At 66.1% G+C, this 55,880-nt stretch carries 54 protein-coding genes; 23 read left to right on the top strand and 31 right to left on the bottom strand.

Annotated elements, in window-relative coordinates; all coding sequences use genetic code 11:
- On the top strand, window positions 1-1,233 hold a 1,233-nt coding region (locus EG885_RS09760), incomplete at its 5' end, for an FAD/NAD(P)-binding protein (protein WP_131574285.1).
- Window positions 1,234-1,387: 154 nt separating this feature from the next.
- Here the strand turns inward: EG885_RS09760 and EG885_RS09755 are convergent.
- From EG885_RS09755 to EG885_RS09730, 6 genes are all read right to left on the bottom strand, one after another.
- Window positions 1,388-1,651, bottom strand: a complete 264-nt coding sequence (locus EG885_RS09755; protein ID WP_131574284.1) for a DUF6522 family protein — start codon at window positions 1,649-1,651, stop codon at window positions 1,388-1,390.
- A 340-nt stretch (window positions 1,652-1,991) separates the two neighbouring features.
- On the bottom strand, window positions 1,992-3,077 hold the full coding sequence (gene dctP / locus EG885_RS09750) for a TRAP transporter substrate-binding protein DctP (RefSeq protein ID WP_131574283.1): 1,086 nt from the start codon (window positions 3,075-3,077) through the stop codon (window positions 1,992-1,994).
- Between the two features lie 32 nt (window positions 3,078-3,109).
- Window positions 3,110-4,432 (bottom strand): TRAP transporter large permease, encoded by a 1,323-nt coding sequence (locus EG885_RS09745; RefSeq protein WP_207392253.1) that lies wholly within the window; start codon window positions 4,430-4,432, stop codon window positions 3,110-3,112.
- Window positions 4,422-4,934, bottom strand: a complete 513-nt coding sequence (locus tag EG885_RS09740) for a TRAP transporter small permease subunit (protein ID WP_131574282.1) — start codon at window positions 4,932-4,934, stop codon at window positions 4,422-4,424. The genes EG885_RS09745 and EG885_RS09740 overlap by 11 nt, the downstream gene beginning before the upstream one ends.
- Window positions 4,935-5,036: 102 nt before the next feature.
- Window positions 5,037-5,807 (bottom strand): enoyl-CoA hydratase-related protein, encoded by a 771-nt coding sequence (locus tag EG885_RS09735; protein WP_131574281.1) that lies wholly within the window; start codon window positions 5,805-5,807, stop codon window positions 5,037-5,039.
- Window positions 5,800-7,509, bottom strand: coding sequence for an AMP-binding protein (locus tag EG885_RS09730; protein WP_131574280.1), 1,710 nt, complete (start codon window positions 7,507-7,509; stop codon window positions 5,800-5,802). The genes EG885_RS09735 and EG885_RS09730 overlap by 8 nt, the downstream gene beginning before the upstream one ends.
- A 137-nt stretch (window positions 7,510-7,646) precedes the next feature.
- Here EG885_RS09730 and EG885_RS09725 point away from each other — a divergent pair, with 137 nt between their 5' ends.
- On the top strand, window positions 7,647-8,303 hold the full coding sequence (locus EG885_RS09725; RefSeq protein WP_207392252.1) for a TetR/AcrR family transcriptional regulator: 657 nt from the start codon (window positions 7,647-7,649) through the stop codon (window positions 8,301-8,303).
- A 168-nt stretch (window positions 8,304-8,471) separates the two neighbouring features.
- Here the strand turns inward: EG885_RS09725 and EG885_RS09720 are convergent, their stop codons facing one another.
- Window positions 8,472-9,296, bottom strand: coding sequence for an amidohydrolase family protein (locus EG885_RS09720; protein ID WP_131574278.1), 825 nt, complete (start codon window positions 9,294-9,296; stop codon window positions 8,472-8,474).
- Between the two features lie 102 nt (window positions 9,297-9,398).
- On the opposite strand from EG885_RS09720, the gene EG885_RS09715 reads away from it, so the two are divergent.
- Window positions 9,399-10,325, top strand: a complete 927-nt coding sequence (locus tag EG885_RS09715; RefSeq protein ID WP_131574277.1) for an aldo/keto reductase — start codon at window positions 9,399-9,401, stop codon at window positions 10,323-10,325.
- Here EG885_RS09715 and EG885_RS09710 read toward each other — a convergent pair.
- The gene (locus EG885_RS09710) at window positions 10,322-11,224 is read right to left on the bottom strand and encodes a GntR family transcriptional regulator (protein ID WP_131574276.1); all 903 of its coding nucleotides are present in this window, start codon (window positions 11,222-11,224) and stop codon (window positions 10,322-10,324) included. The two genes, EG885_RS09715 and EG885_RS09710, sit on opposite strands and share 4 nt — an antisense overlap.
- A 115-nt stretch (window positions 11,225-11,339) precedes the next feature.
- Between EG885_RS09710 and EG885_RS09705 the strand changes: the two genes are divergently transcribed.
- The 6 genes from EG885_RS09705 to EG885_RS09680 all read left to right on the top strand — a co-directional run bounded on the left by EG885_RS09705 (window position 11,340) and on the right by EG885_RS09680 (window position 17,376).
- Complete coding sequence (locus EG885_RS09705) at window positions 11,340-12,365, top strand: ABC transporter permease (RefSeq protein WP_242679596.1); 1,026 nt, start codon at window positions 11,340-11,342, stop codon at window positions 12,363-12,365.
- 34 nt (window positions 12,366-12,399) lie between these two features.
- Entirely contained in the window at window positions 12,400-13,338 is a 939-nt protein-coding gene (locus EG885_RS09700) for an ABC transporter substrate-binding protein (protein WP_131574275.1), read from the top strand.
- A gap of 50 nt (window positions 13,339-13,388) precedes the next feature.
- Complete coding sequence (locus EG885_RS09695) at window positions 13,389-14,177, top strand: ATP-binding cassette domain-containing protein (RefSeq protein ID WP_207392251.1); 789 nt, start codon at window positions 13,389-13,391, stop codon at window positions 14,175-14,177.
- A 130-nt stretch (window positions 14,178-14,307) separates the two neighbouring features.
- Window positions 14,308-15,774: a UxaA family hydrolase gene (locus tag EG885_RS09690; RefSeq protein WP_131574292.1), complete on the top strand. Its 1,467-nt coding sequence runs from the start codon at window positions 14,308-14,310 to the stop codon at window positions 15,772-15,774.
- 15 nt (window positions 15,775-15,789) lie between these two features.
- The gene (locus EG885_RS09685; protein ID WP_131574274.1) at window positions 15,790-16,518 is read left to right on the top strand and encodes an SDR family oxidoreductase; all 729 of its coding nucleotides are present in this window, start codon (window positions 15,790-15,792) and stop codon (window positions 16,516-16,518) included.
- Between the two features lie 15 nt (window positions 16,519-16,533).
- Entirely contained in the window at window positions 16,534-17,376 is an 843-nt protein-coding gene (locus EG885_RS09680; protein WP_131574273.1) for a fumarylacetoacetate hydrolase family protein, read from the top strand.
- Here the strand turns inward: EG885_RS09680 and EG885_RS09675 are convergent.
- Genes EG885_RS09675 through EG885_RS09655 form a run of 5 tightly spaced genes read right to left on the bottom strand, consistent with a single transcriptional unit; the run spans window position 17,355 to window position 22,633 of the window.
- A complete protein-coding gene (locus tag EG885_RS09675) occupies window positions 17,355-18,272 on the bottom strand; it encodes an SMP-30/gluconolactonase/LRE family protein (RefSeq protein WP_131574272.1) in 918 nt (305 codons plus the stop codon). The genes EG885_RS09680 and EG885_RS09675 overlap by 22 nt on opposite strands.
- Complete coding sequence (locus EG885_RS09670; protein ID WP_131574271.1) at window positions 18,269-19,237, bottom strand: ABC transporter permease; 969 nt, start codon at window positions 19,235-19,237, stop codon at window positions 18,269-18,271. The genes EG885_RS09675 and EG885_RS09670 overlap by 4 nt, the downstream gene beginning before the upstream one ends.
- A complete protein-coding gene (locus tag EG885_RS09665; protein ID WP_131574270.1) occupies window positions 19,234-20,151 on the bottom strand; it encodes an ABC transporter permease in 918 nt (305 codons plus the stop codon). Before EG885_RS09665 ends, EG885_RS09670 begins: the two co-directional genes overlap by 4 nt.
- Window positions 20,148-21,614, bottom strand: a complete 1,467-nt coding sequence (locus EG885_RS09660) for an ATP-binding cassette domain-containing protein (protein WP_242679595.1) — start codon at window positions 21,612-21,614, stop codon at window positions 20,148-20,150. Before EG885_RS09660 ends, EG885_RS09665 begins: the two co-directional genes overlap by 4 nt.
- Before the next feature lie 8 nt (window positions 21,615-21,622).
- Entirely contained in the window at window positions 21,623-22,633 is a 1,011-nt protein-coding gene (locus EG885_RS09655) for an ABC transporter substrate-binding protein (protein ID WP_131574268.1), read from the bottom strand.
- A 214-nt stretch (window positions 22,634-22,847) separates the two neighbouring features.
- Between EG885_RS09655 and EG885_RS09650 the strand changes: the two genes are divergently transcribed.
- The 11 genes from EG885_RS09650 to EG885_RS09600 all read left to right on the top strand — a co-directional run bounded on the left by EG885_RS09650 (window position 22,848) and on the right by EG885_RS09600 (window position 32,624).
- Window positions 22,848-24,107 (top strand): GAF domain-containing sensor histidine kinase, encoded by a 1,260-nt coding sequence (locus EG885_RS09650; protein ID WP_242679594.1) that lies wholly within the window; start codon window positions 22,848-22,850, stop codon window positions 24,105-24,107.
- Entirely contained in the window at window positions 24,104-24,808 is a 705-nt protein-coding gene (locus EG885_RS09645; protein WP_131574267.1) for a response regulator transcription factor, read from the top strand. The genes EG885_RS09650 and EG885_RS09645 overlap by 4 nt, the downstream gene beginning before the upstream one ends.
- A gap of 39 nt (window positions 24,809-24,847) precedes the next feature.
- Window positions 24,848-25,156 (top strand): hypothetical protein, encoded by a 309-nt coding sequence (locus EG885_RS09640; RefSeq protein WP_131574266.1) that lies wholly within the window; start codon window positions 24,848-24,850, stop codon window positions 25,154-25,156.
- 259 nt (window positions 25,157-25,415) lie between these two features.
- On the top strand, window positions 25,416-25,850 hold the full coding sequence (locus EG885_RS09635) for a hypothetical protein (protein WP_131574265.1): 435 nt from the start codon (window positions 25,416-25,418) through the stop codon (window positions 25,848-25,850).
- Between the two features lie 43 nt (window positions 25,851-25,893).
- Window positions 25,894-26,799, top strand: coding sequence for an L-threonate dehydrogenase (gene ltnD / locus EG885_RS09630; RefSeq protein ID WP_131574264.1), 906 nt, complete (start codon window positions 25,894-25,896; stop codon window positions 26,797-26,799).
- Window positions 26,796-28,043 (top strand): 3-oxo-tetronate kinase, encoded by a 1,248-nt coding sequence (gene otnK, locus EG885_RS09625; protein WP_278248477.1) that lies wholly within the window; start codon window positions 26,796-26,798, stop codon window positions 28,041-28,043. Before ltnD ends, otnK begins: the two co-directional genes overlap by 4 nt.
- Window positions 28,040-28,666 carry a 3-oxo-tetronate 4-phosphate decarboxylase gene (otnC, locus tag EG885_RS09620; RefSeq protein WP_131574262.1) on the top strand — a complete coding sequence of 209 codons (627 nt, stop codon included), beginning with the start codon at window positions 28,040-28,042 and terminating at the stop codon, window positions 28,664-28,666. Before otnK ends, otnC begins: the two co-directional genes overlap by 4 nt.
- Window position 28,667: 1 nt before the next feature.
- Window positions 28,668-29,456: a 2-oxo-tetronate isomerase gene (gene otnI, locus EG885_RS09615; RefSeq protein ID WP_131574261.1), complete on the top strand. Its 789-nt coding sequence runs from the start codon at window positions 28,668-28,670 to the stop codon at window positions 29,454-29,456.
- A gap of 10 nt (window positions 29,457-29,466) precedes the next feature.
- Window positions 29,467-30,249 carry a DeoR/GlpR family DNA-binding transcription regulator gene (locus tag EG885_RS09610; protein ID WP_131574260.1) on the top strand — a complete coding sequence of 261 codons (783 nt, stop codon included), beginning with the start codon at window positions 29,467-29,469 and terminating at the stop codon, window positions 30,247-30,249.
- Window positions 30,246-31,175, top strand: coding sequence for a D-erythronate dehydrogenase (gene denD, locus EG885_RS09605; protein WP_131574259.1), 930 nt, complete (start codon window positions 30,246-30,248; stop codon window positions 31,173-31,175). The genes EG885_RS09610 and denD overlap by 4 nt, the downstream gene beginning before the upstream one ends.
- Window positions 31,176-31,226: 51 nt before the next feature.
- A complete protein-coding gene (locus EG885_RS09600; protein WP_207392250.1) occupies window positions 31,227-32,624 on the top strand; it encodes a GntP family permease in 1,398 nt (465 codons plus the stop codon).
- Window positions 32,625-32,850: 226 nt separating this feature from the next.
- On the opposite strand, the gene EG885_RS09595 is transcribed toward EG885_RS09600, so the two are convergent.
- From EG885_RS09595 to EG885_RS09580, 4 genes are all read right to left on the bottom strand, one after another.
- Window positions 32,851-33,663: an inositol monophosphatase family protein gene (locus EG885_RS09595; RefSeq protein ID WP_131574258.1), complete on the bottom strand. Its 813-nt coding sequence runs from the start codon at window positions 33,661-33,663 to the stop codon at window positions 32,851-32,853.
- Between the two features lie 8 nt (window positions 33,664-33,671).
- Complete coding sequence (locus EG885_RS09590; RefSeq protein ID WP_131574257.1) at window positions 33,672-34,727, bottom strand: ABC transporter ATP-binding protein; 1,056 nt, start codon at window positions 34,725-34,727, stop codon at window positions 33,672-33,674.
- Window positions 34,724-36,919, bottom strand: a complete 2,196-nt coding sequence (locus tag EG885_RS09585) for an ABC transporter permease (RefSeq protein WP_165571097.1) — start codon at window positions 36,917-36,919, stop codon at window positions 34,724-34,726. The genes EG885_RS09590 and EG885_RS09585 overlap by 4 nt, the downstream gene beginning before the upstream one ends.
- Before the next feature lie 86 nt (window positions 36,920-37,005).
- Window positions 37,006-38,028, bottom strand: a complete 1,023-nt coding sequence (locus tag EG885_RS09580; protein ID WP_131574256.1) for an ABC transporter substrate-binding protein — start codon at window positions 38,026-38,028, stop codon at window positions 37,006-37,008.
- A 198-nt stretch (window positions 38,029-38,226) separates the two neighbouring features.
- On the opposite strand from EG885_RS09580, the gene EG885_RS09575 reads away from it, so the two are divergent.
- Entirely contained in the window at window positions 38,227-39,297 is a 1,071-nt protein-coding gene (locus EG885_RS09575) for a LacI family DNA-binding transcriptional regulator (protein WP_131574255.1), read from the top strand.
- On the opposite strand, the gene EG885_RS09570 is transcribed toward EG885_RS09575, so the two are convergent.
- Both EG885_RS09570 and EG885_RS09565 read right to left on the bottom strand, forming a co-directional pair.
- Window positions 39,267-39,923 (bottom strand): TenA family protein, encoded by a 657-nt coding sequence (locus tag EG885_RS09570; protein WP_242679593.1) that lies wholly within the window; start codon window positions 39,921-39,923, stop codon window positions 39,267-39,269. The genes EG885_RS09575 and EG885_RS09570 overlap by 31 nt on opposite strands.
- Window positions 39,920-40,756 (bottom strand): BtpA/SgcQ family protein, encoded by an 837-nt coding sequence (locus EG885_RS09565; RefSeq protein ID WP_131574254.1) that lies wholly within the window; start codon window positions 40,754-40,756, stop codon window positions 39,920-39,922. Before EG885_RS09565 ends, EG885_RS09570 begins: the two co-directional genes overlap by 4 nt.
- 29 nt (window positions 40,757-40,785) lie before the next feature.
- Between EG885_RS09565 and EG885_RS09560 the strand changes: the two genes are divergently transcribed.
- Window positions 40,786-41,670: a PfkB family carbohydrate kinase gene (locus EG885_RS09560; RefSeq protein ID WP_242679592.1), complete on the top strand. Its 885-nt coding sequence runs from the start codon at window positions 40,786-40,788 to the stop codon at window positions 41,668-41,670.
- A 20-nt stretch (window positions 41,671-41,690) separates the two neighbouring features.
- On the opposite strand, the gene EG885_RS09555 is transcribed toward EG885_RS09560, so the two are convergent.
- The 11 genes from EG885_RS09555 to cyoA all read right to left on the bottom strand — a co-directional run bounded on the left by EG885_RS09555 (window position 41,691) and on the right by cyoA (window position 52,584).
- Window positions 41,691-42,452 (bottom strand): glutamine amidotransferase, encoded by a 762-nt coding sequence (locus tag EG885_RS09555; protein WP_131574253.1) that lies wholly within the window; start codon window positions 42,450-42,452, stop codon window positions 41,691-41,693.
- Between the two features lie 21 nt (window positions 42,453-42,473).
- Window positions 42,474-43,538 (bottom strand): phosphotriesterase family protein, encoded by a 1,065-nt coding sequence (locus EG885_RS09550; protein ID WP_131574252.1) that lies wholly within the window; start codon window positions 43,536-43,538, stop codon window positions 42,474-42,476.
- Window positions 43,535-44,536 (bottom strand): ABC transporter permease, encoded by a 1,002-nt coding sequence (locus EG885_RS09545; protein ID WP_131574251.1) that lies wholly within the window; start codon window positions 44,534-44,536, stop codon window positions 43,535-43,537. Before EG885_RS09545 ends, EG885_RS09550 begins: the two co-directional genes overlap by 4 nt.
- Window positions 44,536-45,318 carry an ATP-binding cassette domain-containing protein gene (locus EG885_RS09540; RefSeq protein ID WP_242679591.1) on the bottom strand — a complete coding sequence of 261 codons (783 nt, stop codon included), beginning with the start codon at window positions 45,316-45,318 and terminating at the stop codon, window positions 44,536-44,538. Before EG885_RS09540 ends, EG885_RS09545 begins: the two co-directional genes overlap by 1 nt.
- Entirely contained in the window at window positions 45,315-46,250 is a 936-nt protein-coding gene (locus tag EG885_RS09535; RefSeq protein ID WP_131574286.1) for a substrate-binding domain-containing protein, read from the bottom strand. The genes EG885_RS09540 and EG885_RS09535 overlap by 4 nt, the downstream gene beginning before the upstream one ends.
- A complete protein-coding gene (locus EG885_RS09530) occupies window positions 46,250-47,296 on the bottom strand; it encodes a LacI family DNA-binding transcriptional regulator (protein WP_131574250.1) in 1,047 nt (348 codons plus the stop codon). The genes EG885_RS09535 and EG885_RS09530 overlap by 1 nt, the downstream gene beginning before the upstream one ends.
- A gap of 312 nt (window positions 47,297-47,608) precedes the next feature.
- Window positions 47,609-48,313 carry an SURF1 family protein gene (locus EG885_RS09525; RefSeq protein ID WP_131574249.1) on the bottom strand — a complete coding sequence of 235 codons (705 nt, stop codon included), beginning with the start codon at window positions 48,311-48,313 and terminating at the stop codon, window positions 47,609-47,611.
- Between the two features lie 3 nt (window positions 48,314-48,316).
- Window positions 48,317-48,718, bottom strand: coding sequence for a cytochrome o ubiquinol oxidase subunit IV (cyoD, locus tag EG885_RS09520; protein ID WP_131574248.1), 402 nt, complete (start codon window positions 48,716-48,718; stop codon window positions 48,317-48,319).
- A complete protein-coding gene (gene cyoC, locus EG885_RS09515) occupies window positions 48,718-49,344 on the bottom strand; it encodes a cytochrome o ubiquinol oxidase subunit III (RefSeq protein WP_131574247.1) in 627 nt (208 codons plus the stop codon). The genes cyoD and cyoC overlap by 1 nt, the downstream gene beginning before the upstream one ends.
- A 12-nt stretch (window positions 49,345-49,356) precedes the next feature.
- Window positions 49,357-51,360, bottom strand: a complete 2,004-nt coding sequence (gene cyoB / locus EG885_RS09510; protein ID WP_131574246.1) for a cytochrome o ubiquinol oxidase subunit I — start codon at window positions 51,358-51,360, stop codon at window positions 49,357-49,359.
- Window positions 51,361-51,381: 21 nt separating this feature from the next.
- Complete coding sequence (cyoA, locus tag EG885_RS09505; protein ID WP_242679590.1) at window positions 51,382-52,584, bottom strand: ubiquinol oxidase subunit II; 1,203 nt, start codon at window positions 52,582-52,584, stop codon at window positions 51,382-51,384.
- 255 nt (window positions 52,585-52,839) lie between these two features.
- Here cyoA and EG885_RS09500 point away from each other — a divergent pair, with 255 nt between their 5' ends.
- Window positions 52,840-54,171, top strand: a complete 1,332-nt coding sequence (locus tag EG885_RS09500; protein WP_131574244.1) for an MFS transporter — start codon at window positions 52,840-52,842, stop codon at window positions 54,169-54,171.
- 129 nt (window positions 54,172-54,300) lie between these two features.
- Here the strand turns inward: EG885_RS09500 and EG885_RS09495 are convergent.
- Window positions 54,301-55,880 (bottom strand): calcium-binding protein (locus EG885_RS09495; RefSeq protein ID WP_131574243.1); only part of this gene is annotated, 1,580 nt, incomplete at its 5' end.

Here is a 55,880-nt window from a genome sequence, read left to right as displayed (position 1 = left end):
GTGACCGTGATCGAGGGGCGCCACATGCTGGGCTGCGGCGTCGCCTATTCCACCGCCGATCCCGGCCATCTGCTGAACACCCGCGTTGCGAACATGAGCGCCTATCCCGACGACCCCGACCATTTCCGCCGCTGGCTGGCCGCGCGCGGGCATCAGGGGACGGGCGCCAGCTTTGTCAGCCGCGCGATCTATGGCCGCTATATGACCGACCTGCTGGCGCCCCTGTCGGCGGATGGGCGGTTGCATTGCCTGCGGGCCGAATGCGTACGGCTGCAGCCGACGCCATCGGGCGTTGCCGCCCACCTGCATGACGGGCGGATCATCACCGCCGACAGTGCGGTTCTGGCCACCGGCCACGCCCTGCCCGAACCCGACCCCGAGGGGCTGGTCACGGGCGCATGGGAGGGTGCCGCACCCCCGCCCCCGGCCGGGCGGGTGGTCATCATCGGATCCGGCCTGTCGATGGTCGATCAGGCGATCAGCCTGATCTCTCAGGGGCATCGCGGCGAAATCGTCGCCATCTCGCGCCGCGCGCAGTTGCCGCGCATCCATGCGGCGGGTCAGCCCCTGCCGGTTGCCTTCGCCGATGTGCCTCTGGGCGCCCCGGTCAGCGCCGTCATGGCATGGCTGCGCGGGCTGGTCACACAGGCCGAGGCGCAGGGCGGCACATGGCGCGACGCGGTGGACGGCATCCGACCGCACCTGTCGGCCCTGTGGCGCGCCATGCCCCCGCCCGAGCGGGCGCGTTTTCTGCGCCACGCCGCCCCCTGGTGGGAGGTGCATCGCCACCGCCTGCCCTCTGAAAGCGCCGCGCCGATCACGCTGGCGCTGAGGACCGGACGGATGCGCCAGCTGGCGGGCAGCTTTACCGGTGCCAGCCGCGACGGCGCGATCCTGCACGCCCATTGGCGACCACGCGGACAGGACGCGATCCTGTCGCTGGATGCCTCGCGCATCATCGATTGCCGGGGCATTCGCCGCGATCCCGAAGCTTGCGCCACGCCACTGGTCGCCGCTCTGCTGGCATCGGGGCATGCGCGGATCGACCCGCTGCGCCTTGGCCTGGACGTGGCACCCGATTGTGCCGTGATCGACGCAAGGGGCAATCCCAACCCCCGCCTGCGCGCCATCGGCCCGGCATCGCGTGCCGCTTTCTGGGAAATCACCGCCATCACCGATATCCGCGAACAGGCACAGGGGCTGGCGAAAGCGCTGACGCAGCAGTTCGCCTGAGGCTGGGTGAAAGCCGCACCGCGCCGAACCCTGTCCGGTCGCCTGTGTGTTGGGGCGGACGCCCTGCCCTGCGGGCACCGACCATGCCCTTTGAATCAAGGCCCGGGCAGATTTCGGGCTGCGCAACAAAGCGATCAGCCCATCGCCCCAGGGTTCATTCGGGCGTCGATCGCGTCAATTTCAGCCGTGCGGTCGTCAGCACGGTTCCATCCTGCGCGCAGGTCAGCCTGACGCGCCACAAGGGCGACTGAAAGGTCAGGCGCAGCTTGCCCGCATCATCTCCGGTGCCCCTTTCCACGCCTGTGCTGATGCCGCCGGACTGCATCAGCGCCTGAAACCCGATGACATCGAGATCCATCAAAGGGGCGATCTGCGCGGCATCGACAAGGGGGTTTCCGTCAGCAAATTCCACCTTCACGATTGGGTTGTCCCTTCTTTCGGCGTTCATGCCGGAACGCTGGCGCTTGGTCCCATCGACGGCACGCGGGGCCAAGGTCCGCGCCCCGCAACCCTTAGCGCAGAACAGGGCAGCAATGCGAGGCTGGCGGTGAAACGCGCCCGGTGCCTGCCCTGCGGTCGCGGGATGGCATATCCCGATGACAAGGCGGGCCTGCAGGATTCCCGACGGAACCCGGCAGACCCCAGAACGCCCGCATCATGGATCTGTCACGCCGGCTGATCACCATCCGAACTGCGATCATCGGCGCCGGCGTGACAGGGGCCTGTCGAACGCGCCGACAGGCACCAAGGCCGGCTGTCTATTCGGCACAGGCCTGAATCGTCGCCAGATCGGGACCGTTCGGGGTCCGTCCCAGGTTGAACGGGGCCGAGGCGTCGCGCCAGGTGGCATAGTCCTGCAGATAGCTCAGCTGGCTGGCATAGACCTTGGCCGAAAGCGGGTTCTCGCAGGCGACCTCTTCGATGGTCTCGTTGGCCAGCTGCTGCACCCGTTCAAGCGCGGCGTCGTCCAGACGCGTGATCTCGGTTCCGGCCTCCTGGAACTGGGCATAGGCCTCGGTCGCGCGCCGTTCGGTAAAAGACAGGCTCCACAGCATGGTGGCGTCGGCGGCGATCTGCAGGCGTTCCTGGGTTTCCTCGTCCAGCGCGTCCCACGATCCCTTATTGATCATCACCCCGAAGACCGAGGACGACTGGTGCCAGCCCGGCGTGGACCAAAAGTTGGTGACCTGCTGGAAGCCGCCCGAGAAATCGACATTGGGGGTGGAAAATTCGGCCCCGTCGATCACGCCGCGTTCGAGCGACTGATAGATTTCGCCACCCGCCATGCTGACCTGATTGCCGCCCAGCTTTTCCAGCAGCTTGCCCTGTTCCAGACCGGACAGGCGCAGCCGCAGCCCGGCCAGATCCTCCAGCGTGCGGATCGGCTGGCTGGTGGTGCGGAAACCGGATTCGTTGTTGGTCACGCCATAGGGCAGATAGACCATCCCGAATTTGCCATAGACCTCGTTATACAGCTCTGCGCCGCCCCATTCCTGAATCCAGTTCATGTAATCGACGGCGTTGAACAGGCTGGCCGTGGTCGAGAGGGGCGAGAACGCGCTATCGCGTCCGGCCCAGTATCCCGGCCAGTCCGCGCCCGCCTGAATGGTGCCGGATTCGACGGCACCAAAGACCTCTCCGGCGGGGACAAGACTGCCACCCTCATAGAATTCGATGGTCAGCTTGTCGTCATCGACCAGCTTGTTGGCCAGATCCACCCAGTGCTTGTCGATCTCGATCAGTTCCAGACTGGACGGCCAGGTCGAGGTCATCGTCCAGTTTTCCGACAAAGCCGGGCTGGCGGTGGCCATCGCAAGGGCGGCGGTGGTCAGCAGATGTTTCATGGGGTCTCCTCCTCGTGAAAAAAGCGGGCGGGTCAGCCGTACAGCGCCATCGGCAGCCAGGTGACCAAAGCAGGGAACAGGATCATCGCCCCGCACATCATCAGGATCATGACGATGAAGGGCAGCACGCCGACGATGATGTCGGTGATCGTGACATCCGGCGGGGCGATGGCGCGCATGTAGAACAGCGCATAGCCGAAGGGCGGCGACAGAAAGCTGGTCTGCAGCACGACGGCCATCAGCACGACGAACCACAGCGGATCGATCCCCATCTCTGCCACCAAGGGCAGAAAGATCGGAAAGGACAGCAGCACGATGCCGGTCCAGTCCAAGAACATGCCCAGGATGAACACCACCGCCAGCATCATGGCGATCAGCGTATAGGGATCATCGGCCAGCCCCCGGATCAGATCCTGACTGGCGCGCAGGCCTCCGGTGATGTTGAACACCCCGGTAAAGGCGGTGGCGCCCACGACGATGAACAGGATCATGGCGCTGGTGCGCCCGGTTTCCAGAAGCGCCGAATAGAAGGTCGCCCATTGAAAGCGACCGCGCCCGATCACGATCATCAGGGCCAGAAAAGCACCGATGGCACTGGCCTCGGTCGCGGTGGCGATGCCTGCCAGCAGCGATCCCAGAATGCCCAGGATCAGGATCAGGGGCGGCACGGCCTCGATCAGCAGCATCTTCCACATGGCGCTGCGGCTGATCTGGTCGGCCTCGGCGATCTTGGGGGCCCAATCCGGCTTCAGCCAGGCGATGAACACCACATAAAGCGCATACATGACCCCCAGCAGCAGCCCCGGCACCATGGCGCCCGCAAACAGCTGGCCCACGGACAGGCCCGGCGCATAGGACGCCATCAGGATCAGCATGATCGACGGCGGGATCAGGATGCCCAGACATCCCGAGGCCCCGATCAGACCCGTCGCCAGCCGTTTGTCATAGCCGTATTGCAGCATCGGGCGCAGCGCCATCATGCCCATCACGGTGATCGACGCCCCGATGATTCCGGTCGTCGCCGCCAGCAGGATCGAGATGAACACGACCGCCAGCCCCAATCCCCCGGTGACGCGCGCCATCAGGTGGCGCAGCGCCTCGAACATCCGGTCGGTCACGCCGCTGTCGGACAGAAACCGCGCCATCAGCACGAACAGCGGGATCGCGATCAGGACGTAATTGTCCAGCACGTCGCCAAAGATGCGGTTGATGACGATGCCCAGCACCATCGGCTTGCCCGCGATCAGCGCGCCCAGCACCGCCGTCCCCCCCAGCACGAAGGCCAGAGGGTGGCCCATGAACAGGCCCAGCAACAGCAGGCCCGACATGACAAGTGCGATCATTTCACCCGACATCATGGGGCTCCGGCTTGGGGGATCGGTTCAGGAACAGCTTCAGAACCTCGCTGACCCCCTGGATCAGCAGAAGGCAGGCGGCCAGAAACATCGCCATTTTCAGCGGATAGACCGGCAGCTGCACGGCGCCATAGGTCACCTCTCCCTGACGCCAAGAGGTCATGGCGAAGTCCCAGCTGCGGCGTGCAAAGACCCAGGCAAAGGGAAAGAAAAAGATCGCATAGCCTGCCAGTTCGACCCATTTGCGCAGGCCGGGGCCCATCCGCGCGGTCAGCAGATCGACACGCACATGGGCCTGATGGCGCAGCGCATACCCGCCCAGCATCACGAAATAGAACCCGTAAAGCTGCTTGGTCACGTCAAAGGCCCACCGGGTCGGCTGGCCCAGCACATAGCGCATGAAGACATCATAGATGATGATGCCCGCGAACAAGAGCGCCACCACCGACAAAATGCGGCCCACCAGTTCATTCAGGCCATCGATTACGGATATCACCGGCACTGCCTCTCTCCTCCCTTGACCCCGGGGCTTATGCTGCCCCGTCTTGTTTCTTGTGTCGGAAGCCTGCTCCACCAGACCCCCTGCCGTGTCGAATTCCGGCGATCAGCGGCCCTGCCATGTCGGGGGCCGTTTGTCGGCAAAGGCGCGCGCCCCCTCCTGCGCATCCCCGGACGCGACCACGTCCGCGAACAGCCTGTCGTTTTCAGCCCATAGCGCGGGTTCGGACGATGTCGCCGCCGCGCGCATCAGGGCAAGGGTCGCGGTTAGCGCCAAAGGGGCGTTTCGCCTGATCTCATCGGCCAGCGCCAGCGCCGCGTCGCGCGGGTCGCCGTCCCCCGTGCGGCGGCTGATCAGCCCAAGCGCGTCAGCCTCGTCCACGTCGATGGCGCGTCCGGTCATCAGGATCTCGGCGGCGCGGGCGGGCGGCACGCGGACGGCCAGTCGAAAGACGCCCCCTGCCCCGGCCATCAGACCGATCCGCGGCTCTGGCAGGCCGAAACGGGCGCCGGGCGCCGCGACGACCAGATCAGCGGCCAGAACCAGCTCGAACCCGCCGGCAAGCGCGGGGCCGCCCACGGCCGCGATCAGGGGTTTGGTGCGATGGCGCCGCACCAGCCCGCCGAACCCGCCCGGCCCGTTCAGGATCGCCTCGGCCTCGCCCGAGGCGAAGGCCCGCAGGTCCATGCCCGCGCAAAAGGCCGGACCATTGCCGCACAACACCGCGACGCGGATCCGGGCGTCATCTTCGACCCAGTCCATCGCCTCGCGCAGCGCGGTCGTCAGCGCGCCGTTCATCGCATTGCGCGCCCCGGGGCGGTTCAGCGTCAGGACGGCGATGCCGTCATGGTCTTGGCGCAGCAGAACCTCAGACATGGGCGGCACCGGCCTTGCGATGCGCCGGATCGCCATCCCGGGCAATCGTTTCGGCTCGTCTGCGCAGATCGGCCCGGATGATCTTGCCCGTCGTGGTCATCGGCATCTCGTCGATGACATGCACCGCGCGGGGATATTCATAGGCCGCCAGCCGGTCGCGGACATGATGCGCAATGCTTTCCGCCAGATCGGCACCGGGCGCATAGCCATGCGCCAGTGTGACGAAGGCCGCGACGATATGGCCGCGCAGCGGATCGGGTTGCCCCACGACCCCGGCCAGATGGACCGCCGGATGGGTCAGCAGGCAATCCTCGATCTCGGCAGGGCCGATGCGATAACCGGCTGACGAAATCACGTCATCATCGCGCCCGACAAAGGACAGCCGGCCATCGGGTTGGCGCATCCCGCGATCGCCCGTCAACAGCCAGCGGCCCTGCGGACCATCAATGAATTTTGCCGCCGTTGCTGCCGGATCGTTCCAATATCCCAGAAACATCACCGGATCGGGGGCCAGAACGGCAATCTCGCCCTCGACCCCAACGGGCAGCACGTCACCGCCGTCGCGATCGATCACCGCGACATGATGGCCGGGCGCGGGACGACCCATGACGCCCGGCGCGGGCGGCTCGATGGCCGAACAGCTGGACACCGTCATGTTGCATTCGGTCTGCCCATAGAATTCGTTGATCGTCGTGCCAAAGACCCGCTGTCCCCAAGCCAGCAGTTCCGTGCCCAAGGGCTCTCCTCCGCTGGCGACCGAGCGCAGATCAAGGTTCCAGCCCTCGGCCCCGGCCTCCAGCTTCATCAGCTTCAGCGCGGTCGGCGGCAGGAACGTGTTGCGGATGCCGTGATCGCGGATCAGATCAAAGGCCGCACGGGCCGTGAACTTGCGGAACCGGCAGGCGACGACCGTGACGCCGTGATACAGGCCCGGCATCAGCACATCCAGAAGCCCGCCGATCCACGCCCAATCCGCAGGCGTCCACAGCCGGTCGCCGGGCTGCGGCAGCAGATTGTGGCTGACCTCGACCCCCGGCAGATGACCCAGCAGCACCTGATGGCCATGAAGCGCGCCCTTGGGATTGCCCGTCGTCCCCGAGGTATAGATCAGGATCGCCGGATCCTCGGGCGCGGTATCGGCGGCGGGAAAGCTGTCGGGTTGCCCGGCAAGCGCGGCGTCATAATCAGCCACCACGAGGCCCGGAAACCGGGCCGCCGCGTCCCTGGGCAGAGTTTTACACAGGATCATGCGCAGATCGGGAAGATCCGCGATGATCGCCTGCACCACGTCCAGACTGGCGGCATCGGTGATCAGGGCGCTGGCCCCGGCATCGCGCAGCCGGTGGCGCAGCGCCTCGGGTCCGAACAGCGTGGACAGGGGCAGCGAGACGCAGCCCATCCGGGTCGCCGCGACATGCGCGGTGGCGGCCTCGAAGGATTGTTTCAGCAACACGCCCACCCGGGGACCGACCGCGTCGCCCTGAACCCGCACCCCGCCCTGCGCGATCAGCGCATGGGACAGCTGCGCCGCCCGGCGGCCCAGATCGCGATAGCTGTGGTCACAGGCCCGCCCATCCTCATCGATCTCGATGATCGCGATGCGGTCGGGATCCTGTTCGCGCCAGTGATCACAGACCGAAACGCCCAGATTGAACCGCTCCGGCACATGCCAGCGGAACCCTGAAAGCTGTTCAGGCGTCATCGCGCGTCCCTGCAAGGCGGGCTCTCTCCCCTAACCGAAGTCAGCGCCCCCCGCGCCGATCACTCGATCGCTGAATGCTAGACAGGGCCCGTGAACCTGTCAATAATCCCCGTCAGTTTCACAAGGAGAATGCCGGTTTGCGAACGATTGATCGGAAGGCCGCGCCACGACCGACAGAGGGGCAGAACCGTCAGGACACGCTGTCGCTGATCCGCACGGCGGGTCTGGATCTGATCTATGAGCGTGGCTACGAAGGTGTGGGGCTGCGCCTGCTGGCCGCCAGGGCGGGCATCGGTCAAAGCACGCTCTATGGCCATTATGCCAACAAGCAGGACGTGCTGGTCGATCTGATCTGCCTGCATATGGAGGAATTGCTGTCTTGCATGGACAAGGCCGTTCCCGCAGGCGCCGCACCCTTCGACCGCTTCCTGATTTTCGTGCGGTTCCATCTGACCTATCACATGCGCCGCCGGCGCGAGGTCTTCATCTGCTATTCCGAACTGCGCAGTCTGGAACCTGACAACCATGCCCGCGTGACGGGCCTTCGCCGCCGATACGAACATGCGCTGATCGGCATCATCCGGGACGGGATGGCGGCAGGTGTGATGCGCCGCGCCGATCCGCGCGTCGCCGCCTATGCCATTCTGGCGATGCTGTCCGGCGTGACGCCGTGGTTCGATCCCAAAGGCCCGCTTTCCGAAGAGGCGGTTTGCAAGGAATACATCCGCCTTGCCGTCGCGGCGGTGGTCGATCCCGTCGAGGCGGCCCTGACCGGACGCGGCGCCGATCATTGAGGCGTCCCCGCCCCGTTTTCACACCCCGGACCGGAAGCCCTGCGGTCTGCCTGTCAAACCCCTGCCCCTCGGCCTGACCCGCCATCGAATGTCATTCCCGGCAGGGTCGATGGGGTGACACTTGCCCCGAACGATGCCATCCCGGCATCGGTCGCCCGTGGTGCCGATTTACGTCAATCCATAGAACCTGGCAGCCGACAGCCCGAAGATGCGGTCGCGATCGGCGGCGGTCAGGGCGGCGGTCAGGTCTTGTGCCGTCCTCAGCCATTCAGGATAAGCGCCGACAATCTCCAGCACCGGCCAGTCGCTGCCCCACATCAGCCGCTCTGCACCGAACACCGCCAGAACGTGATCGAAGACCGGTTGCAGGTGGCTTGTGGACCAGCCGGGACCGAATTCGCTGACCAGCCCCGACAGCTTGCAGAACACCTGCGGATGGGCGGCCAGTGCGGTCATGCCCCGGCGCCAGTCCTCGCCGGGATCTGCGCCGGCGAAGGCCGGCTTGGCGCAGTGGTCGACGACGATCGGCAGCAGGGGCAGCCGTCGGGCCAGTTCATCGATCACAGGCAGGTGGCGGGGGGTGATCAATGCGTCCATTCGCAATCCGGCAGCCGCCACCTTGCGCAATCCGTCGATCACCGCATCCTGCAGGATCCAGGTCACATCGTCGATGTCCTGCAGCATCGGGCGGATGCCGCGCAGCGCCGGATGGGCGATGGACGACAACTGAGCCTCCACATCTGTGGTCAGGTCGATCCACCCGACGACAGCGCGCACCAAGGGCGTCCGCTTGGCCAGATCAAGCAGGAACAGCGTCTCGGCCAGGGTGGGGGCGGCCTGCACCAGCACCGTGCCAGTGACCCCCGCCGCTTGGGCCAGCGAATGAAGGTCGGCGGGCAGGATGTCGCGCCGGATCGCCGCGACCTCATCCGTCATCCATCCGTAATCACCGCGCGAGATCTGCCAGAAATGCTGATGGCTGTCGATGATCACAGGAAGGCCCTTGTCGCATTTTGTACGAAATCATAATAAACCGTATGAAGGTGATGGCCTTGTGTCAACGCCTCGGAACACGCGCAGACAGGGAGAAGCGGGATGCAGACCAACAGGATCGGACGGACCAATGTGCAGGTCACCGGCATCGCCTTTGGCTGTGCCAGCATCGGCAATCTGTATCGCGAGGTTCCCGAAGACAGCGCACAGCAGGTGCTGCAGGCAGCGTGGGATGCGGGCATCCGCTATTTCGACACCGCCCCCCATTACGGGCGCGGACTGTCGGAACAGCGCTTGGGCCGGTTTCTGGCCGGGCGTCAGGGCTATGTGCTGTCCACAAAGGTCGGTCGCGTGCTGTCGCCGGCTGCCGCGCCGGTCCTTGAGGCCGACGGCTATGTCCGGCCCGCGCAGAACGATGTCCGTTATGATTATTCCGGCGACGGGATCGAGGAAAGCCTTGAGCAGAGCCTTGAACGGCTTGGCGTCGGGCATGTCGATATCCTGTATGTCCACGATCTGGGCGCCTATACGCATGGCGCAGACAATGACCGCCATATGCAGGCCTTTCTGGGATCGGGATACGATCGGCTGGTCAGATTGAAGGCGGCGGGGCGGATCGGCGCCTTTGGACTGGGCGTCAACGAGACCCAGATCTGCCTGACGGTGATGGATCACGGCCCGCTGGATGCGATCCTGCTGGCGGGGCGGCTGACCCTGCTGGACCGCTCGGCGGAAGAGGTGCTGGTGCCCCGCTGCCGCGCGGCGGGGACGTCCCTGGTGCTGGGCGGGATCTTCAATTCCGGCATTCTGGCGACCGGCCCCATCAAGGGGGCGACCTATGATTACGGCCCCGCTCCGCAGGATGTGCTGGACCGTGTCGCCGAATTGCAGGCAGAGGCCGAGGCCGGGGGTATGGCGCTGGCCACCGCGGCGCTGCATTTCGCCCGCGACCACCCTGCTGCGGCATCTGTCCTGCTGGGCACCGCCAATCCGGCCACCCTGCAGCGCAATCTGGTGGCGCTGCGCTAACCCAGATCGTGGTGGCGCAGCGATGACAGCAGCGTCGATTTGGACGTGCGCAGATGCCGCCGCGCGGCCTCGGCGGCGCGACCGGCATCGCGGGCCTCCAGCGCGTCGATGATCGCCAGATGTTCCTGAATGGCGGCGCGGTTGCGGCTCTTTTCCTCGGTCTTGTCCCACATGTAATGATAGTGAAAGATCAATGAGATGACCTTTTGCGATTCGGCCACAAAGCGGTTGCGCACGACGGAATTCAGCGCCTCGTGAAAGGCCTCGTCCAGCTTGGGGAATTCGTGGAAATCCGTCTCGATCCGCTCGGCCAGCGCCAGATGCGCGGCCCTCAGGGCGGACAGCCGCTGCCAGACGGGGTGATCGACCGGCGCCTCGGCCAGTTTGGCGATGGCGTCCAGTTCCAGCACCAGCCGGAAATCGGACAGCTCGATGGCGAAATCCTTGGTAAAGCCGCGCAGCATCCAGCCGCCCCGGGGGCGCCGCGCGACCAGACCGAACCGGCTGAGGCCTGCCAGAAATTCCTTGAGGTCATGCTGCGCCACGCCGAAATTGCGCGACAGTTCGGCCACGGACAGGGCGGTGTCGGCAGGCACGTCGAATCGCAGCACCCAGTCCAGAAACCGCTGTTCCAGCTGATCGCGCCCATTGTCGCCCCCGTCCAGCGCCAGCCGGTCGCCCGGATCGGGCAGGCGCATCAGATGCTTGTCACGCCCCTGCCAGACGATGATGCCCAGATCCACCAGCCGCGTCAGACAGCGGCGCACCACGGTGCGGCTGACGCCCGCCAGTTCCGCCAGCACCTGTTCGGACGGCAGGGCCGCCCCGGGGCCAAGGGTCGCGCAGGCATCCAGCAGCCGGTTATGGGCCTGACGATAACGGATGTCGTTGCGTGCCATCGGCCTGCCCTGTGACGAGGTCTGTATTTGTCCTAAATTATTAAAAACCGTTGACAGGTGCAAGCCCGCTGCACATGCTGGGCGAGCAAGTGACACCATCGGTCGGGGAGGAACGATGACGGACGCAAGCAAGCCTTGGGCCAATGGCAAGGAACGCAGGCTGATGATCGCCCGCGATCAGCTGCACCGCGCATCCGCCTTGCTGACGCTGATCTTGCTGATCATGGGATTCGCCATGGCCAGCCCGTCATTCCTGTCGGTCAATAACGGGCTGACGGTGCTGTTGCAGACCTCGGTCATCGGGCTGCTGGGGATCGGGTTGACCATGGTCATCATCACCGGCGGGATCGATCTGTCGGTCGGATCGGTGCTGGCCCTGTCGGGGGTGGTGTCGGCGATGGCGGTCAAGGCCGGGCTGCCGGTCGTGCCCGCGATGTGCATGGGCGTTCTGGCCGGGGCGGCCTGCGGGGCCTTCAACGGTTTCGTCATCACCCGGCTGCGCATCCCGCCTTTCGTGGCGACGCTTGGGATGATGCTGATCGCGCGCGGCTTGGCGCTGCAACTGACCGGGGCGACGCCGATTTCGCAACTGGGTGCAGGCTTTGGCCGGCTTGGCAATGGCGCGCTGTTCCGCGTGGTCGAGATGCAGCCGAACGGCTTTCCCCGCGTGATCTTTCCCGGCATTCCCTATCCGGCGATCCTGCTGCTGATCGTGGCCATCGCCGCGACCTATCTGCTGCGCCGCCGCCAGATCGGGCGCCACATCTATGCCACCGGATCGAACGAGGAAGCCGCGCGGCTGTCGGGCGTCAAGGTCGACTGGACCAAGATGTATGCCTATACCATGTCCGGCGCGCTGGCGGGGCTGGCGGGCAACGTGCTGATGTCGCGTCTTGTCACCGCCCAGCCAAGCGAGGGGGTGATGTATGAACTGGACGCCATCGCGGCGGCGGTGATCGGGGGGGCGTCGCTGTCGGGCGGCGTGGGCACCATCGCGGGCACGATGATCGGCGCCTTCATCATCGGCATCCTCAGGAACGGTCTGAACATGTCGGGCGTCTCGGCCTTCATCCAGCAGATCGTCATCGGATTGGTCGTGATCGGCGCCGTCTGGATCGATCAGGTCCGCAACCGCCGCTAGGCCAGACACCATCATCATCGGAGGAGGAAACCAGATGACCCTGCTGAAGACATGCCTTGCCGTATCGGCCCTGGCCGTGACCGCAGCCACCGCACAAGCCGGAGAGATCGCGGTGATCGTCAAGACGACCAACTCGAATTTCTGGCAGAACGTCAATCTGGGCGCACAGGCCGCGATCGAGGGGCAATCCGAACACACGCTCAGCTTCGACGGTCCAACCGCCGAAAGCGCCGTGGCCGATCAGGTCAATCTGGTCGAAAACGCCATCAATCGCGGCGTCGCCGCGATTGTGCTGGCGCCATCGGACCCCGAGGCGCTGATCCCCGTCGTGCGGCGCGCCTACGAATCCGGTATTCCGGTCGTCATCATCGACAGCACGCTTGGCGAGGGTGCGGAGGGCGCGTTCCAGTCCTTCCTGTCCACCGACAATTGCGCGGCGGGCGAACAGGTGGCGCAGCGGATGATCGATGAGGCCGGGACGACGGGCAAGGTCGGCATCATGTCCTATGTCGCGGGTGTGGGGTCCGAAATCGGACGGGTGGGCTGTTTCACCGACTATTTGGCCGCCAATTCCGAACTGGAAATCGTGGGCCCGCTGTATTCGCAAAGCCAGATGGCCAATGCGCTGAACCAGACCACCGACATGCTGGCCTCGAACCCCGATCTGGTGGGGATCTTCGGCGCCAATGAACCCACCGCCGTGGGCATGGGCCGCGCCATCATGCAGGCGGGCCGCGCGGGCGAACTGGTCGCGCTTGGCTTTGACGGCAACGAGGATCTGCAGCAGTTCGTGCGCGATGGCGTGCTGACCGCCACCGCCGTTCAGGGATCCTTCGCGATGGGAGAGCTGGGCGTCCAGACAGTCATGGCCGTGCTGGCGGGCGACACGGTCGAGCCGTTCATCAATACCGGGGTGGTGATGGTCGATCAGACCAATATCGATTCCGACGAGGCGCAGAACGTCCTCTACTGAACCGGGCGGGGCCACGGGCCCCTCCCCTTTTGCCGCGAAAGGAGGCCGGGATGGCACAGCCGCTGGTCGAGATGATCGACATCGAAAAGCATTTCGGGGGCGTGCGCGCCGTCGATCACGTCTCGGTCAGCCTGTATCCGGGCGAGGTCTTGGGGCTGCTGGGCCATAACGGCGCGGGCAAATCCTGCCTGATGCGCATCCTGTCGGGCGCGATGGCCCCCAGCAGCGGAGAGATCCGCGTGAACGGCCAGCCGGTCAGCTTTTCCGAACCCAACGACGCCCGCGCCAAGGGGATCGAGACGATCTATCAGACGCTGGCGCTGGCCGATCATCTGGACGCGCCCGCCAACCTGTTCCTGGGCCGGGAACTGAAGACCCGCTTTGGCAATCTGGACGACAGCGCCATGCTGCGCGCCGCGCGCGAGGTGCTGGCCCGGCTGAACCCCAATTTCAATAACCTCCGCGATCCCGTCTCCAGCCTGTCGGGGGGACAGCGGCAGGTGATCGCCATCGCGCGGGCGATCTATTTCGACACCCGCGTGCTGATCATGGACGAACCGACCGCCGCCCTTGGGCCATCCGAGACGGCCATGGTCGCCGGTCTGATCCGGCAATTGCAGGCCGACGGGATCGGCATCTTTCTGGTCAGCCACGATCTGCACGACGTCTTCGATCTGTGCGACCGGGTGGTGGTCATGAACAAGGGCCGCGTCGTCGGTGCCCATCCCATCGACGAGATCACCAAGGACGACGCGCTGAGCCTGATCGTCAAGGGCGCCCTGCCCGACGCATGGCGCGCGCGCCGCCCCGAAGGTGCGGCCCCCGAGGTCGTGACATGACCCAACCATCGACAGCCCCGGCAGCGTACCTGCGCCGCCAGCCATCCAGACGCGTGGTGACCCTGTGACAGACATTCCTGCAACCTCTGCGACCCCGACGGCCCTGCGGCTGCATCCGCGCGACAATATCATGGTGGCGCTGACCGCCCTGCCGCCCGGCGCGCCGCTGGACGGGGGCGTGACGGCGTCCGAGGCCATCCCCGCGGGCCACAAGGTCGCCATCCGCGCCATCGCCGCGGGCGATCCGGTGCTGAAATACGGCCAGATCATCGGCGTGGCGACGACGGCCATTCCGGTCGGCGCGCATGTGCATGTCCAGAACCTTGGCATGGGCGCGCATCGGCAGGATTACGGCTTTGGCCAGTCGGTCGAACCGCTGCCCGCGCCCGGCCCCCCGGCCAGCTTTCGCGGGTTTCACCGCCCCTCGGGCCGGGTGGGGACGCGCAATTACATCGGCATCCTCACCTCGGTGAACTGCGCAGGCTCGGTCGCGCGGTTCATCGCCGAAGAGGTCGAACGGCAGGGCTGGCTGCGCGATTATCCCAACGTCGACGGCATCGTGCCGATCGTGCATGGCACCGGCTGCGGCATGTCCGGCAAGGGCGAGGGATACGAGACACTGTTCCGCACCATCGCGGGCTATGGTCACAACCCCAATTTCGGGGCCATCCTGATGGTGGGACTGGGCTGCGAGGTCATGCAGATTTCCGACCTGATCGACCGGCAGGTGCTGAAGGACAGCGCGCGGTTCCGCTATATGACCATCCAGCAGACCGGCGGCACGCGGGCGACCGTGGACAAGGGCGTCGCCCTGCTGCGCGATCTGGCGGTCGAGACGGATCGCGCCACGCGCCAGCCGGCCCCTGCGGGCAAGCTGGTTCTGGGGATGCAATGCGGCGGATCGGACGGCTATTCCGGGATCACCGCGAATCCGGCGCTTGGCGTGGCATCCGATCTGCTGGTCGGACAGGGGGGCATCTCGATCCTGTCGGAAACATCCGAGATCTATGGCGCGGAACATCTGCTGACCCGCCGCGCGGATGAGGCGACGGGCCGCAAGCTGATCGATCTGATCGACTGGTGGGAGGATTACACCGCCCGCAATTTCGGCGAGATGGACAACAACCCCTCGCCCGGCAACAAGCGCGGCGGGCTGACCACGATCCTGGAAAAAAGTCTGGGCGCCGTGGCCAAGGGCGGCGCGGCGCCGCTGTCCGAGGTTTACAAATACGCCGAACCCATCGACCGGCCCGGTTTCGTGTTCATGGACAGCCCCGGCTATGATCCCTGTTCGGTCACGGGCCAGATCGCCTCGGGTGCCAATCTGATCGCCTTTACCACAGGGCGGGGCAGCGTGTCGGGATACCGGCCCGTCCCCTGCATCAAGATCGCCTCGAACCCCGATCTGTGGCGGCGGATGCAGCCCGATATGGATGTCGATTGCGGCGCGATCCTGTCGGGCGTCACCCTGCCCGAAAAAGGCGCCGAGATTTTTGATCTGATGCTGCGCGTCGCCTCGGGCGAAGAGACGAAAAGCGAAGAGCAGGGCTTTGGCGCGGTCGAATTCGTGCCCTGGCAGATCGGCGCGGTGATGTAGGTGAAGGAACCCCTGATGACGACGACAAGCCTTGCGGGACAGCGCGTCCTGATCACCGCCGCGGCCCAGGGCATCGGCCGTGCCACCGCGCTGGCCTTTGCGAATGCGGGGGCCGAGGTGATCGCCACCGATATCAATGATGCCGGTCTGGCGGGGCTGGACGGCTGCCGCATCGCGCGGCTGGATGTTCTAGACGCGGCTGCGGTCACCGATTTCTGCGCCGGGCTGGGGCCGGTCGATGTGCTGTTCAACTGCGCCGGCGTGGTGCATGCGGGCAGCATTCTGGACATGCCCGACAGTGATCTGGATTTCGCCTTCGATCTGAACGTGCGGGCGATGGTGCGGATGATCCGCGCGGTTCTGCCCGGCATGATCGAGCGGGGACAGGGGGCGATCATCAACATGTCCTCGGTCGCGTCCTCGGTCAAAGGCGTGCCGAACCGCTTCGCCTATTCCACCACCAAGGCTGCTGTGCTGGGCCTGACGAAATCGGTCGCGGTGGATTATGTGGGCGTGGGTATCCGCTGCAATGCGATCTGTCCGGGGACGGTGCAGTCGCCCTCGCTGGATCAGCGGCTGGCGGCGACCGGCGATGCGGATGCCGCGCGCGCGGCCTTTGTGGCGCGCCAGCCGATGGGCCGGATCGCGCAGGCCGACGAAATCGCCGCGCTGGCCGTCTATCTGGCCGGGGCGACCTATACCACCGGACAAGCCGTCTGTATCGATGGCGGCTGGACCATCTGAGTTGAGGAAGACGACATGAAACTTGTTCGCTATGGCGCACCGGGGGCCGAAAAGCCCGGCCTGATCCATGCCGATGGCAGCATCCGCGATCTGTCCGCGCATCTGCCCGATCTGTCGGGCGCGGCGCTGCATCCTGATGCGCTGGCGCGTCTGGCAGCGCTGGATATGGACGCGCTGCGCGTCGTGTGGGGCGACCCGCGCCTCGGGCCCCCCGTGGCAGGCACCGGCAAGTTCATCTGCATCGGCCTGAACTATGCCGATCACGCCGCCGAATCCGGCATGGATGTCCCGCCCGAGCCGGTGATCTTCATGAAAGCCACCAGCGCCATCTGCGGCCCCCATGATCCGATCGTGATCCCGCGCGGCAGCGAAAAGACCGATTGGGAGGTCGAGCTGGCCGTCATCATCGGAAAGCCCGCCAAATATGTGACCGAGGCCGAGGCGATGTCGCATGTCGCGGGTTTTGCGGTCACCAATGACGTCTCCGAGCGGGCCTTTCAGACCGAGCGTTCGGGCCAATGGACCAAGGGCAAGTCCTGCGACAATTTTGGCCAGATCGGCCCCTGGCTGGTGACCCCGGACGAGGTGGCGGACCCGCAGGATCTGGGGATGTGGCTGACGGTGAATGGCGACAAGATGCAGGACGGGTCGACCCGGACGATGGTCTATCAGGTGCCCTTCCTGATCCATTACCTCAGCCAGTTCATGACCTTGCATCCGGGCGACGTGATCTCGACCGGGACGCCGCCGGGTGTGGGCATGGGCATGAAACCGCAGCGTTTCCTGAAGGCAGGCGATGTGGTCGAGCTGGGCATCGACGGGCTAGGCCAGCAGCGTCAGGATGTGATCGCGGACTGACCCGGTTCCCGGGCATTCACGGCCAGCATATAGACGCTGGTCGTCGCCGCGACGAACAGGCGGTTGCCGCGCGGGCCGCCGAAACACAGGTTGGCCGTGACCTCGGGGATCAGGATCTTGCCCAAAAGGGTGCCGTCGGGGGCAAAGACATGCACCCCGTCGGCAGCCGACGACCAAAGATTGCCCGCCGCATCGCAACGGATGCCGTCCGGCAGCCCCGCATCGATCCGCGCAAAGTCCCGCCCGCCGCTCAGCCCGTCGCCGGTCACGTCATAGACCCGGATCACCGCAGGCACGCCCGGATCGTGGCTGATCCCGGATTCGGCAATATAGAGCAACCGCGCGCCGGGCGAAAAGCACAGCCCGTTCGGCTGTCGGAAATCGCGGCAGACGATGCGCGGGGCGCCCCCGCCTGCCGGGATGCGCCAGACGAAACTGCCGGGCTGTTCGGGATCCGCGCGATAGCCCTCCAGATCGGACAGGATCCCATAGGTCGGATCAGTGAACCAGACGGACCCGTCGGCATGCACCACCACATCATTGGGCGAATTCAGCCGCAGCCCCTCGCCCCTGTCGGCCAGCACGGTGACGCGTCCGTCATGTCCGGTGCGCGTCACGGACCGTGTGCCGTGATGGCAGGTGACAAGACGGCCCTGCGCATCGCGGGTGTTGCCATTGCTGTAATCGGACTGGCCGCGAAACACCGACAGCCCGCCATCGGGCGTCCAGCGCATCATCCGCTGCGCCGGAATGTCGGAAAACAGCAGCATCTGCGACGCGGGGAACCAGACCGGCCCCTCGGCCCATTCCAGACCGCTGGCAATGCGGACCAGCTGGGCATTCGGATGGATCAGGTCGCGAAAGCGCGGATCGCGCGTGTCATACAATGTGGTCATGTCCGGCCTTTTCCCCGACTGGCGACAGCGACGATGGCGATGATGATCACCCCGGTCAGCAGCAGGCGCACCCCTGCCCCGAAACCATAGGAATTCAGCATCGACACGATCAGATACATGAACAGCGCCCCCGCCCAGATGCCCGGCACGTTCGAATTGCCGCCCGCGATGGACGACCCGCCGATGACGGTGACGGCGATGGACATCAGCAGGAACTCGGCCCCCATGTTCAGCGCGGCACCGCCCGAAAAGCAGGCCAGCAGAAAGCCGGTCAGCGATGCCATCACCGCGCATAGCACATAGGTCTGCGCGCGGGTGCGGTCCACGGGCACGCCCGCCAGCCGCGCCGCGCGGTCGTTCTGGCCGATGGCCATGACGCGCCGCCCATAGGCCGAGCGTTCAAGGATCACCCAGAACACCACCGCCGCCGCCAGCGCCAGCCACGCCATGTTGGGAACGCCCAGCACGGCGCGCCCGGTGGTGAAATCGGCCAGCGCCTGCGGCGGTTTCACCCGGATGCCCCGGTTCGACCAAATCGCCAGCGACTGATACAGAAAGCTGGCGGCCAGCGTGGCGATGATCGGGGGGATGCGCAGCAGGCGGATCAGCGCGAAATTGGCAATCCCCGCCCCGGCGCCGACCGCCAGCGCGACCAGCAGACCGGATGCGATGACAAGGGTCGTGCCGCCCTGCATCGTGCCCATCAGCTTCAGCGACAGGGTGGCGGCCAGAGTGATCGTCGCGGGGATGGACAGGTCGATATTGCCCGGCCCCATCGTGATGACCATCATCTGCCCCAGCCCCGCCAGCACCGAAAAGCTGCCGAATGTCAGGGCCGCCACGGCCAGCGCGGCTGCCCCGCCACCCCCGCCGGAACTGAGCGACCATGTCGCCGCGAAGGCCGCCGCCGCCGCGACCCATGCCCAGAACCACGGGCGGCGCCAGATATCATAAGACAGGGTCATGCGCGGACCTCTTTCTTGCGAACCACAAGGCGTGCGGCCAGAACAAGGATCAGGATCGCCCCCTGCGCGCCGATCTGCCAGTCGGGGGACAGGCGCAGAAAGGACAGGAAGCTGCCCGCCAGGGTCAGGGTCAGCGCGCCCACGACCGCGCCCACGGCCGACACCCGACCGCCCGAGAACTCTCCGCCGCCCAGGATCACCCCGGCGATGGACAACAGCGTATAGCGCAGCGCGATATTGGCATCGCCCGCCGTGGTCAGCCCGACCAGCGCCATCCCCGCGGCCACCGCAAAAACCCCCGCCAGCGCATAGGCCATTGCCCGCATGGCCACGGGTGAGCGGCCCGAGCGGACCACCGCCCGCGCATTGCCGCCAAGCGCGCGCAGCCGCACCCCAAGGGCCGATCGCATCACCACCAGATGCGCGATGACCGAGATCAGCACGCTGGCCACGATCGCCATCGGCACGCCGGGGGGGCGCGATTTCATGATCGCCACCAGCCATTCCGGCGCGGTCCCGCCCGGCGTGGGCAGGATCAGGACGGCAAGCCCGCTCCAGACAAAGGACATGCCAAGGGTGACAACGATGGCGGGCAGCTGGCGCGCCTCGATCAGGGCGCCCAGCAGGGCATAGATCGCCACGCCGCCCGCCAGCATCGCCCAGCCCAGGGCCGGATCCTGCGGCATGATCGCGGCGGTCACGCAGGCGGCGGCGCTGACGAAGGCGCCGATGGACAGATCGATATCGCCGACCATGATGATGATCATCTGCGCCACCGTGGCCAGCGCGATGGGCACCGCCAGGTTGAACAGCAGGTTCACGCCCATATAGCTCATGGCGCGGGGCTGCAGCCAGAAGACGGCAGCGGTCAGGATGGCCAGCGACAGGACCGGCAGCAACAGACGGATGTTCATGACGCGGCCTCTTCCCCGAATTCGAACGAGGCCGACAGGATGGCATCTTCGGTCGCATCCCCGCGTTCCAGCACGGCCGAGATCGCCCCGTCGCGGAACACGCAGACCCGGTCGCACAGGCGGATCTCGTCCATCTCGGTGGAATACCACAGGAAGATGCGGCCGCGTTCGGCCTCGGCGCGGATCATGGCATAGACCTCGGATTTGGTGCCGACATCGACGCCGCGCATCGGATCGTCCATGATCACCACGGGCGCATCGGTCGACAGCGCGCGGGCGAACAAAACCTTTTGCTGATTGCCGCCCGACAGCGACAGGATCGGATTGGACAGATCATCGGTGCGGATCGCGATGCGGCGCTGCCAATCCCCGGCCCGGGCGCGTTCCGCGCCCCGGTCCACGAGGCCGAACCGCGTCAGCGCGGCAAGCCCGGCCAGCGACAGGTTGCGGGTGATCGACCACAAGGGCATCACCCCGTCGCTGACCCGGTCGCCCGCCACGAAGACGGCCTGCGGATCGCGCCGCGCACGCCAGTCCGAGCTTTGGGACAGATAGAACCGGGCCAGCGCCTCGGCCTGACCGTGACCGGCCAGACCGGCCAGGCCCACGACCTCGCCCGGGGCGGCGGTGATCCCCTCGGGGGTGCGGATGGCGGTGGTGCGAAACTGCAGGGTGGTCGGCGTGGCGCGGGCATCGGTCTGCGTCGCCTCGGGCGCGACATGACCCATCGCATCGACAAGGCCCTGCCGGGTAAAGCTGTCGGCGGGCCGGTCCAGAATGATGCGCCCGTCCTTCATCACCGCGATCCGGCTGGCGACCTGAAAGATCTCCCCCAGCATGTGCGAGATCAGGATGACCGCGCCGCCACCGTCGCAAAAGCGGCGGACATGGTCCATCAGCTGTCTGGCAATCGCCGCATCCAGCGAGGATGTCGGCTCGTCCAGCACCACAAGCCGCGCGGGCGTGGCGCCTTGGGCGAAACCGATGGCAATCTCGACCATCTGGCGTTCGGCAAGGGTCAGGGACGAGACCGTCATGTCCGGACCGATCCTGTGGCCGGGAAAGATGCTGTCCAGCGCGGCGCGCATCCGTGCGCGCGCCACGCCGCGCCAGCCCCATCCCGTCAGATCGCGCTGCGCGACATGCAGGTTCTCGGCCACGGTCAGGTTCGGGCACAACGTCCCTTCCTGCGAGATCGCGCGCACCCCTGCCCCGTCGGCCCCAGATTCGGTCCCGCGTCCCGCGCCATATTCGACCGTGCCGCCGCTGGCGGTCAGCGCGCCGGTGACAAGGTTCACCAGCGTCGATTTGCCTGCGCCGTTATGGCCGACCAGACCGATGCATTCGCCCGCCAGAACCGACAGGCTGGTCGCATTCAGCGCCCGGACCGGGCCAAAGGACTTGTGCGCATCGGTCAGCCGGACGACGGGCGCCGGATCCTGTCCGGCACGCGTCTTGTCCAAGGGAGGGGTCATTGCGCGGCTGCGATGACACCCATGGCATCGTCTTCGGTGTAATCGATGCTGGTCACGCCACCCTCGGGGGTCGCCTGCAGCGCCTCGTCCAGCGTATCCTGCGTGACCTCCAGAATCGGCACGTTCAGATCCTTTGGAACCTCTTCGCCGTCCAGGATCTTTTGCGCGACCCAGAAGGCCAGCGTGGCCACGCCGGGCGCGATGGACATGGACATCGTCTCGTACCCGTTGTCGTCGCGCTGTTCGGCCCACCAGGCCAGCTCGTCCTGACGGTTGCCCATGATGATGATGGGCGTCGGACGGCCTGCCGCCGCAAAGGCCTGCGCCGCGCCATAGCCGTCACCGCCCTGCGTTACCACGCCCACGATTTCGGGCAGCGAGGGCAGCACACCGGCCACCGCGCGCTGCGCCACGTCCTGCGCCCAATCCCCGTTGACCGCGCCCGCGATGGTAAACTGATCGTTCGCCGCGACACCCTCGGTGATGCCGCCGTGAATTTCATCATCGACCGAAACCCCGGCAAGACCCCGGATCTCCAGCAGATTGCCGCCATCGGGCAGGCGGGCCGCCAGATAATCGATCTGCGCTGCGCCCATGCCCCGGAAATCGACCGCGATGCGCCATGCGCAGGGCTCGGTCACGATGCCGTCGAAGGACACCACGGTGATGCCCGCGTCGCAGGCCTCCTTGACGGCACCGTTCAGCGCGGTCGGCGATGCGGCGTTCAGAACGATCGCGTCATAGCCCTGCAGGATCATGTTCTGGATCTGGGCGGCCTGCTCGGTCGCCTGATTTTCGGCGGTGGTAAAGCTGTCGGCCTCGGCCACGATGCCGGCGGTGACCGCTTCGGCGGTGATGCGGTCCCAGCTTTCCAGCATCGCCTGCCGCCAGCTGTTGCCCGCGTAATTGTTCGACAGCGCAATGCGCTTGTCGGATGTCTCGGCCACCCCAGGCTGAGCCATGCAGGTCAGTGCGACGCCAAGCGTCAGAAGTCCGCGAACAGTCATTCGGTCTCTCCTCCCCTGAATGGGCCGCGCCGTGGCGGGCCCTGTCCTCCACCGGCCACGATACGGCAAAAACCGCATGGGCAAAGCGTTCAGTGCTGCGCCGTCCCGCCAATCGCTTGCGGAAACCCGCAAGTGGGGTTCATGACCGTGGCGGCGCCGCCGGGGCTGTGACACAGTCGCAACCATGTCGTGACCGTGGGGAGGCGGTCTTGCCATGCAGCACATCTCCGACGCCATTCTGGGTCAGGATCCGGGGCCGATGCTGCCGCATCTGTTCCGGATCTCGCGCGCGCTGGCGGGGCGGCTGGATTTCGCCTCCACGATCCGGGCGGTCGCGGACGAGGTGATCCGCTTTCTGCCCTATGACCATCTGGACGTTTGCGTGCTGTCGGGCGACGGCACCCTGTCTGCCGCCTACGAGACCGGCATCCACACCGCATGGGGCCGGATCGAGGCGGCAGATCTGGCCTCCAGCCCCCTCAGGTCGCTGTTTTCCGGCGCGGTCGATCACATCATCACCGACGACGCCCGCCACGATCCGCGCTTTCATTTCCCCGGCGCCTTCGTGCAGCCGATCCATGACCACGACCTGCGCGCGCGGGTCCATGCGCCGCTGATCGTGTCGGGGCAGGTGATCGGCGCGCTGAGCCTGTCGTCCTGTGCGGCGGGGCGCTATGGCATGCGCGACATGGTGGCGGCCCGCTATGTCGCGGACCTGATCGCGCCCTATATCTTTGCCCTGCGCGAGGGCGAACGGTCCCGCCGCGCCGCCATCATCGAGGCCGAGGCCCGCGCCCGCGAAGAAGGACTGCGCCTTGGCGCCCTGAACCTGACCGAGGCGCTGGAACAGGAACGCCAGCGCATCGGCATGGACCTGCACGATCAGACCCTGGCCGATCTGTCGCGGCTGATCCGCGACCTGTCGCGCCATGGCGGACCGGATGCCGAGGCGGTGCTGACCCGGCTGAACGATTGCGTCACCGATCTGCGGCGGATCATCGACACGGCCGTGCCCTCGATCCTGCAGATGTTCGGACTGGCCCATGCGCTGCGCATCCATCTGGAACGGGCCGTGGACGGCGGGACGCAGATCGACGTGCGCGACGCGTCGGGCGATGCCGCCGACATCCTGGACCCGGTCGCCCTGATCGCGCTGTTCCGCATCGCGCAAGAGGCGATCAACAACGCCGCCCGCCATGCCCGTGCCACCCGGATCGAGGTGCGCATCCGCTGCCGCGCGGGCCTGCGCCTGTCGGTGGTGGACAATGGCTGCGGCCTGCCCACGGGCGCGCATCGGGCGCGTCGCGGCGGGCTGTCGCATATGCGCACCCGTGCCCAGCTGATCGGCGCCCGACTGGCCATCCGGTCCGGCCCCACCGGCGCCAGCGTCACCGTCTGCGTGCCCCTGCCCCAACACACGTCCCAGCCCCAATCCGCGCCCCAGCCCATATCCCTGCCGGGATCGCGCCCATGAAGGTTCTGCTGGTCGAGGATGATCCCCTGCACGCCGCCTTTCTGCGCGATGCGGTCGATCACGCATTGCCCGAAGCCCTTCAGGTCTTGCTGGCCGATAATGGCCGCGACGGCGAGGTCATGGCCCGGCAAGGCATGGATTGCGTGGTCATGGATCTGCAGATGCGCGACCGCAACGGCATCGACGCTGCCCGCACCATCTGGACCGAACGCCCCGACACGCGCATCCTGTTCTGGTCGAATTATGCCGACGAGGCCTATCTGCGCGGTCTGGCCCGCATCGTGCCGCATGGCTCGCCCTATGGCTATGTGCTGAAGACCGCCCCCGTCCACCGCCTGCATCTGGCTTTGCGGGCGGTTCTGGCCGAAGGTCAGGTGCTGGTCGACCGGGAAATCCACCGCATCCAGCAGCGCCAGACATCAGTGACCCGGGGGCTGTCGGACAGCGAATATCAGGTGCTGCTGGATCTGGCCGTCGGCCTGCCCGACCGGCTGATCGCGCTGCGGCGCAATATGTCGGAACGCACCGTCCAGAACCGTCTGCTGCAGCTTTACGACAAGCTGGGGGTCGAAACCGCCGAGGCCGCGATCAACAAGCGCGTCCGCGCGGTCACCCGGGCGCTTGCATCCGGGGCGCTGAACATCGAGGCATTGCGCGCCGCCGAAACCGACCTGCATCTTTGGCTGGGCTCGCGGCGCTGACCCGTCCGGCTGGCGGTGTCGTCGGTGAGACAGGCCGACATGATCGCCGCCAGTCCCCCGGCGCGTTCCACAAGGGCCGGGTCCGACAGCAGGACATCGGACAGCAGCGCCTCGATCAGCGCCAACCTGGGCAGGCGGGATGACGACAGGACCGGGTGCTGCGCCGGCGCCAGCAGCAGATGGTCGCAATCCCGTGCCGAAGGTGCCGCAGGCGAACCCGCGGTCTCTCTGGAAGTGGCGGCGGGTCGGGGCAACATCGCCATTGGATCGCCGGTCGTCTCGGCCGAGGCCGTCCTGAACCAACACGAGGGCGTGGGCTTTGCTCAGGTCCGCGATCCGGTCCGCTGACCGACAGCGTCGATGGCGGCGTGGGCATCGCCATGCGCAAGGGCCACGAGGCAATGCGGACCGCCGTGAACGCGGCCTTGGCCGATGATCTAGGACGATGGCAGCCACGCCGGGATGGCGGGCCGGCATTTCAGCTTTGACATCACGCCACCGGGCCCGCGCGACCGATCGGGACCAGATCGTGAAAGACAGCCGTGCCGCGCAGGCGCTGGTGGATATGCCGCGGGGCACTGAAATCCTCGATGGCCAATAGGATCTGGTGGTCGAGATTTCGGCGCAGTCACTGGCAGAACTGAACGAGGTGCTGCGCCGCATCCGCAATCTGGACGGCATCGTCACATCCAAGATGAACCTGCTGTTATCCACGCGCCGCGCGTCGTCCCGCTGGACTTGGGCGGCGTTGTCGCAGCCCAAGGGAAACGTCGGGTCGGACGCCACGCGGCGGTATTACTTTACCATTGCGGCGCGTGTTGAGCGACCATTGAACCTGACAGAGCGTCAATTGTCGATCTCCACCTATCCTTTCCGGGGGGACATCACCGGGGAGACCGTTATGCGGTGCCGGGGACGGGCAGCGGCCCCGACGACAGCAAGCGGTCGCGATCCGCCGGACGACATCCAGCGCCACCTGCCCGCCCTGACAAGCCCCTGCCGACATTCGTGTTGCAAAATGATAATTGTTGTGAATATTTGATCAGATCCCGTTTATCGGGCACCGTTCAGGAAGAGGATCCATCATGAGCCGGTCGTCGGACTTCGAGATATGCGTGGTTGGTTTGGGCGCGATGGGCATGGGCGCCGCAACGTCCTGCCTGCGCGCGGGGCTGAAAACCAGCGGCATCGATCTGGATGCCGGTCGCAGGGACGTGCTGGCGGCGCAGGGCGCGACGACCGCGGCCTCGATCGGCCAGCTGAGCGGTGATTTCGACGCATTCCTGGTTCTGGTCGTGAACGGGGCGCAGGCGCGGCAGGTCATCCTGCAGCCCGGCGGTCTGGCCGGGCGGGTCAAGCCCGGCGGCGCGATCATGGTCAGCTGCACGCAATCGGCCGAAGATGCCCGCGCCCTTGGTCGCGACCTTGAGGCCAAAGGCATCCTGATGCTGGATGCGCCGGTGTCGGGCGGCTCGGCCAAGGCCGCGCAGGGGGCGATGACCGTCATGGCGTCGGGCAGCGACGCGGCCTTCGACGCGCTGGCCCCGGTGCTGGAGGCGGTGGCCGCCAAGACCTATCGCATCGGGCCCGATATCGGGCAGGGCGCGACGGTCAAGGTCATCCATCAGCTGCTGGCCGGTGTTCATATCGCGGTCGGCGCCGAGGCGATGGCGCTGGCCTCGCGCGCGGGCATCCCGCTGGACATGATGTATGACGTGGTCACCAATGCGGCAGGCAATTCCTGGATGTTCGAAAATCGCATGAAGCATGTGGTCGACGGGGATTACACGCCCACATCCGCCGTGGACATCTTTGTCAAGGATCTGGGACTGGTCACGGAAACCGGACGGGCACTTGGCTTTCCGCTGCCCTTGGCCTCGACCGCCTTCGCGATGTTCCAACAGGCCTCGAACATGGGCCACGGGGCCGAAGATGACAGCGCGGTCATCAAGACCTTTTCGGGCATCACTCTGCCAGAGGGCCAATCATGAAGATCGGCGTCATTGCGGATGATTTCACCGGCGCGACCGATATCGCGGGCTTTCTGGTCGCGGGCGGGCTGACCACCACGCAGATGATCGGCGTGCCGGGCGCGGATGTTCAGGTTGATGCCGATGCTGTGGTGATCTCGCTGAAAAGCCGGTCGAACCCGGCGGATCAGGCGGTCGCGGACAGTCTGGCGGCGCTGGACTGGCTGCGGGCGCGGGGCTGCGCGCAGATCTATCAGAAATACTGTTCGACCTTCGATTCGACCGCCGCGGGCAATATCGGCCCGGTGGCCGATGCGCTGATGGAGGCTTTGGGCAGCGGCATCACGGTGATCTGCCCCGCCTTGCCGGTCAACGGGCGGTCCGTCTATCTGGGCCATCTGTTCGTGGGCCAGGATCTGCTGCAGGATTCGGGCATGCGAGATCATCCGATCACGCCGATGCGCGACAGCAGCCTGATCCGGCTGATGGAGGCGCAGGCGCAGGGCCGCTGCGGTCTGGTCGATGCCGTCACCGTGGATCAGGGCGCGCAGGCCGTGCGCGACCGCATCGCCGCGCTGCGATCCGATGGGGTGCGCTATGTCGTGCTGGACGCGATCAGCGACGCGCATCTGGCGACACTGGGAGAGGCCGTGCGCGACATGGCCCTGGTCACCGGCGGATCGGGTCTGGGATATGGCATCGCGCGAGCGGTGTCTGGCGGGGCTGCGGCGCAGGCGCAGGACGCCGGGGCACCGCTGGCGGGGCCTGCGGTCGTGATCTCGGGGTCGTGCTCGGTCATGACGAACCGGCAGGTCGCGGCCTATGGCGCGCTGGCGCCCGTGATGGCGGTGGATGTCGACCGCTGTCTGGCCGATGCCGAGGGTTATGGCGCTGAACTGGCCGCTTGGGTGCTGGATCAGCCCCGCGACCCGGCGCCGATGATCACCGCGACCGCCGATCCCGATCGCCTGCGCCAGATTCAGGCGCAGCACGGCGCAGCTGCCTCGGACGCGGTGGAACGCAGCTTTGCCGCCGCTGCCGGGCATCTGGCGACCGGGGGCATCACCCGTTTCATCGTCGCGGGGGGTGAAACCTCGGGCGCGGTGACGCAGGCGCTGGCGGTCACCGGCTTTGCCATCGGCCCGCAGATCGCGCCGGGCGTGCCTTGGGTGCGTGCGCTGGACAAGCCCTTGTCGCTGGCCCTGAAATCGGGGAATTTCGGCGCGGAAACATTTTTCACCGACGCGCAGCAGGTGCCCGCATGAGTGCTGCAGATCGCATGGTGATGCTGTGCAAAAGCCTGTTCGACCGGGGCTATTCGGTGGGCGGCGCGGGCAATGTGTCGGTCCGCAACGCGGATGGCGGGTTCACGGTGACGCCCACGGGCAGCTCTCTGGGGCGACTGTCGGCCGATGATCTGTCGGTCATCGGCGCGGATGGCGAACCGCTGCCGGGGCCGAAACCGTCCAAGGAGTTCGCCTTTCACCGTGCGCTTTACGATGTGCGGCCCAAGGCGGGGGCGATCGTGCATCTGCATTCGACATGGCTGACGGCGCTGTCCTGCCTGCCCGATCTGCCGCGCGACAATGCGATCCGGCCCTTTACGCCCTATTACGTCATGCGCATCGGCCAGATGCCGGTGATCCCCTATGCCCGCCCCGGATCGCCGCAGATCGGGCTGGACCTTGCGGCGGCGGCGACGGGCAGCACGGCGCAGGCCTTTCTGCTGGCCTCGCACGGGGTCGTCGTGCTGGGCCGCGACATCGACGATGCCGTGAACAATGCCGAAGAGCTGGAAGAGACGGCCAAGCTGGACTTCATCCTGCGCGGCGAAAAGCGCCACTACCTGACCGAAACCGAGATCGCCGAACTGGGCGGAGGATACTGAGATGACCCGGATTGCCGCGAACCTGTCGATGCTGTTCACCGACGCCCCGTTTCTGGACCGTTTCGACCGGGCCGGGGCCGCGGGATTCGAGGCGGTGGAATTCCTGTTCCCCTATGACCATCCCATCGCCGAGGTGAAGACCCGGCTGGACCGCAACGGGCTGCGGCTGACGCTGATCAACGCCCCCGCAGGCGATTGGGCGGCGGGCGAACGGGGCTTTGCCGCGCGTCCCGCCAAACGCGCCGAATTCCGCGCCAGCGTGGAACAGGCCGTCACCTATGCCAAGGGTCTGGGCTGTCCGCGCATCCATGTCATGTCGGGCATCACCGCGGACGAGCCCGACCGTGCCGCCTGCGAGGCGGTCTGGATCCGGAACATGCGCGAGGCCGCCGACATGGCCGCCGCCGCCGACCTGTCGGTCAGCATCGAGCCTTTGAACAGCCGCGACGTGGCGGGCTATTTCATCGCGCATCAGGATCCCACGCTGGCGCTGATCGGGCAGCTGGACCGGCGCAACGTGCTGTTGCAGTTCGATGTCTATCACACCCAGATCATGGACGGCGACATTATCCGCCGGATCGAGCGTCTGCGCGGCGCCTATGGCCATGTCCAGATCGCGGGCGTCCCCGACCGCCACGAACCCGACACGGGCGAGCTGGCCTATCCCGAGATCTTCGCGGCCTTCGAACGCGCCGGTTTCACCGAGCCTCTGGGCTGCGAATACAATCCGCGCGGCCGGACCGAGGATGGCCTGGGCTGGGCGGCGCCCTATCTGCGCCCCGTTCTGTGACGGTCGGCCGATGATCCCCGCCGAACGCCAGCAGTTCATCCTGTCCTGTCTGGCCGAACGCGACATCGTCAGCATCGCCGATCTGGTCGATCGTCTTGGCGTGTCGCACATGACCGTGCGCCGCGACATTCAGGCGCTGGAAGAGACCGGGCGCGTCACCTCGGTCACCGGGGGTGTCGGCCTGTCGCGCAGACTGGCGCAAGAGCTGCCGCATCTGCAAAAGGCGGCGATCAACACCGACAGAAAGCGCGCCGTCGGCCAGGCGGCGGCGGCTTTGGTGCAGGACGGCATGGTCATCTATCTGGATGCCGGGACGACGCTTCTGGAACTGGCGCGCCAGATCGCCGGGCGGCGGGGGCTGACGGTGGTGACGAACGATTTCGTCATCTGCGCCTGGCTGTCCACGCATTCCGATTGCACACTGTATCACAGCGGCGGGCTGGTCGAACGGGCCAACCAATCCTGCGTCGGCGGGCCTGCATCCGAGGCGCTGGCGCGGTTCAATTATGACATCGCCTTCATCTCGACCTCGTCCTGGACCGTGGCGGGGCTCAGTTCCCCGTCCGAGGCCAAGGGCCCGGTCAAGCGGATCGCCGTCCAGCAGGCGCGGCGCGCGGTGCTGGTGTCGGACGGGACGAAATACGGCGCGGTGGCGGCGATGAACATCCTGCCGTTGTCGGTCTTTGACACGGTCGTGACCGATGCGGGCATCGACGCCGATCCCGTCCGCGCGCTGAACGACATGGGGCTGCAGGTGATCCTGGCCCCCGATATCGAAGGAGGACAGACATGACCATCATCGTCACCGGCGGCGCCGGATTTCTGGGCGCGCGGCTGATCGCGGCCCTGCTTGCGGACGGGGCGGACCGCATCGTCTCGCTGGACCGGGTGGCCTGCCCGGTCGATGACGCGCGGGTGACCAGCCTGATTGGATCGATCGACGATCCCGCAGCGGTGGCGCAGGCGTTTCAGGGCGGGGCGGATATCGTCTATCACCTTGCCGCCGTCCTGTCGGGGCAGTCGGAACAGGATTTCGACACCGGCCTGCATATCAATGTCGATGCCACGCGCCTGATCCTGGAAGAATGCCGCAAACAGGCCCGCCCGCCGCGCTTCGTCTTTACCAGTTCTCTGGCGGTCTTTGGCGGAGAGATGCCCGACATCGTGCCCCCGACCATGGTTCTGATGCCGCAATCCTCTTATGGCTGCGGCAAGGCCATCGGCGAATTGCTGGTCAGCGAATACAGCCGCAAGGGGTTCGTCGACGGGCTGACCGTTCGTCTGCCCACGATCTGCGTGCGCCCCGGCGCGCCCAATTCCGCCGCCTCGTCCTTTGTGTCGGGGATCATCCGCGAACCGGTCGCGGGGCAGGCCTCGGAATGCCCGGTGCCGCTGGACACGCGGCTGTGGATCAGCTCTCCCGGCGTGGCGGTGGACAATCTGGTCCGCGCGGGCCGCATCCCGGCCGATGATCTGGGCCTGAGCCGGGTGATGGACATGCCCGGCATCACCGCAACGCCCGCACAGATGCTGGACAGCCTTGAAAAGCTGGTGGGCGCGGGTGCCCGCGCCCGCGTCGCGCTGACCCGCGATCCGCGCATCGAGGCGATCGTCTGCAGCTGGCCCGGCGCCTTTGACGTCACCCGCGCGCGCGCCCTGGGTTTCGGCGCCGACAGCGATTTCGACGCGATCCTGCGCCAGTTTCTGGCCGATCGCTGACCCCCGTTCTTAACTGGAGGCGCCCGCAACGGCGCAGTGGAGGAAGACCCCATGGCTGAACCCGGAATGGAGTTCCAGCTGATCGCAGGCTTGGGCTTTGCGATCTTTCTGCTGATTTTTCTGGTCGTCAAGACCAAGGTCCACGCGATCATCGCGCTGGTCATCGCGGCCTCGGTCTCGGGGCTGATCGGCGGCATGATGCCCGCCGAGGTGATCACCTCGATCACCACCGGCTTTGGCCGCACCCTGTCCACCATCGGTCTGGTCATCGGCTTTGGCGTGATGATGGGCCGCATCCTCGAGGTGTCGGGCGCCGCCGAACAGATGGCCTATTCGCTGATCCGGTGGGTCGGCAAGAAGCGCGAGGACTGGGCGATGGTCCTGACCGGATACATCGTGTCGATCCCGATCTTCTGCGACAGTGCCTTCGTGATCCTGTCGCCGCTGGTCAAGGCGCTGGCCCGGTCGTCAGGAAAATCTGTGCTGACGCTTGGCATCGCGCTGGCGGGCGGTCTGATGCTGACCCATCACGCGGTGCCGCCGACCCCCGGCCCCCTGGGCGTCGCGGGTATCTTTGACGTCGATCTGGGGCTGATGATCTTTTGGGGCGTCATCTTCACCATTCCCGGCATGGCGGTCATCGTGTTCTATGCCCGCGCGATGGGTCCGCGGATCGAGCGGATGATCCTGACCGACACGGGCGAGGATCTGTCCGCCACCTATCGCCAGTTCGAGGATGCGGTGGACGAGCGTCAGAAGGTGCTGCCGTCCCTTGGCCTGTCGGTTCTGCCACTTGCCCTGCCGATCGTGCTGATCTTTCTGAACACCCTTGCGACGGCCATCGTCACCGCATCGGACAATCCCGATCTGGCACTCAGCTTTCCCGTTCAGGCGATGTCGTTCTTTGGCAATCCGGTGATCGCGGTCGCCATCGGCCTGCTCGTGTCGATCTATACCCTGCTGCCGGGCCGTCCCCGCGACGAGGTTCTGGGCTATATGGAACAGGGCGTCGAAAGCGCGGGCATCATCCTGCTGGTCACCGGCGCGGGCGGAGCGCTTGGTTCGGTCCTGCGCGACAGCGGCGCGGGCGACGTGATCGGTCAGGCGGTCGCCGGGCTGGCCATTCCGGCTGTGCTGATCCCCTTTGTCATCTCGTCGCTGGTGCGTCTGATCCAGGGGTCGGGCACGGTGGCGATGATCACCGGGGCGTCGATCTCGGCCCCGATCCTTGTGGGCATGCCGGATGTGAACATGGTTTTTGCCGCGCAGGCGGCGGCGATCGGCTCGATGGTCTTCGGCTATTTCAACGACAGCTATTTCTGGGTCATCAACCGCATGCTGGGCGTCAAGCAGGCCAAGCATCAGATGCTGCTATGGTCGGTTCCGACCACGCTGGCCTGGGGATCGTCGCTGGCCATGCTGTTGATCTGCAACGCCTTGTTCGGCTGATCATCCTTCGGGCGGGGCGCGCGGCCCCGCCCGCTGGCGAAGCGGCGTCCTTCGCCGTCAGTGGATGCGGGGGCCGTCGAAAAACGGACTTTCTTCATGGCCGCCCTGGCCGGACCGGACCAGACGATCCGGATCATCATCGGCGTCGCGACGGACGGACAATGCCGCTTGAACCGAGCCACAGCAGCCGGCAGGGAGCCGACCCAAGCCGCCCAATAGAGGTCTGCTACCCCTCCCAATAGGCGATATCATCCACCCGGGTCAGGCGCAGCACCTCGTCGAAGGTGCCGGGACGCGCGCCCGCCACCGGGGCGGGGCGGGTGATCGCCTCGCCAAGCGGAAAGGCCAGAACCTGCCCGCCCGCCTGTTCGATCAGGCAATAGGCGGCCATGCAGTCCCACGCGCTCATCCTTGGTTCGACATAGCCGACCAGCCGACCGGCGGCGACCCAGGCCAGCATCAGCGCACCCGAGCCATAGCGCGTCCAGCTGGCGCCCGCGTCCATCAGATCGGCCAGCATCAGCCCCACCTTGGGCGCGGGAACGCGGTCATTCGCGCCGATCCCCAACAGCCCGGTGGTCAGGTCCAGCCGGTCGGCCACGCGCACCGCGACCCCGTTCAGCCGGGTGGGCACGCCGCGGGCCGCCGTGAAGGTTTCCCCCAGAACCGGCGCCACGATCACCCCGATCACCGGACCATCCGCATCGCAGGCGCCGATGGACACGCACCAGCCGGGCAGGCCCGCAAGAAAGGGTGCGGTGCCGTCGATCGGGTCGATCACCCAGGTCAGGCCCGAGGTGCCGGGACTGATCCCATGTTCCTCGCCCAGCAGCGCGTCGCCGGGAAAGGCGGCGGACAGGGCGTCGCGGATCAGGGTCTCGACCTCTCGATCGGCCTCGGACACCATGTCCTGCAGGGTTCGCTTGGCCTCGATATGCAGGCTGTCGCGGTCGTGGAAATAGCGCAGGGCCAGCGCGCCCGCGCGGGCGGCGATTGCCTCGGCGACCTCGAGGCGGCGGGTGAGTTCGGTGATCTGCATGATGTCCTTCAGGCGATAAGGGCCAGGCCGCGCGGGCGAAAGCCAAGGGCGACGGGGGTGCCGGGCGACAAGGGGGCATCACCTTCGGCGTCAATGGCGAAAAGCGGACCGATCGCGGTCTCGATCTCGTATTCCAGATGATCGCCCAGATAGGCCGAGGTGGCGATGCGGCCCATGAACGGCCCCTGCCCCGTCTGCACGGTGATCGCATTGGCGCGGACCGACAGCCGCGCCGGACCCAGCACGGCATGGCGCGCGGGCACCTGCTGCACCAGACCGCCGACACGGACCGTCGCCGCCCCTTCGGCCAGACCTTCCACGGTGCAGGGCACCACGTTGGATTCCCCGATGAAATCGGCGATGAAATCCGAGGCGGGCTGTTCGTACAACTCGCGCGGCGGGCCCTGCTGGGCGATGCGCCCGTCCTGCATCACCACGATCCGGTCCGATACGGCCAGCGCCTCTTCCTGATCATGGGTCACATAGACGGCGGTAAAGCCAAGCCGCTGCTGCAATTCGCGGATCTCGGTCCGCACCCGGCGGCGCAGCCGGGCATCCAGATTGGACAAAGGCTCGTCCAGCAACAGAACCTGCGGCTCCAGCACCAGCGCGCGGGCGACGGCCACCCGCTGCTGCTGACCGCCGGACAGCTCGGACGGCAGCCGCGCGCCCATACCGCCGAGGCCCACCAGATCCAGCCCCCTTTCGATGGCGTCGCGCACGGCGCCACCCTTCATGCCACCGGATTCCAGACCATAGGCGACGTTCTGCGCCACGCTCATATGCGGAAACAGGGCGTACGATTGAAAGACCATCGACACGTCGCGGCGGTTCGCGGGCAGGCGGGTCACATCCTCGCCGCCGATCAGGATCCGCCCTGCGGTCGGCGTTTCCAGCCCCGCCAGCATCCGCAGGGTGGTCGTCTTGCCGCAGCCCGACGGACCCAGCAGGGTGACCAGTTCGCCCGGCTCGATCCGCAGGGTCAGATCGGGGATGGCGGTGAAAGCGCCGAAATCCTTGCGCACCTGTTCGAATGCGACGGCGCCGCGTGTCTGGATCGTCATGCGGGGGTCTCCTGGGGGTTGATCCTTGGGGCGGGCTGGACGCGGGCACGCAACCGACGCTCGCCCACCAGCAGCTGGAAGGTGCCGATGATGCTGATCATCACCACGATCAGGACCGAGGAATAGGCGATGGCGACGCCGTATTCGCCGTTCTCGACAAGGCCCACGATATAGGCCGTCGCCATGTTGTATTTGGCCGAGACAAGAAAGATCACCGCCGAGATCGAGGTGATCGCCCGGACGAAGGAATAGACCAGCGCCGCCAGAATCGCCGGGCGCAGCAGCGGCAGGATGACCTTGCGCAGGGTGCGGGGCGACGATGCGCCCAGGGTCAGCGACGCCTCGTCCAGCGACCCGTCCAGCTGGGCCATCGCCGCGACACCGCCGCGCACGCCAACCGGCATGTTGCGGAACACAAAGCAGAAGATCAGGATCAGCGCGGTGCCGGTCATCTGCACCGGCGGCAGGTTGAAGGCCATGATATAGCTGATGCCGATGACCGTGCCGGGGATCGCAAAGCTCATCATCAGGGCGAATTCAAAGATCCCGCGCCCCGGAAACCGCTGCCGCACGATCAGCCATGCGGTCAGCAGCCCGACGATGGCCGTCAGGGGCGCAGCGATCATCGCGATCGTCATCGTCGTCCAGAAGCTGTTCCAGGCGACGCCGGTCCAGACGAACCCGCCATCGAAGCCCACCGAAAAGGCGCGGGCGTAATGCGCGAAGGTCAGCGAGTGATCCAGACCCCAGGTCTTCACGAAACCGCCAAACAGGATCATCCCATAGACGAAGACCGTGAACCCGGCCCAGAGAAAGGCGATGCAGGCCACCGGCCAGGCCACCCGGCGCGGCAGCGCGGCATGCCGGCCGCCATCGCCCTTGCCCGATACGGTCGCGAAATTGCGCCGCCCCAGCCACAGCCGCTGCGCCAGAAAGGCCGACAGCGTGAACCCCAGAAGCACCGTCGCCAGCACGGCTGCGCGGGCGGGATCATGCTGCGCGCCGACGACCGCAAAGAAGATCTCGGTCGACAGGACGCCGCCATTGCCGCCCAGCACCAGAGGGTTGCCGAAATCCGCCATCGATTCGATGAAGCCGATCAGGAACGCATTGGCGATGCCCGGCGCCATCAGCGGCAGGGACACCTTGCGAAACGTCCGCCAGCGAGAGGCGCGCATGGTCTGGCTGGCCTCTTCCATGGACGGGCTGACGCCCTCGACCACCCCGATCAGAACCAGAAAGGCGATCGGCGTAAAGGACAGCATCTGCGCGATCCAGATGCCGGTCAGGCCATACAGCCAGCGGCCCAGTTCCCATCCGGTGATGTCCTCGATGAATTCGGTCACGAAACCCGCGCGGCCCAGCATCAGCGTCAGCGCAAGCCCGATGACAAAGGGCGGGGTGATGATCGGCAGAACCGTCAGCAGGCGCAGCCCCTTCTTGAAGGGCAGGCGCATCCGCGTCGCGACCAGCGCAAAGGCCAGACCCAGCAGGGTCGTCCCGGTGGCGGTGCAGATCGCCAGAAAGAAGGTGCGCCACGCCACGCCGCAGCCCCCTGCCCCGATCAGACAGCCCAGGCTCCAGATATTGGGGTCGCCGATATTGCGCGCGACGCCCTCGGCGGTGAACGAGCCGTCAAAATCCTGAAAGGCGCCGGTGAACATCGACACCAGCGGATAAAAGACGAACAGCGCCACCAGCAGGATCAACAGTGTGATCGCGCCCAGAACAAAGGCATCGCCTTTCAGCGCGCCGCGCTCGGCCAGACCAAAGGCGATCATCGCGGCGAAACACAGCAGCATGCAGATGGCCCCGGCGCCGAAGGCCTGCTGGCCGCCCACCTCGCCCAAAGCCTCCAGCGCGCCCCAGTTCCAACCGCGCAGGCCCACCGACAGGCCCTGCGTCATCATCCAGACGATCCCCGCAGCACCGATCATCGCCAGCCAGCCACCCCGCCGCGCGGGCGGCAGGGTCAGACGCAAGCCCGCCGCCAGCAGGATCAGGACCGGCACCGGCCACAACCACCATTGCCCCAGCTGCGCCACGCCGGGCCAGATGCGGTCATCGCCAAGGTAATCCCCGACCCAGCCCAGCCCGAAAAAGCCGCCGCGCAGCCGATACCACGGCACCAGCAGGAACGAGATCGCCGCAGCAAGCAGCAGAAAGTCCAGACGACGGTTGTCGCGCATCATGTCGGTCAGTCCTTTTGGCCAGTCCGGTTGTCGTCGCCGCCCGGGGGCGTCACGGTCCGGGGGCGTCGCCGCCCCCGGCCAGACCCCTACTGGGCAGCGACGCCCCCGGTTTCCGCACCCCACCGGGCCAGCAGTTCGGACCTCCGCTCGGCGCTGCCATATTCGGCGAAATCGTAATCGATCAGCGTGATATCGGCGAGATCGGGGGCCGCTTCCGGCGCCTTGGCCGCCTTGTTCGACGGGATCTGGTACGATCCGGCCTCGGGCATGATCGACTGAACCTCGGCGCTCAGCACCCAGTCATAAAAGACCGTCGCCTCGTCGGGGTTCTGGGCGCCTTCGATCATCGACATCGATCCGATCTCATAGCCGGTGCCCTCGCAGGGGGCGACCACGGCGATCGGAAATCCCTCTTCCGCCTGCGCCACGGCATCATGCATGAAGACGATGCCCAGGCCCGCCTCGGCCCGCGCCGCAGCCTTGACCGGCGCCGATCCCGATTTGGTATATTGAGAGACATTGGCGTTGAGCGCCTTGAAATAGGCAAAGGCCTCATCCTCGCCCATCAGCTGCACCAGCGTGGCAATCGCCGTATAGGCGGTCCCCGAAGAGTTCGGATCGGCCAGCTGAATCTCTCCCGCCAGTTCGGGATCAAGCAGATCGGCCCAGCAGGCGGGCGCCGTCAGGCCGCGTCGTTCAAAAATCTCGGTGTTATAGCCCCAGCCAAGCGCGCCGGAATAGACGCCGACGCTGCGATAACCGGACGTCTCGGCCTGCGCGACCGCCCAGGGCTGCAATTCGGCCAGCATGGGCGATTCGTATTCTGCCGTCAGCCCGTCCGCCGCCGCCTGCAGATGCGGATCGCCGGTGCCGCCCCACCACAGATCGGTCTGCGGATTGCGCCCCTCGGCGCGGACCTTGGCATAGGCCTCGCCCGAGGACAGGCGCACCATGTTCACGTCGATCTGGTGGCTGCCCTCGAATTCCTGAACCAGCCTTTCGCAGATCACGACATCGGCGGAACAGATCAGGTTCAGCTCCTGCGCCGCTGCCCCAGTGCCTGCCGTCGCCGCAATGCCGCCCAGCAGGGCGATCACAACTTTCGTCATTTCGGGTCTCCTCCCATCAGGCGTGCTCTGCCTCCCCGACATTGCACACGCGTGCATCAGCGTCGCCCCTGACAAGCGCACTTGTCAAGAAGCAATTCGGCGCGCTAGACCAAGGTGGATTGGCGGCATGACCGCTTGTGTTGCACAGCCGTGCAAACCAAGCCCGCACCCGTGGCAGACCCGCAGGAGAGATGTGCGATGCAAAAGACAGCCATCAGCGCCCGCGACGTGGCCGAGGCGGCGGGCGTGTCGCGCACCGCGGTCAGCCGCACCTTCACTCCCGGCGCCAGCGTCGCGCCGGCGACGCGCGCCCGGGTGATCGCGGCAGCCGAGGCGCTTGGCTATCAGGTCAACAGCCTTGCCCGGGGCCTGACCCGCGCGGAAAGCGGCCTTGTCGCGCTGATCGTGGCCGAACTGGACACGCCCTACCGGTCCCGGCTGGTCAGCGCCCTGACCGAGCGTCTGCAGCTTGCCGGAAAGCTGGCCATGATCATCAACACCGACCGCTCGGATGCCAGCGTCGAGGCCGCTTTGCGGCAGGCCATCGGCTATCGCACCGATGCGGCGATCGTGCTGTCGGGCATGCCCGATCCCGCGCTGGCCGATCTGTGCCTGCGCAACGGGTTGCGGCTGGTTCTGATCAACCGGGACGAGGCCCTGCCCGGAACCGTCCGCGTCCGGCTGGATGACGAACAGGCCGGGGCGGCGGCGGCGCGCACCCTGTTGCGGGCGGGGTGCACCCGTCTGGCGCTGGCGACCTCGGCCCCGGCCACCACCAGCCTTGCCGCCCGGGCCAGCGGGTTTCTGTCGGCGTTGCAGGAACAGGGGATCACGCCGATCATCGCCGCGCAGGGTCCGACCCATTACGATACCGGTCTTGCCTTGGGGACAAGGCTTCTGACCCGCGCCGATCCACCGGACGGGGTGTTCTGCGTCACCGACCTGCTGGCCTTTGGGGTCATGGATGCCGCGCGCCACCGCTTTGGTCTGCGGATCCCGCAGGATCTGTCGGTGATCGGGTTCGACGACATCCCACAGGCCGGATGGGAGGCTTATGGCCTGACCACCTTTGCCCAGCCCGTCAGCGGCATCGTCGATGCCTGCGTCGCCTGGCTGTCACGCCCGACCGAGGGGGACGCGGCAGAGACGGTGCATCTGTCCGCGCAGATGATCTGGCGCCGGTCGGTGCGCGCGCCGACCCCCATCAGCGATCCGGCCCAGGCCTTTGCCGGGACGGGTCAGGCCGCCCCGGACCATGCGGCATCGTGAAACGAAACCTCCAGCCGCTGGACATGGCCGAACAGCGCGATCAGCGCCGTTTGCCGGTCCTCGGGCAGGGTCGTGCCGATCCGGTCCACCCGGTCGCGCAGCCAGCGAGCCTGCGCCTGAAACTCTGGCGCGGCATGCAGGTCGATCCAGCCTTGCCGGATCGGGTCGGCCAACCGCGCACATCGATGCGCATCGCACCAGGTCCAGTACATCCATTCCGCCGCGAACATCGCCGTCAGGATATCGGCGAAATCGCCGTCCCGGGCGATGGCCAGCATACCGTCCCGAAAGGCGGCGACACGCGGGTCGGCCTGCAAGCCCGGGTCCGGGGCCAGACCGCGCCCGGCATAGGCATCGCGAAAATAATCCATCTGCCCATGCGCCAGCCCGTCCAGCGAACCGATCAGCTTGCGCCGGTCGTCCAGATCGCAGGCCTTGGCCACCGCATAGCCGAAAATCGCGATGGCGGTATCGACGAAGGCCCCCTCAATCAGCAGATAGCGGTCGAAGGCCGCATCCGGCAGCCGGTCGGCGGCCAGGTCCCGCACGAAGGGGTGCACAAGCATCGCATCGAATGCCTGCGCCTGTTCGGCCAGCATCCGGTCGCTGAGCGGGCGCGCCGTCACAGCCCGGCCTGCGCCGCATCCACAAAGCGCCGAACGCGTTCGGGTTCGACCGGATTCCACCAGACCCCGCCCTCCTTCAACGATGATGCGACGATCACCCCATTCGTACGCGACAGGATCTGGACGATATTGTCCGCCGTCACCCCCGACCCGACCAGCAAAGGCAGATGCGTCGCGCTGCCGATCTCGTCGATCTCGTCCATGCTGGCGCTGTCGCCGGTGCGCTGGCCGGTGGCGATGATGCAGTCGCTGTCGAAAAACCCCAGATCGCGGGTCAGTTCGGGAATGCTGCGATCGGCCACGATGGCGTGGCTGCCATGCTTGACATGCGCATCGGTGAAGACGCGCACATGTTCCGCCCGCAAGGCCGAGCGGTATCGCAGGGCCTGGGCCGCGCGACCCTCCATGAAGCCCTCATTGGCGACATAGGCATTGGCCCATTGGTTGACGCGGATGAAATCGGCGCCCCCCGCGACGGCGGTGGCAAGGGCGGGCAGGGGCGCATTGGCCAGCACGTTGATGCCGATGGGCAGGCCGAAGGCGCGCTTGATGCGGTCGGTGACGACCGACAGGAAGGCGGGCGTTTCGGGGCCGATCTCGTCGGGCTTGGAAAACGGGATGTCGCCGTGGTTTTCTATGATCAAGCCGTGCATGCCCCCTTGCACCAGACGTTCCGCATCGCGCATGCAGGTGTCGTAGATATCGTTCATCGACGCGCCACGATAGCGCGGCGCACCTGGAAAGGCGGGGCAATGGATCATCCCGATCAGCGCCTTGTCGCGCCCGAAGATGTCGCGGATGGCGCCTGCGGGCCGGTCGGAAATCAGTGTCATGGACGATCCTTTCAAAGAGACGGAATGGGATGATGAAGGCTTTTGTGATCGGAAACGCCGCCCTTGACGAGACGATATCGGTCGCGGATTTCCCGCGCCCCGGGGCCTCGATCTTTGGCCGGGCGTTGTCGCAGGATCTGGGCGGCAAGGGGGTCAATCAGGCCGTGGCGATGGCGCGCACGGGGCTGGCCTGCCATCTGGTCGCAGCCGTCGGTCAGGATGCCCGGGGCCGCGAGATCGCCGCGCGCCTTGCGTCCGAGCCGGTCATGGCGCAGCTGATCGCCCTGCCCGGCGTGGCGACGGACAATTCGATCATCCTGATGGCGGGGCATGGCGAAAACGCCGTGATCACCACGCGCGCCGCGGCCGGTGCGATGACCCCGGATCACGCCATCGCCGCGCTGGACAGGGCCGCGCCCGGCGATCTGCTGGTGCTGCAGGGCAATCTGGGTGCGGCAACGACCGGGGCGGCGCTGCGGGCGGGACGGGCGCGGGGCATGCGGACGGCGCTGAACCCCTCGCCCTTGCAGGATTATGTCGGCGATCTGTGGCCGCTGGTCGATTGCGCCTTCCTGAACGAGGACGAGGCCACAAGCCTTGGCGGCGATGCCCGCCTGCTGGCCCAGGGCGTGGCCGAGGTCGTGCTGACCCTTGGCGCACGCGGCGCCGCGCTGGTGCGCCCCGGCACCCGGATCGATGGACCGGCAACCCCCTGCGCGGTCGTGGACACGACCGGGGCGGGCGATTGCTTCATGGCGGTCGCGCTGGCCTCGGCGGCGCTGCGCGGGTCGCCATTGGACGCGCGCGCGCTGCGTCATGCCGCCATCGCCGCCGCATGGACGGTCGGGCGGGCGGGCACGGTCAGCGCCTTTCCCGATGCCTACCGGATGCGCGGCATTCTGGCGGGCGATTAGGCCGGGGAAGAGGCTGGGGCTCACCGGGCGACCAGCCAGCCGAACAGGTTCTTCCACAGGGTCTGATACCCCTGCCACGCGCAGAATTCCGGCGACAGCCAGTGCGGCCCCACATCCGAGGTCCAGGCCGCCGTGCGCCCCTGACCATATGTGCCCAGCACCAGCAACGGATGGCCACCCTGATCGTCGGGCAGGCGCGCGACGACGGTGGCGCCGTCGCGGACCATCACCTCGTTCACGCCCAGAATCGGCGGCCAGGCGGCGGGCATGCCCGCCATGACCGGATGGTCGGACAGGACCACATCCGCCTGCGCGCCCTCGGGGATCTCGACCCGGTCGTCCCAGGGATGGCAGGTGACGGGCAGCGTATCCTCGACCGCCGTATTGCGCCAACGGGCCTTGCCGTCGATTCCCTGAAACGAGAAATAACCGCCGATCATCAGCAGGTTGCCCCCCTGCGCCACCCAATCGCGCAGCATCCGCAGCCGGTTGGGCACGGTTTTCGACCGCAGCCAGACATCGGGCGGCAGCAGGAATGTGTTCGCGCCGATATCCGACAGGATCACGATGTCATAATCGGCCAAGCCACCGATCTGAAACGGAAACCCCTCGGCGGCATCATGGGCGGTCATGTAGTCGATCCGGAAATCGCTGTCCTTCATCGCCTCCAGCAGGGGCGTCGCGCCCGTGTGGAAGCGGACCGATCCGAACTGGTCGAATCCCTTGTAATGCGTTTCCGAGGTGGTCCAGCTTTCGCCCACCAGAAGCACGCGGGTTGTCATGGCTCAGTCCTTTCGCGAATGTCAGAAAGTGGCGTCGAAGACGCGGCGCGGGTTCGTCACCATCAGCCTGTCGCAATCGGCGGCGGACAGGCCGTGCCGCATCAGGCGCGGCAGGAAACGGCGGGTGACAAAGGCATAGCCATTGCCGCCATAACGGGTCAGCATCATCTTGATGAACACGTCCTGCGACAGCAGGATGCGGTCCAGAAAACCCTGTTCCGCCAGCCCCATGATCGCGCGTGCCACGTCGTCATCGGGCGGGCATTGCACGCCCTGATCGGCGTAAAAGAAATCCATGCCGATCATGTCGAATTCGACGAAGGCCCCCCGCTGCGCCAGTGTCGCCTGATAGACCGGATCAGCGTGCGAGGGGTTCATGTGGCACAGGACCGTGTGGCGCAGATCGGCGCCTTCGGATTCCACCACGTCCAGCACCCGGTGCCCAAGCCGGAACCAGCCCGGCAGATGCACCATCAGCGGCAGGCCGGTGCGGACCTGCGCGCGGGCGGCGCCGCGCAGGGATTTCTCCTCTTCCGGGGTGAAATCCGACGACACGCCGATTTCGCCGATCAGGCCGATGCGCGCATCGGTGCCATCGGTGCCGGTCAGCGCCTCGGCCACGATTTCGTCCGCGATGTCGTCCACCGACAGATGCGCCACCTGTTCGGGCATCGAGCTGGCCAGATAATAGCCCGCGCCCATGACAATGTTCAGCCCTGTTTCCCGCGCGATGCGGCGCAGGGTGACCGGGTCGCGCCCGATGCCGCGACAGGTCGGATCCACCACGCTGCGCCCGCCAGCGGCGGCAAAGGCGCGCAGCTCCTCGATCGCCAGATCGGGGTCGTCCAGCGCGATGTTGTGGCGGTTCACGAAGGGGTCTTGGCGCAGTTCCGACAGGATCTCGATGCAGACGGGCCGGTCGGCCAGATGCTGGCGGGCCGGATCGGTGGGCGCATTCCACCAGCAGCGGCAATCGTTCTGCAGATGCTCGTGCATCAGGGTGTGGCCCAGATCGACCGAAGGGATGGGCCCGCTGACGGTCATCACCTGACCCGAACCGGTGTGACAGGGGGACAATTCGCTCATGTGCGCGCCTTTCCGAACCGAAAGCCCCGGTCGAACAGCTTGGTGTTCAGCCAGATGGCGATCAGGATGATCGCGCCCGTCACGATCTGCGTGAAAAAGGGCGAGATGTGCAGCAGGATCAGCCCGTTGCCGATCACCGCGATGGTCATGGTGCCCAGCACCGTGCCCAGCATCGAGGCCTTGCCGCCCATCAGCGAGGTGCCGCCCAGCACCACGGCCGCGATCACCTGCAATTCGAACCCCTGCGCGGCATTCGACGACCCCGACCCAAGCCGCGCCGCGATCAGCATCCCCGCCACCGCCGAGGCCAGCCCGGCCACCACATAGACGGATGCCAGCACCCGTTTCGCGGGCATGCCGACCCGGCGCGCGGCCTCCATGTTCGATCCCACCGCGATGACTTGGCGCCCATATTGGGTGCGCAGCATCACCACAAAGCCAAGCGCCGCGATCAGCAGCGCGATCAGCGCGGGCACGGGAAAGCCCGCCAGCGTGCCGCGCCCCAGCCAGAAAAAGCCCGGGACATTGGTGATGGGAATCGAATACCCCTCGGTCAGGTACAGCGCGACGCCGCGCAGGATCGACAGGCCCGCCAGCGTGACGATGAAGGCGGGGATCCCCTGATAGGAGATGAACCAGCCCTGCGCGGCACCGACGCCCGCGCCAAGCGCCAGCATCAGGACCACGACCAGCGGCCAGGGCAGGCCCGCGCCGATGGCGATCGCGCAGACGGCATTGATCAGCGCCACCTGCGATCCGACCGACAGATCGATCCCGGCGGTGGTGATGACCAGCGTCATGGCCACGGCGACGATCAGGATGGGCGCCGCCTGACGCAGCACGTTCAACAGGTTGCCGGTGGTCAGGAATGTCGAACTGGACAGCCCGAAAATGGTCATGCACAGCAAGAAGAACACCGCAATCGACAGAACCTGCGCATGTTCGCCCACGAAATCGGCCATCGGCGATCCGGCCTTGCGTTCGGTATAGACTGACATCAATGGCCCCCTTTGCCGACGATCAGATCGACCAGTTCCTGCAGGTTGGTGTCGGCTGTCGCGCGTTCGGCGACCTTGGTGCCCTCGTACATGACGGCAATGCGGTCGCAGACGCGGAACAGATCCTGCATCCGGTGGGTGACCAGCACCACGGCCACGCCACGCGCCTTGACCCGGTTGATCAGGGCCAGAACCGCCTCGACCTCGGCCACGGCCAGCGCCGAGGTGGGTTCGTCCATGATCAGCACTTTTGGATCAAAGCTGGCGGCCCGCGCGATGGCAATGGCCTGACGCTGGCCGCCCGACAGCTTTTCCACCTTGGCGGTCAGGCGGGGAATGCGGATTTCCAGCGCGGCCAGCATCTTTTCGGCCTCGGCCAGCATGCGGGGCTGATCCAGAAAGGGGCCGCGCTTCAGTTCCCGGCCCAGAAACAGATTGCCCACGACATCGACATGATCGCAGAGCGACAGGTCCTGATAGACCATCTCGATCTTTTGCGCGCGCGCCTCGGACGGGGTGGTAAAGCGCACGGGTTTGCCGTCCAGCAGGATCTGGCCGCCATCGGGGACATAGGTGCCTGACATGACCTTCGACAGGGTCGATTTTCCGGCGGCATTGTCGCCGATCAGCCCCAGGCATTCGCCCGCGCGGATGTCCAGATCGACCCCACGCAGCGCCTGATGCGACCCGAAGGTCTTGGTGATGCCGCAGAGCGACAGGATGGCGGGGGGATGGGCAGGGGGATGATCCCCCTGCCCTGCCGGATGCGCCGCTGCGATCATTCGAAGACCGCGCGATAGGGGTCGACATTCTCCTGCGTGACGATGGTCACCGGGACCGAGATCACCGGCTCGACCGTGCCGTCATCCGACAGCGTGCCAAGCGCCTCGACGGCGGCGGCGCCCATGCCTGCCGGATCCTGCTGGATCACCGCCTTGACATAGCCCGCATCGATACCGGCAATCGCCTGCGCGGTCAGATCCCAGCCATAGACGGCCATGTCAGCCTGCCGCCCCTGACTTTCGACCGCCGCGATGGCCCCCAGCAGGGCCGGCTCTCCGGTGGCATAGATCGCGGTCAGGGCGGGGTTGGCGGTCATCAGGTTTTCGGCTGCCCCAAGTGCGGTGTCCTGCACGTTCTGACCATCGACCGTGCCCGCGACGGTGACCTTGGCGCTGTCCAAAGCCTCTTCGAACCCGTCCATCCGCACGTTCTGGATGAACGAGTTCAGCGCGCCGACGATGCCCAGGGTGGACCCCTCGGCCAGCGCCTCGTTGACGACGGCGGCCAGATCGGCCCCGGCCTGCGCATTGTCCACGCCGATCTGGGCCGAGTGCGGCCCCTCGGGCAGGATCGCATCGATGGCCACGACCGGGATTCCCGCATCCACCGCCTGCTGCACGGCGGGCATGATGCCGTTCACGTCGATGGCGACGACGGCAATGCCGTCCACGCCTTCCTGAATATAGGTCTCGATGGCGCTGTTCTGGGCCGCCGGATCGTTGTTGGCGTTAAAGATCAGCAGGGTGGCGCCAGCGGCATCGGCGGCCTCCTGTGCGCCGCGGTTCATGTCGTTGAAGAACAGCGCCTGCTGGTTGATCTGGACCAGCGCAAAGGTCTTTCCCTCTTGCGCGGCGGCGGGAAAGGCGGCGGCGATCAGGCCGCTGGTCAGCAGGGCGGCCAGCGCGTGGCGGCGGTTCAAAGTGGGGGTCATCATGATTCCTCGCTGTTGGCGTTGCGGTTGAACGGGCGGATCGGCGGCGCAACGGAGTTCCGCTCGATCAGCGTGACAGGCAGCAGCTCCTCTGACGGGGGCTTTTCTGCGGGTTGGGGGTCGATCCGCGTCAGCAGCCGCAGCGCGCGCTGCCCCAGTTCGCGGACCGGCTGTCGCACCGCTGTCACGGCGGGGGCGAACAGATGCAGGGGGCCGACATCGTCGAAGCCGATGACCGAAACCTGATCGGGCACCCGGATGCCCGACTGGCCCAGAACCTCGTAAAGGCCGATCAGCAGCTCGTCCGATGTGGCAAAGATGGCGGTGGGCCGCAAATCCGGGGATTGTGCGGCAAAGGCCCGTCCGGCGGCGCGCCCGGCCTCGGTGGTATAGGGGCCGCAGGACCGGTCGATCCGCAGGTCGGCCCCCGCCACCTCGGTCATGCCGGCGACGAATCCCGCATATCGGCGTTCGCCGCTGACCATCTGATCGACGCCGCCCACGAACAGGACATGGCGATGACCGGCGCGCGCCAGATGACGACCGGCCAGCCAGCCGCCCTGCCGGTTGTCGCAAAATATCTTGGGCGCATGGGTGTCCAGCACGTTTTCATCCACCACCACGCAGCGCGGCAGGCTGTTGATCTTGGCGCTCAGGTCGGGGCTGCTGGCATGGTTGGTGATGAAGATCAGCCCATCGGCATGGCCCTTGCGCACCAGATCCAGATAGGACAGCTCCCGCTCGGGGCAATTCAGCGTCGCATAAAGCGCCAGCGCCAGACCCATATCGCTGGCCTCGGCCTCGACCGCGCCGACCAGCGCCGCAAAGAACGGGCTGGAGATATCGGGAACGATCAGCGCGATGGTATCCGAACGCCCCAGGCTGAGCCGTCTGGCATGGGGATTGGGGGTGTAATCCAGCGCCCGGATGGCCGTGTCGATCAGGGTCGCGGTCCGCTCGGGCAGCTCCAGCGATCCGTTCAGATAGCGCGATACCGTCGTCTTCGACACGCCCGCAGCCGTTGCCACGTCCTGCAGATTGGCCACGATACCCTCCGTCCCGATCCTATAAAGCGGTTTAGTAAACTGGTTTATAAGGCAGGATGGACAGGGCTGGCGCAGCTGTAAAGATAAATTTTGGGGTTTCAGGGGGCCTGCCGTTTTTTTCGTCACGACGGGTCGATATGCATCTCGCGCCAAGGTTGAGGGGGGCGATATCAACACGGCTTGGTGATCTCGACCGGCCATGGCGCTCTGGGTGACGTCCGACAATCCCCGACCGCTTGCAAAAGGGCCGTGGCAAGACGCGCGGGTCGTCCTTTGCCGGGCGCCCGAACCGCCTTCGGCAATCGTCGCATCTCAGGCCTCTGGTTCGTCCTTGTGGCGATGGATGAAGACCAGAACGAAACCCAGCCCGGCGGCCATCGCGAACCATGTCAGCGCATAGGTCAGGTGGCTGTTCGGGAATGACACGACCGTCAGGCCGCCGATCGGGGCGGCGACGTCCGGCATGCGGTCCAGATCCAGAAACCACGGCGCGACCGGTCCGACGCCCCGGGCATCGGCAATCGCCTGAACATCGCGCGAGAACCAGCGATCCGCCCCGGGGTCGTTGCTGCGCAGAAACGCGCCGTCGGTCTGGGGCGCACGCATCAGGCCGGTCAGGGTGCGGTCCAGATCCGTCGCTGCGGGATCATAGGCCGAGATCTGGTCCACCGCGACAAAGCCCCGGTTGACCAGCAGCTGCCAGCCCTGTTCGGTCCGGAACGGTGTCATGACCCAATATCCGGCCCCGAACGCGGTGACCGCGCGCACCAGAGTATCCTCGGATGACAGATACCGACCGTTGACCGAAACCCGGCGGTATTCGCTGATCTGATCAGCCGCCCCGGGGCCGGGGGCCGGGACCGGGGCGGCAGTCACCGCAGCCTCGGTTCGGGCGATCAGGTCGCGCTTCCATTCCAGCCGCTGAACCTGCCAGATGCCAAGGCCCAGAAAGATCAGGCACAGGACCGCGCCGGGCAGCAGGATACCCCACCGCAGCGGACCCCGGCCCCGCGCCATGGCTCAGGTTCCGAAACCGGTGACCGGCGGTGCGCCGTCATGGTTCATCTGCGGCATCATATTAGCGTTCATGTTGTGCATGACCCACAGCGATCCGGCCAGAATGATCACCACGACGACCGCGGTGAAGATCAGCGCCATCATCGTCCAGCCATCATCCGAGCGGCCGTTCATATGCAGGAAAAAGACCATATGCACGACGATCTGGATGGCCGCTGCCGCGATCACGATGCCGCCGGTCAGCAGGCGGCTTTCCAAGCCCCCCGCCATCACCAGACCGAACGGGATCGCCGTCAGGATGACCGACAGGATAAAGCCGATCGCATAGGACCGATAGGTTCCGTGATCATGGCCATCGGCGTGATGCCCGTGGGCGGGGGCCTTGGGATGTGCGGTATCGGCCATCAGATCATTCCCAGCAAATAGACAAAGGTGAAGACGCCGATCCAGATCACGTCCAGAAAGTGCCAGAACATCGACAGGCAGGTCATCCGCCGGATATTCGCCCCGGTCAGCCCGTGCTGGCGGATCTGGATCATCAGCGTGGTCAGCCACAGGCAGCCAAAGGCCACATGCAGGCCATGCGTGCCGACCAGCGCGAAAAACGACGACAGGAAGGCGGATCGTTGCGGACCCGCACCCAGATGGATCAGGTGCTGAAACTCATAGATTTCGACGGCCAGAAACGACAGACCCAGAACCAGCGTGACCGCCAGCCACATCAGCGTCCGATCCTGCCGCCCCACGACCATCGACAGCATCGCAAAGCCGAAGGTCAACGAGGACAGCAGCAGAAAGGCCGTGTTGATCGCGACCAGATGCAGCTCGAACAGGGCCTGCGGGCCGGGGCCTGCGGCATAGCTTTGGCCCAGAACCCCGAACACGGCGAAAAGGACCGCGAACATCAGACAGTCGCTCATCAGGTAGATCCAGAACCCGATATTCGTCGACGCGCCATCCTCGTGGTGATGGGGTTCGGTGTCCCAGTACTGGACGGCCCTGTCTTCTGCGGTGGTGGTGGTGGTGGTCATCTTGTCCCCCGATCAGGCGCTATGCGCCGCAAGCTGGCGGTCGCGTTCGGCCTCGGTCCGCGCGACCTCATCCGCAGGAATGTGGAAATCGCGGTCATAGTTGAAGGTATGCGCGACGGCGACGGCGATCAGCGCGACAAAGGACGCCGCCGCCAGCCACCAGATATACCAGACCAGCGCAAAGCCGCAGATCACCGACAGGCCCCCCAGGATCACCCCGGTGCCCGTGTTTCGGGGCATGTGGATGTCCATATAGGTCGCCTGAGGGCGCGACTGGCCCACCTGCTTCATGTCATTCCAGGCGTCCAGACCATGCACGACCGGCGTGAAGGCAAAGTTATAGGCCGGCGGCGGCGAAGAGGTCGCCCATTCCAGCGTGCGCCCGTCCCAGGGATCGCCGGTCTCGTCAACCAGCGCCTCGCGCCGCCGGATCGACACGGCGAACTGCACCAGCATCGCCGCGATGCCGCCCGCGACCATCGCCACGCCCAGACCGGACACCGCGAACCAGATCCACAGATCGGGGTCGTCAAAGACCCGCATCCGCCGCGTCACGCCCATCAGGCCAAGGATGTACAGCGGCATGAAGGCGAACCAGAAGCCCACGACCCACAGCCAGAAGCTGACCTTGCCCCAGAAGACGTCCAGCTTGAACCCGAAGGCCTTGGGCCACCAGAAGTTGATCGCCGCGAACAGGCCGAACAGCACGCCGCCGATGATCACGTTGTGGAAATGCGCGACCAGAAACAGCGAGTTGTGCAGCACGAAATCTGCAGGCGGCACGGCCAGCAGAACACCCGTCATGCCCCCCACGGTAAAGGTCAGCATGAAGGCCACCGTCCACATCATCGGCAGATCGAACCGGATGCGGCCCCGGTACATGGTAAAGATCCAGTTGAACAGCTTGGCCCCCGTAGGCACCGAGATGATCATCGTGGTGATGCCAAAGAAGGCGTTCACCGACGCACCCGATCCCATCGTGAAAAAGTGGTGCAGCCAGACAAGATAGCTGAGAACCGTGATGCAGACCGTCGCATAGACCATCGAGGTATAGCCGAACAGCCGCTTGCCGGAAAAGGTCGCCGTCACCTCGGAGAAGACGCCGAACAGCGGCAGGATCAGGATGTAAACCTCGGGATGGCCCCAGATCCAGATCAGGTTCACATACATCATGGCGTTGCCGCCAAGCTCGCTGGTGAAGAAGTTGGTGCCGACATAGCGGTCCAGCGTCAGCAGGACCAGCGTCACGGTCAGCACCGGGAACGACGCCACGATCAGGATGTTCGTGCACAAGGCCGTCCAGGTAAAGATCGGCATCCGCATGTAACCCATGCCCGGCGCGCGCATCTTGATGATGGTGACCAGCAGGTTGATGCCCGAAAGCGTGGTGCCGACACCTGCGACCTGCAGGCCCCAGATGTAATAATCGACGCCCACCCAGGGGCTGAAGCCGATGCCCGACAGCGGCGGAAAGGCCAGCCAGCCGGTCTGAGCGAACTCGCCCACGAACAACGAGGCCATGATGATCACGGCGCCGCCGACGGTCAGCCAGAAGGACAGGTTGTTCAGGAACGGAAACGACACGTCCCGCGCGCCGATCTGCAACGGCACCAGATAGTTCATCAGCCCGGTGATGAACGGCATCGCCACGAAAAAGATCATGATCACGCCATGGGCGGTGAAGATCTGATCATAGTGATGCGCGTTCAGATAGCCTTCGGACCCGTTGAAGGCCAACAGCGATTGTAGCCGCATCATCACCGCATCGGCAAAGCCGCGCACCAGCATCACGATCGCCAGCACCATGTACATGATGCCGATCTTTTTATGGTCCACCGAGGTGAACCACTCGTGCCACAGATAGCCCCAGAGCTTGTATTTCGTCAGCGCCGCCAGAAGGCCCGCCCCGGCGATGGCGACCACGAAGGCGGTCGCCCATACGATGGGGTCTTCGGGGATTGCGCTGAAATTGAGACGGCCGAAAAGAAAGGTCGTGCTGTGATCGATCGTGGCCATTGTCGTATCCTGTCTCTCGTCTCAGAGGTTGTCGGCGTCGCCTTCGGGCGACGGGCGCGACAGCTCGGTGACCACCGGGGTTTGCGGACTCAGCCGGTCCATCAGACCAAGGCTGGGATGCGGCAGGCCATGACCGCGCAGCGGCGACGCATCAGAGGGGTGCGGCGGCAGATCGGCCCGCAGGGTCAGCATCTGATCTTCCTCGGCGGGCGAGCAAAGACCGGTGACGTAGAAGGGCTGCCAGCCCAAGGTGGGCGCGCGTTCGCCACGGCGGATGTCGCGTTCGGCAACCTGTTGCGATTGGGTGTTCATGGTGCCCGCCAGACCGATGCCGCCCTGACGGTCCAGATCCATCATCTCGGCCATGCAGATCCGGCCATCCTCGACGCACATGTTCACCACGCGCGAGAACAGCTGTGCATCCACGGCGCCAAAGCGTTGCGGCGGCACGTTCTCGGAAGGCTGCGCCAGATCCAGATAGGCGGTGCGGTCCAGATCGCCCCCCGCCTCGCGCGTCTCGGCGGCCCATTCTTCGAACGCGTCGGCCTGCACGGCATTCGCCTTGAACCGCATGCCCGAGAAACCGGCACCGGAATAATGCGACGACATGCCCTGAAAGCTGCCCTCGGCGTTGAAGATGCCATGCAGCTTGGTCTCCATCCCCGGCATGGAATAGATCATTCCGGCCATCGAGGGGATGTAGAAGGCGTTCATCACCGACGACGAGGTCAGGCGGAATTCGATCGGACGATCCACCGGCACGACCAGCTCGTTGACGCTGGCCACGCCCAGTTCGGGATAGATGAACAGCCATTTCCAGTCCAGCGAGACGGTCTCGACCACCAGCGGGGTCTGATCCTCCAGCGGGCGGTCGGCCGAGATGCGCTGGATCGGGCGGTAGGGGTCAAGGTGATGCGTGCCGACCCAGGTCATCGCCCCAAGCGCGATGATGATCAGCGCGGGAATCGCCCAGATCACCAGTTCCAGCTTGGTCGAATGGCTCCAGTCCGGGTCATAGCTGGCATCGCGGTTCTGGGCGCGATAGCGCCATGCGAACAGCACGACCAGCACCAGAACCGGGACGATGATGATCAACATGATCATGGTCGCCCAGACCAGCAGATCGCGCTGTTGCGCGGCGATGTCGCCTGTCGGTGCAAGAACCTCGGCCTTGCAGGCGGACAGGACGATCAGGGGCAGCAGCCACAGGGTTCGCTTGAACATCCGCATCATACCTTCGTCATACTTGATCAGGGGCGCCGCAGGCCGGGATCGGGTGATTCGCAATCACAGTTCCGGCTGACGGGCCCGGCGCATGACCTACTGTGTAGGCCACGGATGAGAAAGGCGGCAAGTTGACCTAGGACATTTCGCCCCATTTCCTTTACCCGGACCTGCGGGCATGCGATCTTCAGGCAGAAAATCAAGCAGCGATGCGCCCGGCACCGCTGCACCATTCCTTTCAGGAGGCGTCTAGTCATGGCGGCGTCAGTTCAACCCGGATCGGCCGGATCACGTCTCAACACGCGCGAGGATGCGGACGACCATCACGTCTCTCCCTCGGATATCGCGGTGGGCGTGATCATCGGGCGGACATCGGAATTCTTCGACTTCTTCGTCTTTTCGATCGCCTGCGTTCTGGTCTTTCCGGCGCGCCTGTTCGGCTTTCTCGGCCCGGTCGAGGGGACGCTGGCATCCTTTGTGCTGCTGGCCCTGGCCTTTGTGGCGCGGCCTGTCGGCACGGTGATCTTCATGGCCGTCGACCGCGCCGTGGGCCGCAAGGCCAAACTGACGGCCTCGCTGCTGCTGCTCGGCACCTCGACCGTGGCGATGGGGCTGGTGCCCAGCTATGACACGCTTGGCTGGTGGGCGATCCTGATCATGGCGGCACTGCGCATCGGGCAGGGTCTGGCGCTTGGCGGGGCGTGGGACGGGCTGCCATCGCTGCTGGCCCTGTCGGTGCCGCGCGAAAAGCGGGGCTTTTACGCGATGATTCCCCAGCTGGGCGCGCCCATCGGGCTGTTCGTCGCGGCGGTACTGTATGTGTATCTGCTGATCAACGTCTCGGCCGAGGAATTCATCGATTGGGGCTGGCGCTATCCGTTCTTCGTGGCCTTCGCGATCAACGTCGTGGCGCTGTTCGCCCGGCTGCGGATCGTCGCCTCGCCCGATTTCGACACCATGCTGACCTCCAGCGAGCTGAACCCCACGCGCATCCGCCCGACTTTGCGGCAGGACGGGCGGGGCATGGTGCTGGGCATCTTCGTGCCGCTGGCCAGCTTTGCGATGTTCCACATGGTGACGATCTTTCCGCTGTCCTGGGTGTTTCTCTATTCGAACGACGCGCCCGAGCTGGTGCTGTATTCGCTGATGCTGGGATCGGTGGCGGGGATCGGCTCGATCGTCGCATCCGGCTATATCGCTGACGGCATCGGACGCCAGCGTCTGCTGATGCTGGGCGCGCTGGCCATCGGGGCCTTTGCCCTGTTCGGCCCGCTGCTGCTGGCCGCAGGGCGCGAGGGGGCCACCATCTATATCGTTCTGGGCTTTATCCTGCTGGGTCTCAGCTTTGGGCAAAGTTCGGGCGTGATCGCATCGCTGTTCGGCAAGCGGAACCGCTATACGGCCTCGGCGCTGGTGTCGTCGCTGTCATGGATGTTCGGGGCGGGCTTTGCGCCGCTGACGGCGTTGTCGGTGGCCAGCTATCTGGGCCTGTGGGCGGCGGGCATCTATCTGCTGTCCGGTGCGATCTGCACGATCGTCGCGATCCGCATGGCACGCAGAAGCGAGATGGAGATCACAGACGAATAACCCGGCAGGCCCATCCGCACGGGGGCACAAGGCCGCCGCGCCGATGTCCTGCCTGAAAAACCGGCACCGCCTCATCCGACACGGGATGAGGCGGTGTTTTTCGTCAGGGTGATGAACGCAAGGCGGGTGTCACAGGATAAAGTCGGATGCCGCCAGATCGTGCAGGCCCAGAAGGCGGATCTGCGCCTCTGCTGCGGTATCGTTGTCCGTATCGATCTGAACGAAAGTGTCCGTTCCGTTATCAAAGATGCGGACCTGATTGGTGCCGCCGCTGGCAAAGCCCGCCTCTCCGACGAACAGGAAGGTCAGCCCCGCCATGTCGCCGATATCGATGAGATCGCCCCCCGCAGCACCCGCCTGCCCGAAATCCGTGATCACGTCCGAGGCCGCCAGCGTGCTGTGGGTGGTCGTGGCAAAGACGAAGACATCATCGCCCAGCCCCCCGGTCAGCACGTCCAGACCCGCGCCGCCGACCAGCAGGTCGTTGCCCTGATCGCCTTCCAGCGTATCGTTGCCGTTCACGCCGCTCAGCGTGTCGTTACCGTCCCCCCCTTGCAGGCGGTTCGCGGCGGCGGTGCCAAAGGCCAGGTCGGCGCCCTGACCCATGATCAGCGCCTCGACCGACTGGACCCTGTCGGACAGGGCCGCGGTCGCGCCGGTTCCCAGCACCGTCGCTGTCGCAAAGGACAGATCGACCGACAGATCCGTCGCATAGGCCGACAGGTCCAGCGTGTCGAAACCCGCCGCGCCGGTGTAAAGATCGCTGGCATTGTCGGTGCGCACTACGAAAAAGTCGTTCCCGCCGCCCGCATTCAGACTGTTGGCCAGATCGTTCCCGGTCAGCACGTCGGCCCCGTTGCCGCTGCGCACATTGGCGATGTTGGCGATCGCGGAAAAGCCCGAGGCGGTGCCCGCCCCCAGATCGACCACGACCCCGGCAGAGCCCGCCGCATAGACCAGCGTGTCGGCGCTGCCCGCCAGATCGACCTCGATCTGTTCGACCGAGACGATGGCGCTGGTGCCGCTGAGCGCGGTCAGTGTCGTGCCGTTCCAGCTGGCGGTCAGCGTCTCGTTTCCGGCGGTGCCGGTGATGCGCAGCCGGTCGGCGCCATCGCCGCCGTTGACCACGTCGCTGCCATCGCCCCAGGCATACAGGAACAGGTCATCCCCCGCGCCGCCCTGGATCTGGTCGTTGTTGCGACCGCCGGACAGAATGTCGCGCCCGTCGCCGCCGTTCAGCGTGTCGTTTCCGGCCTGACCGAACAGCACGTCGTCGCCGGTTCCGCCGGTCAGCACATCGACCCCGCCCAGACCATAGACCAGATCATCCCCGGTCGACCCGGTGATCGCATCGGCGCTGTTGGTGCCGGTCCGCACCTGCAGCCGCTCGGTCTGGCTGACCCCCAGGGTCGAAAAGGTCAGATCCAGCTGATGGGTCTGATTGATGCCCAAGGTGCCGGTCAGGGCCAGCGTCCCGTCGCCCGCCAGACTGAACAGCGCGCTGCTGCCAGAGGCCAGCGCAAAGCTGCCCGGCACGCCCTGCGCGGTCACGCGGCCGATCGTCGCGCCGCTTGCCGGCAGCGCCAGAGGGGCATCCCCGACCTCCAGCGCAAGGTTCACGTCGATGCCGATCGGCGTGTCGATGGCGATGGTCTGGTCGGCGAATTCCAGATCTTCGACATTGCGGATCAGGTCGGTATCGTCAAAGG

The sequence above is a fragment of the Paracoccus nototheniae genome, from assembly GCF_004335005.1.
GTDB lineage: Bacteria > Pseudomonadota > Alphaproteobacteria > Rhodobacterales > Rhodobacteraceae > Paracoccus > Paracoccus nototheniae.
This window is presented reverse-complemented; position numbering and strand designations above follow the sequence as displayed.

Excerpts from the sequence above, each read along its gene's own strand:
- dctP (WP_131574283.1), bottom strand. The coding sequence starts at position 3,077 with ATGAAACATCTGCTGACCACCGCCGCCCTTGCGATGGCCACCGCCAGC.
- EG885_RS09745 (WP_207392253.1), bottom strand. The coding sequence starts at position 4,432 with ATGTCGGGTGAAATGATCGCACTTGTCATGTCGGGCCTGCTGTTGCTG.
- EG885_RS09735 (WP_131574281.1), bottom strand. The coding sequence starts at position 5,807 with ATGTCTGAGGTTCTGCTGCGCCAAGACCATGACGGCATCGCCGTCCTG.
- EG885_RS09730 (WP_131574280.1), bottom strand. The coding sequence starts at position 7,509 with ATGACGCCTGAACAGCTTTCAGGGTTCCGCTGGCATGTGCCGGAGCGG.
- EG885_RS09715 (WP_131574277.1), top strand. The coding sequence starts at position 9,399 with ATGCAGACCAACAGGATCGGACGGACCAATGTGCAGGTCACCGGCATC.
- EG885_RS09710 (WP_131574276.1), bottom strand. The coding sequence starts at position 11,224 with ATGGCACGCAACGACATCCGTTATCGTCAGGCCCATAACCGGCTGCTG.
- EG885_RS09705 (WP_242679596.1), top strand. The coding sequence starts at position 11,340 with ATGACGGACGCAAGCAAGCCTTGGGCCAATGGCAAGGAACGCAGGCTG.
- EG885_RS09700 (WP_131574275.1), top strand. The coding sequence starts at position 12,400 with ATGACCCTGCTGAAGACATGCCTTGCCGTATCGGCCCTGGCCGTGACC.
- EG885_RS09695 (WP_207392251.1), top strand. The coding sequence starts at position 13,389 with ATGGCACAGCCGCTGGTCGAGATGATCGACATCGAAAAGCATTTCGGG.
- EG885_RS09690 (WP_131574292.1), top strand. The coding sequence starts at position 14,308 with ATGGTGGCGCTGACCGCCCTGCCGCCCGGCGCGCCGCTGGACGGGGGC.
- EG885_RS09685 (WP_131574274.1), top strand. The coding sequence starts at position 15,790 with ATGACGACGACAAGCCTTGCGGGACAGCGCGTCCTGATCACCGCCGCG.
- EG885_RS09680 (WP_131574273.1), top strand. The coding sequence starts at position 16,534 with ATGAAACTTGTTCGCTATGGCGCACCGGGGGCCGAAAAGCCCGGCCTG.
- EG885_RS09675 (WP_131574272.1), bottom strand. The coding sequence starts at position 18,272 with ATGACCACATTGTATGACACGCGCGATCCGCGCTTTCGCGACCTGATC.
- EG885_RS09670 (WP_131574271.1), bottom strand. The coding sequence starts at position 19,237 with ATGACCCTGTCTTATGATATCTGGCGCCGCCCGTGGTTCTGGGCATGG.
- EG885_RS09665 (WP_131574270.1), bottom strand. The coding sequence starts at position 20,151 with ATGAACATCCGTCTGTTGCTGCCGGTCCTGTCGCTGGCCATCCTGACC.
- EG885_RS09655 (WP_131574268.1), bottom strand. The coding sequence starts at position 22,633 with ATGACTGTTCGCGGACTTCTGACGCTTGGCGTCGCACTGACCTGCATG.
- EG885_RS09650 (WP_242679594.1), top strand. The coding sequence starts at position 22,848 with ATGCAGCACATCTCCGACGCCATTCTGGGTCAGGATCCGGGGCCGATG.
- EG885_RS09645 (WP_131574267.1), top strand. The coding sequence starts at position 24,104 with ATGAAGGTTCTGCTGGTCGAGGATGATCCCCTGCACGCCGCCTTTCTG.
- EG885_RS09640 (WP_131574266.1), top strand. The coding sequence starts at position 24,848 with ATGATCGCCGCCAGTCCCCCGGCGCGTTCCACAAGGGCCGGGTCCGAC.
- ltnD (WP_131574264.1), top strand. The coding sequence starts at position 25,894 with ATGAGCCGGTCGTCGGACTTCGAGATATGCGTGGTTGGTTTGGGCGCG.
- otnK (WP_278248477.1), top strand. The coding sequence starts at position 26,796 with ATGAAGATCGGCGTCATTGCGGATGATTTCACCGGCGCGACCGATATC.
- otnC (WP_131574262.1), top strand. The coding sequence starts at position 28,040 with ATGAGTGCTGCAGATCGCATGGTGATGCTGTGCAAAAGCCTGTTCGAC.
- otnI (WP_131574261.1), top strand. The coding sequence starts at position 28,668 with ATGACCCGGATTGCCGCGAACCTGTCGATGCTGTTCACCGACGCCCCG.
- EG885_RS09610 (WP_131574260.1), top strand. The coding sequence starts at position 29,467 with ATGATCCCCGCCGAACGCCAGCAGTTCATCCTGTCCTGTCTGGCCGAA.
- denD (WP_131574259.1), top strand. The coding sequence starts at position 30,246 with ATGACCATCATCGTCACCGGCGGCGCCGGATTTCTGGGCGCGCGGCTG.
- EG885_RS09600 (WP_207392250.1), top strand. The coding sequence starts at position 31,227 with ATGGCTGAACCCGGAATGGAGTTCCAGCTGATCGCAGGCTTGGGCTTT.
- EG885_RS09595 (WP_131574258.1), bottom strand. The coding sequence starts at position 33,663 with ATGCAGATCACCGAACTCACCCGCCGCCTCGAGGTCGCCGAGGCAATC.
- EG885_RS09590 (WP_131574257.1), bottom strand. The coding sequence starts at position 34,727 with ATGACGATCCAGACACGCGGCGCCGTCGCATTCGAACAGGTGCGCAAG.
- EG885_RS09585 (WP_165571097.1), bottom strand. The coding sequence starts at position 36,919 with ATGATGCGCGACAACCGTCGTCTGGACTTTCTGCTGCTTGCTGCGGCG.
- EG885_RS09580 (WP_131574256.1), bottom strand. The coding sequence starts at position 38,028 with ATGACGAAAGTTGTGATCGCCCTGCTGGGCGGCATTGCGGCGACGGCA.
- EG885_RS09575 (WP_131574255.1), top strand. The coding sequence starts at position 38,227 with ATGCAAAAGACAGCCATCAGCGCCCGCGACGTGGCCGAGGCGGCGGGC.
- EG885_RS09565 (WP_131574254.1), bottom strand. The coding sequence starts at position 40,756 with ATGACACTGATTTCCGACCGGCCCGCAGGCGCCATCCGCGACATCTTC.
- EG885_RS09560 (WP_242679592.1), top strand. The coding sequence starts at position 40,786 with ATGATGAAGGCTTTTGTGATCGGAAACGCCGCCCTTGACGAGACGATA.
- EG885_RS09555 (WP_131574253.1), bottom strand. The coding sequence starts at position 42,452 with ATGACAACCCGCGTGCTTCTGGTGGGCGAAAGCTGGACCACCTCGGAA.
- EG885_RS09550 (WP_131574252.1), bottom strand. The coding sequence starts at position 43,538 with ATGAGCGAATTGTCCCCCTGTCACACCGGTTCGGGTCAGGTGATGACC.
- EG885_RS09545 (WP_131574251.1), bottom strand. The coding sequence starts at position 44,536 with ATGTCAGTCTATACCGAACGCAAGGCCGGATCGCCGATGGCCGATTTC.
- EG885_RS09540 (WP_242679591.1), bottom strand. The coding sequence starts at position 45,318 with ATGATCGCAGCGGCGCATCCGGCAGGGCAGGGGGATCATCCCCCTGCC.
- EG885_RS09535 (WP_131574286.1), bottom strand. The coding sequence starts at position 46,250 with ATGACCCCCACTTTGAACCGCCGCCACGCGCTGGCCGCCCTGCTGACC.
- EG885_RS09525 (WP_131574249.1), bottom strand. The coding sequence starts at position 48,313 with ATGGCGCGGGGCCGGGGTCCGCTGCGGTGGGGTATCCTGCTGCCCGGC.
- cyoD (WP_131574248.1), bottom strand. The coding sequence starts at position 48,718 with ATGGCCGATACCGCACATCCCAAGGCCCCCGCCCACGGGCATCACGCC.
- cyoC (WP_131574247.1), bottom strand. The coding sequence starts at position 49,344 with ATGACCACCACCACCACCACCGCAGAAGACAGGGCCGTCCAGTACTGG.
- cyoB (WP_131574246.1), bottom strand. The coding sequence starts at position 51,360 with ATGGCCACGATCGATCACAGCACGACCTTTCTTTTCGGCCGTCTCAAT.
- cyoA (WP_242679590.1), bottom strand. The coding sequence starts at position 52,584 with ATGTTCAAGCGAACCCTGTGGCTGCTGCCCCTGATCGTCCTGTCCGCC.
- EG885_RS09500 (WP_131574244.1), top strand. The coding sequence starts at position 52,840 with ATGGCGGCGTCAGTTCAACCCGGATCGGCCGGATCACGTCTCAACACG.